Origin of the sequence: Pseudarthrobacter enclensis (genome assembly GCF_030811655.1) — a bacterium.
Lineage (GTDB): Bacteria > Actinomycetota > Actinomycetes > Actinomycetales > Micrococcaceae > Arthrobacter > Arthrobacter enclensis_A.
The window spans coordinates 228,643-283,767 of sequence record NZ_JAUSRE010000001.1 but is presented as its reverse complement, the minus strand read 5'-3'; the positions used below and the strand labels follow the sequence as shown (position 1 = coordinate 283,767).

At 66.8% G+C, this 55,125-nt stretch carries 57 protein-coding genes and 3 tRNA genes (2 of these 60 cut by a window edge); 21 read left to right on the top strand and 39 right to left on the bottom strand.

The annotated features are described in order from the left end of the window. From J2X98_RS01265 to J2X98_RS01255, 3 genes are all read left to right on the top strand, one after another. Positions 1-211: the end of a DUF4439 domain-containing protein gene (locus J2X98_RS01265; protein ID WP_307303587.1), read on the top strand. It extends 974 nt beyond the left edge of the window; only the last 211 of its 1,185 coding nucleotides appear in the window; its start codon lies off the left edge, out of view; it ends in the stop codon at positions 209-211. 128 nt (positions 212-339) lie between these two features. Beyond that, on the top strand, positions 340-1,107 hold the full coding sequence (locus tag J2X98_RS01260; RefSeq protein WP_141940753.1) for a VIT1/CCC1 transporter family protein: 768 nt from the start codon (positions 340-342) through the stop codon (positions 1,105-1,107). Further along, positions 1,100-2,152 carry an aminoglycoside phosphotransferase family protein gene (locus J2X98_RS01255; RefSeq protein ID WP_307303586.1) on the top strand — a complete coding sequence of 351 codons (1,053 nt, stop codon included), beginning with the start codon at positions 1,100-1,102 and terminating at the stop codon, positions 2,150-2,152. Before J2X98_RS01260 ends, J2X98_RS01255 begins: the two co-directional genes overlap by 8 nt. A gap of 242 nt (positions 2,153-2,394) precedes the next feature. Here J2X98_RS01255 and J2X98_RS01250 read toward each other — a convergent pair whose 3' ends face one another. Then, a complete protein-coding gene (locus J2X98_RS01250; RefSeq protein WP_307303585.1) occupies positions 2,395-3,189 on the bottom strand; it encodes a sulfite exporter TauE/SafE family protein in 795 nt (264 codons plus the stop codon). Then, complete coding sequence (locus tag J2X98_RS01245) at positions 3,186-4,997, bottom strand: proline--tRNA ligase (RefSeq protein WP_307303584.1); 1,812 nt, start codon at positions 4,995-4,997, stop codon at positions 3,186-3,188. The genes J2X98_RS01250 and J2X98_RS01245 overlap by 4 nt, the downstream gene beginning before the upstream one ends. Positions 4,998-5,457: 460 nt before the next feature. Here J2X98_RS01245 and J2X98_RS01240 point away from each other — a divergent pair, with 460 nt between their 5' ends. Genes J2X98_RS01240 through J2X98_RS01230 form a run of 3 tightly spaced genes read left to right on the top strand, consistent with a single transcriptional unit; the run spans position 5,458 to position 7,669 of the window. Then, complete coding sequence (locus J2X98_RS01240) at positions 5,458-6,267, top strand: ABC transporter ATP-binding protein (protein ID WP_307303582.1); 810 nt, start codon at positions 5,458-5,460, stop codon at positions 6,265-6,267. After that, a complete protein-coding gene (locus tag J2X98_RS01235; RefSeq protein WP_373460813.1) occupies positions 6,267-7,022 on the top strand; it encodes an ABC transporter permease in 756 nt (251 codons plus the stop codon). Before J2X98_RS01240 ends, J2X98_RS01235 begins: the two co-directional genes overlap by 1 nt. Next, on the top strand, positions 7,019-7,669 hold the full coding sequence (locus tag J2X98_RS01230; protein ID WP_307303580.1) for a TetR/AcrR family transcriptional regulator: 651 nt from the start codon (positions 7,019-7,021) through the stop codon (positions 7,667-7,669). Before J2X98_RS01235 ends, J2X98_RS01230 begins: the two co-directional genes overlap by 4 nt. Here J2X98_RS01230 and J2X98_RS01225 read toward each other — a convergent pair. From J2X98_RS01225 to dxr, 8 genes are all read right to left on the bottom strand, one after another. After that, the gene (locus J2X98_RS01225) at positions 7,662-8,420 is read right to left on the bottom strand and encodes a hypothetical protein (protein WP_307303578.1); all 759 of its coding nucleotides are present in this window, start codon (positions 8,418-8,420) and stop codon (positions 7,662-7,664) included. The two genes, J2X98_RS01230 and J2X98_RS01225, sit on opposite strands and share 8 nt — an antisense overlap. 39 nt (positions 8,421-8,459) lie before the next feature. Further along, the gene (locus J2X98_RS01220; protein ID WP_307303707.1) at positions 8,460-9,350 is read right to left on the bottom strand and encodes a GNAT family N-acetyltransferase; all 891 of its coding nucleotides are present in this window, start codon (positions 9,348-9,350) and stop codon (positions 8,460-8,462) included. Next, entirely contained in the window at positions 9,313-10,479 is a 1,167-nt protein-coding gene (ispG, locus tag J2X98_RS01215) for a flavodoxin-dependent (E)-4-hydroxy-3-methylbut-2-enyl-diphosphate synthase (protein WP_043452822.1), read from the bottom strand. Before ispG ends, J2X98_RS01220 begins: the two co-directional genes overlap by 38 nt. A 33-nt stretch (positions 10,480-10,512) precedes the next feature. Beyond that, positions 10,513-10,806 (bottom strand): YciI family protein, encoded by a 294-nt coding sequence (locus J2X98_RS01210; protein WP_307303575.1) that lies wholly within the window; start codon positions 10,804-10,806, stop codon positions 10,513-10,515. Between the two features lie 132 nt (positions 10,807-10,938). Beyond that, on the bottom strand, positions 10,939-11,466 hold the full coding sequence (locus tag J2X98_RS01205) for a hypothetical protein (protein ID WP_141940749.1): 528 nt from the start codon (positions 11,464-11,466) through the stop codon (positions 10,939-10,941). Next, positions 11,463-12,269: a MarR family transcriptional regulator gene (locus tag J2X98_RS01200; protein WP_307303564.1), complete on the bottom strand. Its 807-nt coding sequence runs from the start codon at positions 12,267-12,269 to the stop codon at positions 11,463-11,465. The genes J2X98_RS01205 and J2X98_RS01200 overlap by 4 nt, the downstream gene beginning before the upstream one ends. 102 nt (positions 12,270-12,371) lie before the next feature. Next, the gene (locus J2X98_RS01195) at positions 12,372-13,700 is read right to left on the bottom strand and encodes a M50 family metallopeptidase (protein ID WP_141940748.1); all 1,329 of its coding nucleotides are present in this window, start codon (positions 13,698-13,700) and stop codon (positions 12,372-12,374) included. A 17-nt stretch (positions 13,701-13,717) separates the two neighbouring features. Further along, a complete protein-coding gene (gene dxr / locus J2X98_RS01190) occupies positions 13,718-14,902 on the bottom strand; it encodes a 1-deoxy-D-xylulose-5-phosphate reductoisomerase (protein WP_307303563.1) in 1,185 nt (394 codons plus the stop codon). Positions 14,903-15,030: 128 nt separating this feature from the next. Here dxr and J2X98_RS01185 point away from each other — a divergent pair, with 128 nt between their 5' ends. Beyond that, positions 15,031-16,500 (top strand): lipase maturation factor family protein, encoded by a 1,470-nt coding sequence (locus J2X98_RS01185; RefSeq protein WP_307303561.1) that lies wholly within the window; start codon positions 15,031-15,033, stop codon positions 16,498-16,500. Here the strand turns inward: J2X98_RS01185 and J2X98_RS01180 are convergent, their stop codons facing one another. From J2X98_RS01180 to J2X98_RS01150, 7 genes are read right to left on the bottom strand one after another with little or no spacing between them, the layout of a single operon-like run. After that, complete coding sequence (locus J2X98_RS01180) at positions 16,501-17,340, bottom strand: HpcH/HpaI aldolase/citrate lyase family protein (RefSeq protein ID WP_307303557.1); 840 nt, start codon at positions 17,338-17,340, stop codon at positions 16,501-16,503. Further along, positions 17,337-17,867 (bottom strand): MaoC family dehydratase, encoded by a 531-nt coding sequence (locus J2X98_RS01175; RefSeq protein ID WP_307303706.1) that lies wholly within the window; start codon positions 17,865-17,867, stop codon positions 17,337-17,339. The genes J2X98_RS01180 and J2X98_RS01175 overlap by 4 nt, the downstream gene beginning before the upstream one ends. Before the next feature lie 32 nt (positions 17,868-17,899). After that, positions 17,900-18,682: a CoA transferase subunit B gene (locus J2X98_RS01170; protein WP_373460812.1), complete on the bottom strand. Its 783-nt coding sequence runs from the start codon at positions 18,680-18,682 to the stop codon at positions 17,900-17,902. Then, positions 18,679-19,443, bottom strand: coding sequence for a CoA transferase subunit A (locus J2X98_RS01165; RefSeq protein WP_141946207.1), 765 nt, complete (start codon positions 19,441-19,443; stop codon positions 18,679-18,681). The genes J2X98_RS01170 and J2X98_RS01165 overlap by 4 nt, the downstream gene beginning before the upstream one ends. A 45-nt stretch (positions 19,444-19,488) precedes the next feature. Then, positions 19,489-20,652 (bottom strand): acyl-CoA dehydrogenase family protein, encoded by a 1,164-nt coding sequence (locus tag J2X98_RS01160; protein ID WP_141940743.1) that lies wholly within the window; start codon positions 20,650-20,652, stop codon positions 19,489-19,491. Positions 20,653-20,654: 2 nt separating this feature from the next. Beyond that, positions 20,655-22,835 carry an ATP-binding protein gene (locus J2X98_RS01155; protein ID WP_373460816.1) on the bottom strand — a complete coding sequence of 727 codons (2,181 nt, stop codon included), beginning with the start codon at positions 22,833-22,835 and terminating at the stop codon, positions 20,655-20,657. 13 nt (positions 22,836-22,848) lie between these two features. After that, on the bottom strand, positions 22,849-24,456 hold the full coding sequence (locus tag J2X98_RS01150; RefSeq protein ID WP_307303553.1) for a carboxyl transferase domain-containing protein: 1,608 nt from the start codon (positions 24,454-24,456) through the stop codon (positions 22,849-22,851). A gap of 177 nt (positions 24,457-24,633) precedes the next feature. Between J2X98_RS01150 and J2X98_RS01145 the strand changes: the two genes are divergently transcribed. Continuing rightward, a complete protein-coding gene (locus J2X98_RS01145; protein WP_141946205.1) occupies positions 24,634-25,275 on the top strand; it encodes an SACE_7040 family transcriptional regulator in 642 nt (213 codons plus the stop codon). 38 nt (positions 25,276-25,313) lie between these two features. Here the strand turns inward: J2X98_RS01145 and J2X98_RS01140 are convergent, their stop codons facing one another. Genes J2X98_RS01140 through pdhA form a run of 3 tightly spaced genes read right to left on the bottom strand, consistent with a single transcriptional unit; the run spans position 25,314 to position 28,899 of the window. Then, a complete protein-coding gene (locus tag J2X98_RS01140; protein WP_307303552.1) occupies positions 25,314-26,711 on the bottom strand; it encodes a dihydrolipoamide acetyltransferase family protein in 1,398 nt (465 codons plus the stop codon). Between the two features lie 8 nt (positions 26,712-26,719). Then, positions 26,720-27,730, bottom strand: coding sequence for an alpha-ketoacid dehydrogenase subunit beta (locus J2X98_RS01135; protein ID WP_307303550.1), 1,011 nt, complete (start codon positions 27,728-27,730; stop codon positions 26,720-26,722). Beyond that, positions 27,730-28,899 carry a pyruvate dehydrogenase (acetyl-transferring) E1 component subunit alpha gene (gene pdhA, locus J2X98_RS01130; protein ID WP_307303548.1) on the bottom strand — a complete coding sequence of 390 codons (1,170 nt, stop codon included), beginning with the start codon at positions 28,897-28,899 and terminating at the stop codon, positions 27,730-27,732. Before pdhA ends, J2X98_RS01135 begins: the two co-directional genes overlap by 1 nt. Positions 28,900-29,093: 194 nt before the next feature. On the opposite strand from pdhA, the gene J2X98_RS01125 reads away from it, so the two are divergent. The 4 genes from J2X98_RS01125 (at position 29,094) to J2X98_RS01110 (ending at position 31,455) form a co-directional block, all read left to right on the top strand. After that, positions 29,094-29,567, top strand: a complete 474-nt coding sequence (locus tag J2X98_RS01125; RefSeq protein ID WP_141940737.1) for an Lrp/AsnC family transcriptional regulator — start codon at positions 29,094-29,096, stop codon at positions 29,565-29,567. Between the two features lie 145 nt (positions 29,568-29,712). Further along, entirely contained in the window at positions 29,713-30,255 is a 543-nt protein-coding gene (locus J2X98_RS01120) for a hypothetical protein (RefSeq protein WP_141940736.1), read from the top strand. A 149-nt stretch (positions 30,256-30,404) separates the two neighbouring features. Beyond that, positions 30,405-30,809 carry a DUF4383 domain-containing protein gene (locus tag J2X98_RS01115; protein WP_141940735.1) on the top strand — a complete coding sequence of 135 codons (405 nt, stop codon included), beginning with the start codon at positions 30,405-30,407 and terminating at the stop codon, positions 30,807-30,809. A gap of 16 nt (positions 30,810-30,825) precedes the next feature. Continuing rightward, positions 30,826-31,455 carry a hypothetical protein gene (locus J2X98_RS01110; RefSeq protein ID WP_307303546.1) on the top strand — a complete coding sequence of 210 codons (630 nt, stop codon included), beginning with the start codon at positions 30,826-30,828 and terminating at the stop codon, positions 31,453-31,455. Positions 31,456-31,563: 108 nt separating this feature from the next. Here J2X98_RS01110 and J2X98_RS01105 read toward each other — a convergent pair whose 3' ends face one another. After that, positions 31,564-33,180, bottom strand: a complete 1,617-nt coding sequence (locus tag J2X98_RS01105; RefSeq protein WP_141940734.1) for a solute symporter family protein — start codon at positions 33,178-33,180, stop codon at positions 31,564-31,566. After that, on the bottom strand, positions 33,177-33,557 hold the full coding sequence (locus tag J2X98_RS01100; protein WP_141940733.1) for a DUF485 domain-containing protein: 381 nt from the start codon (positions 33,555-33,557) through the stop codon (positions 33,177-33,179). The genes J2X98_RS01105 and J2X98_RS01100 overlap by 4 nt, the downstream gene beginning before the upstream one ends. Before the next feature lie 184 nt (positions 33,558-33,741). Between J2X98_RS01100 and J2X98_RS01095 the strand changes: the two genes are divergently transcribed. From J2X98_RS01095 to J2X98_RS01075, 5 genes are read left to right on the top strand one after another with little or no spacing between them, the layout of a single operon-like run. Beyond that, a complete protein-coding gene (locus J2X98_RS01095) occupies positions 33,742-34,923 on the top strand; it encodes a sensor histidine kinase (protein WP_141940732.1) in 1,182 nt (393 codons plus the stop codon). Between the two features lie 33 nt (positions 34,924-34,956). After that, positions 34,957-35,673 carry a LytR/AlgR family response regulator transcription factor gene (locus tag J2X98_RS01090; RefSeq protein ID WP_141940731.1) on the top strand — a complete coding sequence of 239 codons (717 nt, stop codon included), beginning with the start codon at positions 34,957-34,959 and terminating at the stop codon, positions 35,671-35,673. Continuing rightward, positions 35,670-36,041, top strand: a complete 372-nt coding sequence (locus J2X98_RS01085; RefSeq protein WP_307303541.1) for a hypothetical protein — start codon at positions 35,670-35,672, stop codon at positions 36,039-36,041. Before J2X98_RS01090 ends, J2X98_RS01085 begins: the two co-directional genes overlap by 4 nt. 7 nt (positions 36,042-36,048) lie before the next feature. After that, positions 36,049-37,515 (top strand): sodium/solute symporter, encoded by a 1,467-nt coding sequence (locus J2X98_RS01080; RefSeq protein WP_141940729.1) that lies wholly within the window; start codon positions 36,049-36,051, stop codon positions 37,513-37,515. Positions 37,516-37,534: 19 nt separating this feature from the next. After that, positions 37,535-38,254 (top strand): hypothetical protein, encoded by a 720-nt coding sequence (locus J2X98_RS01075; protein ID WP_307303539.1) that lies wholly within the window; start codon positions 37,535-37,537, stop codon positions 38,252-38,254. 19 nt (positions 38,255-38,273) lie between these two features. On the opposite strand, the gene J2X98_RS01070 is transcribed toward J2X98_RS01075, so the two are convergent. The 6 genes from J2X98_RS01070 to rpsB all read right to left on the bottom strand — a co-directional run bounded on the left by J2X98_RS01070 (position 38,274) and on the right by rpsB (position 43,279). Next, entirely contained in the window at positions 38,274-38,858 is a 585-nt protein-coding gene (locus J2X98_RS01070; protein WP_307303538.1) for a DivIVA domain-containing protein, read from the bottom strand. Positions 38,859-38,975: 117 nt separating this feature from the next. Next, positions 38,976-39,896, bottom strand: a complete 921-nt coding sequence (locus J2X98_RS01065) for a phosphatidate cytidylyltransferase (protein WP_141940726.1) — start codon at positions 39,894-39,896, stop codon at positions 38,976-38,978. Beyond that, positions 39,896-40,453: a ribosome recycling factor gene (gene frr, locus J2X98_RS01060; protein WP_141940725.1), complete on the bottom strand. Its 558-nt coding sequence runs from the start codon at positions 40,451-40,453 to the stop codon at positions 39,896-39,898. Before frr ends, J2X98_RS01065 begins: the two co-directional genes overlap by 1 nt. A 128-nt stretch (positions 40,454-40,581) precedes the next feature. Beyond that, positions 40,582-41,319, bottom strand: a complete 738-nt coding sequence (gene pyrH, locus J2X98_RS01055) for a UMP kinase (protein ID WP_141940724.1) — start codon at positions 41,317-41,319, stop codon at positions 40,582-40,584. Positions 41,320-41,469: 150 nt separating this feature from the next. Continuing rightward, entirely contained in the window at positions 41,470-42,306 is an 837-nt protein-coding gene (tsf, locus tag J2X98_RS01050) for a translation elongation factor Ts (RefSeq protein ID WP_141940723.1), read from the bottom strand. A gap of 127 nt (positions 42,307-42,433) precedes the next feature. Beyond that, positions 42,434-43,279, bottom strand: a complete 846-nt coding sequence (gene rpsB / locus J2X98_RS01045; protein WP_307303531.1) for a 30S ribosomal protein S2 — start codon at positions 43,277-43,279, stop codon at positions 42,434-42,436. Between the two features lie 446 nt (positions 43,280-43,725). Between rpsB and J2X98_RS01040 the strand changes: the two genes are divergently transcribed. Beyond that, positions 43,726-44,313, top strand: coding sequence for a M23 family metallopeptidase (locus tag J2X98_RS01040; protein WP_307303530.1), 588 nt, complete (start codon positions 43,726-43,728; stop codon positions 44,311-44,313). 50 nt (positions 44,314-44,363) lie between these two features. Here the strand turns inward: J2X98_RS01040 and J2X98_RS01035 are convergent, their stop codons facing one another. From J2X98_RS01035 to J2X98_RS01010, 6 genes are all read right to left on the bottom strand, one after another. After that, positions 44,364-45,551, bottom strand: coding sequence for an acyl-CoA dehydrogenase family protein (locus J2X98_RS01035; protein WP_307303529.1), 1,188 nt, complete (start codon positions 45,549-45,551; stop codon positions 44,364-44,366). A gap of 142 nt (positions 45,552-45,693) precedes the next feature. Continuing rightward, positions 45,694-45,767, bottom strand: a tRNA-Ile gene (locus tag J2X98_RS01030). Positions 45,768-45,843: 76 nt separating this feature from the next. Further along, complete coding sequence (locus tag J2X98_RS01025; protein ID WP_141940719.1) at positions 45,844-47,040, bottom strand: glycosyltransferase; 1,197 nt, start codon at positions 47,038-47,040, stop codon at positions 45,844-45,846. Between the two features lie 111 nt (positions 47,041-47,151). Further along, positions 47,152-48,060 (bottom strand): DMT family transporter, encoded by a 909-nt coding sequence (locus J2X98_RS01020; RefSeq protein WP_307303528.1) that lies wholly within the window; start codon positions 48,058-48,060, stop codon positions 47,152-47,154. Then, positions 48,060-48,683, bottom strand: coding sequence for a CDP-alcohol phosphatidyltransferase family protein (locus J2X98_RS01015; RefSeq protein WP_141940717.1), 624 nt, complete (start codon positions 48,681-48,683; stop codon positions 48,060-48,062). Before J2X98_RS01015 ends, J2X98_RS01020 begins: the two co-directional genes overlap by 1 nt. A 157-nt stretch (positions 48,684-48,840) precedes the next feature. Further along, positions 48,841-49,692 (bottom strand): phage holin family protein, encoded by an 852-nt coding sequence (locus J2X98_RS01010; protein WP_307303526.1) that lies wholly within the window; start codon positions 49,690-49,692, stop codon positions 48,841-48,843. A 176-nt stretch (positions 49,693-49,868) separates the two neighbouring features. Between J2X98_RS01010 and J2X98_RS01005 the strand changes: the two genes are divergently transcribed. From J2X98_RS01005 to J2X98_RS00995, 3 genes are all read left to right on the top strand, one after another. After that, the gene (locus tag J2X98_RS01005) at positions 49,869-51,092 is read left to right on the top strand and encodes a multidrug effflux MFS transporter (protein ID WP_307303524.1); all 1,224 of its coding nucleotides are present in this window, start codon (positions 49,869-49,871) and stop codon (positions 51,090-51,092) included. Positions 51,093-51,144: 52 nt separating this feature from the next. Further along, positions 51,145-51,339, top strand: a complete 195-nt coding sequence (locus J2X98_RS01000; protein ID WP_307303521.1) for a glycine zipper 2TM domain-containing protein — start codon at positions 51,145-51,147, stop codon at positions 51,337-51,339. Between the two features lie 77 nt (positions 51,340-51,416). Beyond that, complete coding sequence (locus J2X98_RS00995; protein ID WP_141940713.1) at positions 51,417-51,824, top strand: hypothetical protein; 408 nt, start codon at positions 51,417-51,419, stop codon at positions 51,822-51,824. 86 nt (positions 51,825-51,910) lie between these two features. Here the strand turns inward: J2X98_RS00995 and J2X98_RS00990 are convergent. The 5 genes from J2X98_RS00990 to J2X98_RS00970 all read right to left on the bottom strand — a co-directional run. Further along, positions 51,911-51,983, bottom strand: a tRNA-Asn gene (locus J2X98_RS00990). Between the two features lie 122 nt (positions 51,984-52,105). Beyond that, a tRNA-Asn gene (locus J2X98_RS00985) sits at positions 52,106-52,178 on the bottom strand. Positions 52,179-52,270: 92 nt separating this feature from the next. Beyond that, positions 52,271-54,214: a DNA primase gene (gene dnaG, locus J2X98_RS00980; protein ID WP_307303518.1), complete on the bottom strand. Its 1,944-nt coding sequence runs from the start codon at positions 54,212-54,214 to the stop codon at positions 52,271-52,273. Positions 54,215-54,229: 15 nt separating this feature from the next. Then, entirely contained in the window at positions 54,230-54,517 is a 288-nt protein-coding gene (locus J2X98_RS00975; RefSeq protein ID WP_141940711.1) for a ferredoxin, read from the bottom strand. After that, positions 54,514-55,125 carry the 3' portion of an NADH-ubiquinone oxidoreductase-F iron-sulfur binding region domain-containing protein gene (locus J2X98_RS00970; RefSeq protein WP_307303515.1) on the bottom strand. Its footprint extends 720 nt past the window's final position, so 612 of the gene's 1,332 nt are visible here — the last part of the coding sequence; the start codon falls outside the window, past its right edge; its stop codon occupies positions 54,514-54,516. Before J2X98_RS00970 ends, J2X98_RS00975 begins: the two co-directional genes overlap by 4 nt.

Genomic DNA, 55,125 nt, shown 5'->3' with positions numbered 1-55,125 from the left:
GCTCCGGGCTGCCGCGGACCGCGCAGTCCGCTGGGGTGCGGACCCGGGGCCGGTTCCGGGCCTTGCCCTGGACGTGAGCCAACTGCCTGCCCTTCCCGAGGACGCGGGAAGTCCCGGCGGTCCTGGTCAAGCCCCTACCACTGGTCCTGCCCCTTCCACTGGCGCTGGGCTTCCTGCCGGGAGTGGCCAGACGCCGCCCACGGCATCCTGAGCCCCTCCGAACGCCGGGCAGCGCCCCCGCTGACTGGGCCCACGCATGCAAAGGCGCATGCAAAGGCGCGTGCAAAGAAGGGCCTGCAGAGGGTGGCACCGGGCCGGCAGGGGTGGTTTGCTGAAGGGATGAACGCGGATGAACCGGCTGACGCCCCGAAGACCACTTCTGCCGGGCCCGGGCTGAACGGCCACCTTGAGACGGAACCGCACGGAAATGACATTGCGCACCGGTTGAATTGGTTGCGTGCAGGCGTCCTTGGCGCCAACGACGGGATCGTCTCGGTCGCCGCCATCGTGGTGGGCGTCGCCGGCGCCACCGCCGAGGTGGGTCCCATCCTCACGGCCGGCGTAGCGGGTGTGGTAGGCGGGGCGGTGTCCATGGCCCTGGGCGAATACGTCTCGGTCAGCAGCCAAAGTGACAGCCAACGGGCCCTGATCGAGAAGGAACGCCGCGAACTGGCCGAAGAACCGGAAGCCGAACTGGCCGAGCTGACGGCCATCTACCAGGCCAAGGGCCTCACTCCAGAAACGGCTGCCAGGGTCGCCCGCGAACTGACCGCCCATGACGTCCTGGCCGCACACCTGTCCGCCGAACTCAACATCGATGAGGAGGACATCGTCAGCCCCTGGCACGCGGCTTTCGCTTCGGCCATCGCCTTCACCATCGGTGCCATCCTGCCGATGCTGGCCATCCTGCTTCCCCCGCCAGCGATCCGTGTCCCCCTGACCTTCGTTTCCGTCCTGGTGGCGTTGGCGCTCACGGGCGCCCTGGGAGCATGGATCGGCGGCGGCTCGAGAATGCGGGCGGCTGTGCGGGTGGTGATCGGCGGGGCCCTGGCGCTGGCCGCGACGTTCGTGATCGGCAACCTGCTCGGTGCCTCCGGCGTTGTCTGACCCTGTCGTGCCGGCACGTGCCACGCAATCAGTGCCCATTCCGCCGGCCCTCACGGCACGCTACACGCGCAGCACGGCGGGACGGGCCTGGCTGGACGGCCTCCCGTTCCTGCTGGGTGACCGCCTGGAAGAGTGGCGGCTAACGGTCGACCTGGTACCGGGTTGCCTCCCATGGAGTGGCCACGGCGGCCTCGTCGTGCCGGTGCGGCAGGGAGACGGCTCCCCCGCGGCCCTCAAAATCGCATTCCCCCACCATGAAGCAAGGGTGGAGCAGCACGCGCTGGCGCTCTGGGGCGGCCATGGCGCTGTTGGGCTGCTGGCGTCTGACGAAGCATCGTGCGCGATGCTCCTGGAACGGCTCGACGGGGACTGGTCGCTGCTGGACGTGCCGATGGATGACGCGGTCCGGGTGTGGGGCGGACTGGTACGACAACTGGGGCTGGCGCCGGACAGCCGTCCCGAATGGCAGGAGTTTGGCCACATAGCCGGCCGCGCCGAGCAATGGAGCGACGACCTGCCGGCGGACTGGGAGCAGCTGGGCCGCCCGTTTCCCCGCTGGCTGCTCGAGGCCGCCCTTGAGGTGTGCCAGACGCGCGGCGCGGTGGGACGGCGCTCGGCACGCGATCTGCTGGTGCACACAGACCTGCATTACCTGAACATCCTGGCACGCCCTGGAACGGCGTCTGCGGGCGGAGCAGCCAAGCCTGCCGGATACGCCGCCATCGATCCCCAACCCTTGATCGGAGAGCCGGAGTTCGCCGTAGCCCCGCTGCTCTGGAACCGCCTGGCAGACCTGCCGGCCGTGGGTGCCGGTTCTGCCCTGCTCGAAAGGTGCCACGACTTCAGTACCGCGGCCGGACTTGATCCTGAGGTGGCCAGGCAGTGGGGCGTCGCCAGGGAAGTGGAAAACGCCCTGGCCTACGCCGCGCAGGGCCACCAGGGCGACTTGGCACGGTCACTGTGGGTTGCCAGCACCCTTGCCGGCAGAACACTGGACGGGCTGACGGATCCCCATTCATTGCCCGGGCCAGGACAGGGCGGCTAACGCCGGCGGCAGGCGTCCGTGGGAAGTATCAGGAGCCCCCCGCACAGCGGCCAGGGCGAACCGGACGGCCTCCACGGCCGTGCCACGTCCTCCCCTTCGGTATGCCAATTTGCTCACCGAAACCCGCAGGACGTCCCGGTCGTGCCACCGTGAGCCGGGCATCCACACCTTGCCTTCCCCAATGATGCGGGCCGTAACGGCCCGGGGCGGTGCGTGCTGCCAGGACCGGTTTCCGGCATGGCTTAGGAAAAGTCTTCCTGCCAGACGTCGTAGCCGAGTTTGACGATCAGGGCCGCCACCACCACCAGGAAGACTATCCGGACGAATTTGCTGCCCTGCTTCACCGCAGTGCGGGCGCCGAGATATCCACCGGCCATGTTGGCTCCGCCGAGCAGCAGGCCGATGCCCCAGAGGATGGACCCGTGCGGCAGGAAGAACAGCAGTGCGCCCGCATTGGTGGCCATGTTCACGATCTTCGCCTTGGCGCTTGCTTCCAGGAAGGCGTACCCCATGGCGGACACCAGCGCGATGACCAGGAAGGACCCTGTTCCCGGGCCGATGAGGCCGTCATAGAAACCGATCACCGCACCAATGAGGCAGGCCACGACGTAGTGCCTGTGCCCTTCATGGCGCAGTGCCGTCAGCTCCCCGACGCTGGGCCTCAGCGCCGTGAAGAGCGCGACGGCGACCAGCGCCACCACGATGATGGGTTTGAAGACCCCGGCCGGCAGGGTGGCGGCCAGGCTGGCGCCGCCGAAACTGCCAGCCAGTGCAATCAATGCCATGGGAACGGCCGTGCGCAGGTCCGGCCCGACGCGCCGGTAGTAGGTGGCAGCGCTGGTGGAGGTCCCGAAAATGGAGCCCATCTTGTTGGTGGCCAACGCCTGGACGGGCGCGATCCCGGGAACCAGGAGCAACGCGGGAAGCTGGATGAGGCCTCCGCCGCCCACCACCGCATCAACCCAGCCGGCTGCGAATCCAGCCACCACGATCATAATGACGGTGGTGAGATGGATTGACTCCAAGCCGGAGATCACTGGTTGCGGACGGCGTTGACCACGTAGTCGACGGCTTTGTCCACGGCAACGTTCTCGGCTTCACCGCTGCGGCGGTCCTTGATCTCCACCACGCCGTCCGCCAGGCCCCGGCCGACGGCCAGGATGGTGGGGACACCCAACAGTTCGGCGTCACCGAACTTCACGCCGGGAGAGACCTTGGGCCGGTCGTCGTAGATGACGGAGAGGCCGGCATCCTCGAGTTCTGCCGAGAGCTTTCCGGCTGCCTGGAAGATTTCATCCCCGCGGCCAACGGCCACCACGTGGACATCGGCGGGGGCCACGCTGCGCGGCCAGACCAGGCCCCTGTCATCGTGGTTGGCCTCGGCCAGCGCCGCTACGGCACGGGTGACTCCGACGCCGTAGGAACCCATGGTGACCACCACCTGCTTGCCGTTTTGGTCCAGCACCTTGAGGTCCAGCGCTTCGGCGTACTTCCGGCCCAGCTGGAAGATGTGGCCCATCTCGATTCCGCGGGCGGTCTCCAGCGGCCCGGAGCCATCCGGCGACGGATCTCCGGCACGGACTTCGGTGCATTCGATGACACCGTCCCAGCCGAAGTCGCGGCCAGCGACCAGGCCGAACACGTGCTTGCCGGCCTCGTTGGCGCCGGTGATCCACGCCGTTCCCCGGACAACGCGCGGGTCCACCAGGTAGAGCAGCTTGGTCGCGCTCCCGGCGCCAAGCAGTGGTTCGTCAAGGGACAGCCCGGGCCCGAGGTAGCCCTTGACGATCAGGGGCTGCTTCTTGAGGTCTTCCTCGCCCGCCTGTTCCAGTCCGATCTCGCCGGCGACCGGCAGGAAGGAACCGATGTTCGCTTCGACGCGCTTGAGGTCCACGCCGCGGTCTCCGGGAACGCCGATGACCACAAGTTGACGCTCACCGGTGGGCAGCGTCACGGCGAGGACCACGTTCTTGAGCGTGTCCGCCGCAGTCCAGGCGCCGCCGTCGGCCTCTGCCCGCGGGGCAATCTGGTTCGCGGCGGCCACCAGGGTCTCAATGGTGGGAGTGTTGGGGGTGTCCAGGACTTCAGCGGCCGGAGCGTTGCTGAAGTCGATCTCGTCCGGCACCACAGTGGTGACGGCCTCCACGTTGGCTGCATAGCCGCCGGCGGAGCGCACAAAGGTGTCCTCGCCGATCTCGGTGGGGAACAGGAATTCCTCGCTCTTGGACCCGCCCATGGCACCGGCCGTGGCTGCGACCGGCACAATTTCGAGCCCGAGGCGTTCGAAGATCTTCAGGTAGGCGGCCCGGTGCGCAGCGTAGCTGGCGTCCAGGCCGGCGTCGTCCACGTCGAAGGAGTAGGAATCCTTCATGATGAACTCGCGTCCGCGGAGGAGGCCTGCGCGGGGACGGGCTTCGTCGCGGTACTTGTTCTGGATCTGGTACAGGCTCAACGGCAGGTCTTTGTACGAGGAGTACAGGTCCTTGACCAGGAGCGTGAACATTTCCTCATGGGTGGGGGCGAGCAGGTAGTCGGCACCCTTGCGGTCCTGGAGCCGGAACAGGCCTTCACCGTATTCGGTCCAGCGGTTGGTGGCTTCGTACGGCTCCCGGGGCAGCAGTGCCGGGAAGTGGACCTCCTGGGCGCCGATGGCAGCCATTTCCTCACGGACGATTTCCTCGACCTTGCGCAGGACGCTCAGCCCGAGCGGCAGCCAGGTGTAGATTCCGGGGGCCGCGCGGCGGATGTAGCCGGCACGGACCAGGAGTTTGTGGCTGGCAACCTCGGCATCGACGGGGTCTTCGCGCAGCGTGCGCAGGAAAAGCTGGGACAGTCGTTGGACCACGGGTGATATCCGTTTCTGGGGAAGTGCTGGGTCAGCAGGGCCGGAATTCGTCTGGTACTAATCTACCGGCACAGCACCTGCCGCATTGACTGCCCGGCGGCCATTGGCGAGGAGTACTGGCAGGCCCGGGACACAGTAGAGCCACGCCCGGGAATACAAAGCCCCTGGCCCCCCAATAGGGCTGGTCATCGCATCCGGGCGTGGCTCAACGCCGTTATCGCCTGAGTACTGGTGAGGACTGGTGAGACCGCCCACCCCACTTCCAGCGCAGCTAGATCGAACTTATGTGATCGTGCACACGTTTGACAAGGGTTTTTGTGTCGGGAATCTGTTGACCCGCCAAGGCCAGCGGCCCTACCTTGTAATTCATCAGGTGATGAATTAGCTGGACATCCGGTCCGGCCGCACACCTGGGGCAGCACCGGAGGCAGCCATGTCGCATTCCGCAGCATCCTTGACCATGACCCGGAGCGGTGGCGATGCGGCCATTGCGGCCGCCGCCCTCACCGTAAAGCTCGGGCGGCAGCCCGTCCTCCATGCGCTGGACTTCACGCTCCCCCCGGGGCGGATCACGGGGCTCCTGGGGCCATCGGGAAGCGGGAAGACCACACTGATGCGGGCCATCGTGGGAGCGCAGCGCATCTCCGCCGGGACCCTCACCGTCCTGGGGCTTCCCGCCGGAACGCCTTCCCTGCGGCGGCAGGTGGGTTACGTCACCCAGTCCCCCAGTGTCTACCCGGACCTCACCGTGCAAGCGAACGTGCGCTATTTCGGGGCGATGCACCGCAAAGGCAAGGCCGACGTGGCCGAGGCCATTGCGGCCGTCGGCCTTGGACCGCTGGGCCGCCGCAAGGCCGCCGATCTGTCCGGCGGCCAGCTCAACCGGGTTTCCCTGGCCTGCGCACTGGTGGCCCACCCCCGGCTGCTGGTGCTCGACGAGCCCACCGTTGGCCTGGATCCCGTCCTGCGCGCCGACCTCTGGGACCGGTTCCGGGCCATGGCGGAAGCCGGAACGACGCTCCTCGTTTCCAGCCACGTCATGGAGGAGGCGAGCCGCTGCGAAACGCTGCTGCTGCTGCGCGAAGGCCGGCTCCTGTCCCAGCTCACCCCCGCCGAACTCAGCCAACGCGGGCACAGCAGCAACCTGGAGCAGGCTTTCCTGGCCATCATCAGGGAACAGGAAGCATACGACGGCGTGAGCCCGCCGGCGCAGGCATCCACCCGGAGCCGGGATACCGGCGTGACCAAGCAGCACGGGAGCGTGCGGTGATGGACGTCCGGATGATGCTCGCCACGGCGCGCCGGGTGCTCAGCCAGCTGCGCCACGACCACCGCAGCATCGCCATGATCCTGGTGGTTCCTGCGCTGCTGCTGACGGCCGTGTACTTCCTCTACGAAAACGAGACGCTGCCGCCCGGCATGCCACGCACGTTCGACAGGGTGGGCCTCATGATGCTGGCCATCTTTCCTTTCGTGGTGATGTTCCTGGTCACTTCCATCACGATGCTGAGGGAGCGGACCTCCGGAACGCTGGAGCGGCTGCTCACCACGCCCGTACATAAGGCGGACCTGCTGTTCGGGTACGGCATAGCCTTTTCGCTGATGGCTGCGCTGCAGTCGCTGGTGGCCACGGCGATGGCTTACTGGGTCTTCGGCCTGGACATCGCGGGAGCACCTGGCTACGTGGTGCTGATAGCCGTGATCAACGCCGTCCTAGGTGTCGCGCTGGGGCTGTTCTGTTCGGCCTTCGCCAGGACAGAGTTCCAGGCCGTGCAGTTCATGCCGGTAGTGGTGGTGCCGCAGATCCTGCTCTGCGGCCTCTTCGTGGCGCGCGACCGGATGAACGACGTTCTGGAAGCCATATCGAACGTCCTCCCCCTGACCTTTTCGGTCGATGCCCTCCAGGAGATCGCTGCCCATGCGGAGGCGACCGAACGGCTGTGGCAGGACGCGGGCATCATGGCCGCCATCTCGCTGGGTGTCCTGATCCTGGCCGCACTCACCCTGCGGCGGCGGACCGCGTGAAGGCGCAGGACCCGGCCGGCGGCCCGCCCCGCCCGGGAACCTCCACGCCCCGTCGGGGACGCCGGGGCGGCACGACGGGGTCCCGTGAGGACATCCTCGAGGCCGCCCGGATGCTCTTCGCCGAGCATGGCTTTGAGGGCACCAGCCTGCGCCAGGTCGCACGGGCGGCAGGAGTGGATCCCGGGATGATCCACCACTTCTTCACCGGCAAGGACGAACTCTTTGCCCTCAGCGTGGAATTGCCCGCCGACCCGGAGCAGGTCCTCGCCGGCGTCGCAGACACAGACCCCGCCACGCGTGCGGAACTGATCGTCCGCACGGTGCTCCGGCTGTGGGAGAGTCCCGCCCAGGCGGGTCTGCTGGCCTTCCTCCGCGGCACGATCGGGTCCAAAGCCAAAACCGCACTCCTGCGCGAGATCGTGGCGCGGAGGGTCATCAGCAGGATCATGGCTTCCGTTCCCGGGACGCCGGAAGAGGTGGCGCTGCGCGGAAGCCTCGTGGCAACCCAGGTGGTGGGCCTGATGATGGTCCGCTACGTGGTCCGGCTGGAGCCGCTCGCGTCCGCGGCTCCGGAGGACGTGGTGCGGCTCACAGCACCGAATGTGCAGCGGTACCTCACCGGGCCCCTGGGCCAGGAGCCTATTTGATCAATGCCGCGGCTTCGTCCATCAGTGCCCCCGCCCGCCGCACGGCGTCGGCCTCGCTTTCGCCGCCCATGGCGACTGCTGTCATCAGCACGCCATGATGGACAGCCTGGGCCTTGATCGTGGATTGTGTCTTGCCGTCGGATGACTTGGTGTCCGTCCGGTAGGTAACCGTGTCCGGAACGCTGCCGGCGCCTTCAACGGGCTTCAGCGTGACCGTGTAGTCGACGCCGGAGACGGTCATGGCCATGGTGGCGCATGTGTTCAACTGGTGTGTCTGGCCAACGATTCTGGCCAACTTTGATTCATCGAGGCCGGCGGCCAGCGTCATCATCGACATGGAACCGGTCGCGTTGTCGATGCTCTGCCCTGCCGCCAGGGGAACACCGTCAAACGCTGCCATGTTTCCGGAGTCCGCCATGGCCTGGCACTCCGCCGGGGAGACGTACATGGATCCGATCGCCGCTTTGGCCAGCTCCAGTGAACGGGAGAGTTCGGCGCTTCCCAGCACTGAGAGCCTCCGGTCCGCCGAGTCCCTCAACTGGCCCACGATGGCAGCCAGTTCGTCACCCGTGTAGGCCTTGGCCGTTGGTATGGGCGTTGCCGTGGGGGGCGGGAAAGCCGTGGTCCGGGAGGGCGTCGGCGCTGCCGTGGAGGAGTCTGCTGCCTGCGGCGCTGCCGATCCCCCGCAGCCGGATACCGCCAAGGCTACGAGGGCAGAAGCCCCGAAAGTTCCCAGCACGGACTTCTTCATTTTTCCCCCAATTTTCAGTTCGCCGCCGGCAGCCGCCGGTTAGAAAAGCACGGTGGCGAACGTCCCCACCTGGCGGAAGCCGACACGTTCGTAAGTGGCCCTTGCCCTGGTGTTGAAGCCGTTGACATAGAGGCTGGTCACCGGGGCAATCTGCTGGGCTTTCTCGACCACTGCCGACATGTAGCCCGCGCTCAGGCCCTGGCCGCGGAAGGCAGGGTTCATCCATACGCCCTGGATTTGGGTGACGTCATCGGTAACGGCCCCCAGTTCGGCCTTGAAAACCACCTCGCCGGCGTCGTTGAGGTGGACCAGGGAATGCCCCTGCCTGATGAGGCCCTCAACCCGCCTGCTGTAGAACTCCCGGCCGCCAAGGTAGGGCGAGTACCCCACCTCTTCCTCGAACATGGCGGCGCAGGCGGGAAGGATGCGGTCAAAGTCCGCGAGGTTCCCGGGTCCCAGGCCGGGATGGGCCTGAACCCGGGGCGGTCCCTCGATGACCATCAGCGGCTGGTCCGCCCTGACCTCGTGGGCATGGTGCCCCAGCTCCGTGAGTTCTGCATTGAGGGCCAGCACCGCCTCCGCGGGACCGAACGCAGACGCATACCTGCGCCCGGAGCTGTTTGCGGCCTCGGCCACCAAGGGTGCGAGTGCGGGGTCGAGCTGGACCGGAACCAGGTTGGCCCCGGCCCAGCACGCGCCCGTCAGGATGCCGTCCTCGAAGATGCCGATGATGCCGGCGCCACCGCTGGTGGGCGCCGCCGTACCGGTGGCGCGCAGGTGCGCGAGGATGAAGACGTTAGCCACCGGATCCTGGCGTGCCAGCAATGTCAGCGCAGCAGTGTCCGGGCCGTCGAGCGTCCGGACGGAGTGCCCGGCAGGGTCAGCAGCGTCCTTACGAGACGCTAACCACGGGGCTACCCTTGACAGCATCTTCGCCATCGGCCTCCCCCATCTCTTCCGCGATACGCATAGCCTCTTCGATCAGTGTCTCAACAATTGCGCTTTCGGGGACAGTCTTGATGACTTCGCCCTTCACAAAGATCTGGCCTTTGCCGTTTCCGGAGGCAACCCCGAGGTCGGCTTCGCGGGCCTCTCCCGGACCGTTCACCACGCAGCCCATGACTGCCACGCGCAGCGGGATCTCCATACCTTCCAGGCCGGCGGTGACCTGCTCCGCGAGGGTGTACACGTCCACCTGGGCACGGCCGCAGGACGGGCAGGAGACGATTTCAAGCTTGCGTGGGCGCAGGTTCAGGGACTGGAGGATTTGGTTCCCCACCTTGATCTCCTCCACCGGCGGTGCGGAAAGTGACACGCGGATGGTGTCCCCGATGCCGCGCGAGAGGAGGGCGCCGAACGCGGTGGCTGACTTAATAGTTCCCTGGAACGCGGGGCCGGCTTCGGTAACGCCCAGGTGGAGCGGCCAGTCGCCCTTTTCCGCGAGCATTTCGTAGGCGGCCACCATGATCACGGGATCGTTGTGCTTCACCGAGATCTTGAAGTCGTGGAAGCCGTGCTCCTCGAAGAGCGAGGCTTCCCAGACGGCTGATTCCACCAGGGCCTCGGGGGTGGCCTTGCCGTATTTTTTGAGGATGCCGGGTTCCAGGGAACCGGCGTTCACGCCGATGCGGATGGAGGTTCCGTGGTCCTTGGCGGCCGCGGCGATCTCCTTGACCTGGTCGTCGAACTTCCGGATGTTTCCAGGGTTCACGCGCACAGCAGCGCAACCGGCCTCGATGGCTGCGAAGACGTACTTGGGCTGGAAGTGGATATCCGCGATGACCGGGATCTGGGATTTCCGGGCGATGATGGGCAGCGCCTCCGCGTCGTCAGCCGACGGGCAGGCCACGCGAACGATGTCGCAGCCGGATGCCGTCAGTTCAGCAATTTGCTGGAGGGTGGCGTTGATGTCCGTGGTGGGCGTGGTGGTCATGGACTGCACGCTGATGGGGTAGTCGGATCCTACGCCTACCGAGCCCACTTTGATCTGGCGCGTCTTGCGGCGCGGAGCAAGGACGGGCGGCGGTGCTGACGGCATTCCCAGGCTGACCGAGGTCACGTGGACTCCTTGAGTTGAAAGGGTAAAAGGCGGCTAGGCGGCGATCCCGGCCAGCATGCCGGTGACGGGAGACCATTCGGCGATGCGGGTTCCGGCAATGACTCCGGCCGCGGCGAAGGGATCCTGCTTGAGGATCGAGTTGAGGGCGGATTCGTCGGCTGCCTTGAAGATCAGCAGGGCGCCGGCGCCGTCACCGTAAGGGCCGCTGGCCACGATGACCCCGTCCTGCGCCAGTCCTCCGGTCCATTCCCGGTGCGCGGGCCGGGCCTCGTTACGGGTTTCGGTGGAGCTGGCGGCATAAACGTACTCAACGGCAAAAACTGTCATACCGCTACCCTATCGCCATGCCCGGCCAGGTACCGTACCCATCCTTTCAACGCGGTGGGCAATCCCGGGTGGGAACGACCCTTTAAGCGGGGAAGGCCGGCACTGCGGTAAGAGCGCGCCGGGGCGATGACGTCAGTCCAGGAAGAGGACTTTGACGGCGGCAGCGGTTCCGGCGGCCCAGAGCATTGAAGTGAGCGTGCCGATGATGAAGCGCTCAGCAGCCACGGGGGTTTCCTTGAGCTCGGCAAACCTGCCGAGCCCCTTGATGGCCACGATGTAGGCGATGGCGACGGGCTGCCCGGTAATGATGGCAAGGCAGACACCCAGCCGTTCCAGTACGCCAATAATGGCGCCTCCCCGCAGGATCCGCTGGGTAGTGGGCGCCGGTCCCGTGGCTGGCACGTCCGACGCCGGCGGCCCGGGAGGGGCGGTCAGTTCATGGTCCACAGTCTGGCGGGCTGCGCCGGCGGCAGCTTGGGGCGTCTGGTCCACGGTGACATCCGCCGACGGATCCTGCTCCGCCCTCCGGGCGTCTTCCAGCGCTTTGGCAGCGTCCGCCTTGTCGTCGATGGTCCGGGCAAGCCTGAACACGAGGGCGGTAACGGGCCAGCCGGCGAAACCGGCGGTCACCAGGGCCACTGCCACCCATACTGCGGTCACGCGTCTCCTTCGTTCCGATAGTCCGGCTCCTGCAGGGAGCGGACCTGGCCGGCAGCCCTGGCATCGCCGGGGGCCTGGTCGTCTGCGGCGGCTGCAGTATCCCGCCGCCGGGGATCGTCCGCGGCGCCCCCAAGCTGCGAGTCGGCAAGTCCAAGAAGCATGGCGGCAGCGGGCCTGGCTGCCCATTCTTCCTGCCATCCGGCCCGAAGCACGGTACGGCTCACCGACTGTTCCGAGATTCCAAGTTCACGTGCCACCTGCTTCTGGCTTCCATGCCGCCCCGGCCCCCGGCCACCCGGGTCCAGGCGGCGCAGGGCATCCGCCACACGCCACTGGGCCTCGGTGCGGTCCTGGACCATCCGGCCCAACAGCCGGAGCACCGCCTCCGCATTGGCACACGCCTGGACCCCCTCCCCGGCAGGGTCTCCGCCGCCTGCCACTGCCATGATGCCGGGCACCACCGACACTGGGACCTGGGCTCCTGCCGCCTTGGCCAGCTCAACCGCCTTCCGCGCGGCAACAAAAGCCGTTCCGGTCCCTTCCCGCGGGCTTGCTCCGGGAGGCACTGAGACTGTCCCGACGCCGATCCCCACGTACCAGCGCCCACTGCGAAGCGCATGGAGGGCTATCTCCACCACGGTTGACGGGTCCCGGACTATGCCCTGGACTTCATCCCCCACGGAACGTTCGAAGACCGGGTGCCCGGCAGACGGAGGATCCAGCCGCGCCAGCTCACCGAGGAAGGAGGGGACCAAGTCAGGGCCCCCGGTGCTTCCCCGCTGGTCAATGGTGAGGACGAACATGCATCAACCATAGACGGCTGATACTTCGAAATCAATCAGATATGGCTGATATTGGGATATCTGCCGAAGTTGGCTTTTCGGCCTGCAGCCACCAGGGCTACGTCAGAAGATATTGACCGGTTTGACGATGTCCGCGTAGATCAGGAGCGCGCTCATGCCCATGAGCAGGGCTGCAACAACATAGGTGACGGGAAGCATCTTGGCGATGTCGAAAGCTCCCGGGTCCGGCCGTCCGCGCAGCTTTGCCACCCAACGCCGGACGCCCTCGTACAGGGCACCGGCAACGTGGCCCCCGTCAAGCGGGAGGAGCGGGATCAGGTTGAATACGGCAAGCGCGAAGTTCAGGCCGGCCAGCAGGCCTACGAGCGTTGCCACCCGCGACTGCAGGGGCACGGCCTCCATCGCCGCCACTTCGCCGGCAACCCGGCCGACGCCCACTACGCTGATGGGTCCATTGGGATCCCGCGGCTCCTCGCTGAACGCAGCCTTGGCCACCCCCACCACGCGGGCGGGCAGGTTGAAGACAACGCCTGCCACCTGGCGGATGTTCTCCCCCGCCATGGGCAGGACGGACGACGCCGGCTGCGGCACCAGAGCGGTCTGGGCACCGATGCCGAGGAAGCCAACGTCCTGGTACTGGAGCTTGCCGGCCGCGTCAGTGGCCTGCCGCCCGTCAGGTCCCATCACGGGCCGGGCGGACAGGACGGGAGTAACCGTGGTGGACACCGGGTTGCCGTCCCGCTGGACGGTGATGGCCACTTCCTTGCCCGCCGAAGCCCGGATCCACTCAGTCAACTGATCCCAGCTGGTGACAGTTTTGCCGTCGAAGGAGGTGATGGTGTCGTTGGGCTTCAGCCCGGCCGCCGCCGCCGGAGTCAACTGGCAATCAGGAGAGTTGGGGTCAACGGTTTGCCCCGCGGCAACCTGGCATTTGGAGACGTCGGAAATGGTGGTGGTGGCTGTGGGAACACCAAAGCCCATCAGCAGCACCGCGATGAACAGCAGCCCGAGGATCATGTTCATGGCCGGGCCGCCCAGCATCACTACAATTTTCTTCCAAACGGGCAGGCGGTAAAAGAGCCGGTTCCCGTCGCCGGGCCCTACTTCCTCATGGGCCATGGAGCGGGCCTCGGTGGCCAGCGTCTGGAACATGCCGGTGCTCGAGGGCCGGACCGTGCCGTCCTCCTTGTTGGGCGGGTACATCCCGATCATGGAAACGTAGCCGCCCAGCGGCACGGCCTTCACTCCGTATTCGGTTTCGCCCTTACGGCGGGACCACAGCGTAGGCCCGAAGCCGATCATGTACTTGGTAACGCGGACCTTGAAGAGCTTGGCAGGGACCAGGTGCCCCACCTCGTGGAGCGCAATGGACACGGCAATGCCAAGCGCCACGAAGACGACGCCGAGGATAAAAAGTAGGACAGGGGTCATGGAGGTGCTGCTGCTTCCTAGAGACTGCTGACTGCTAAACGTTCGTGGGCCCGGGCGCGTGCCCAGCTCTCAGCATCCAGCACCGATTCCACCGTCAGCCCGGAGGAACCTGAGTGTTCGCTGAGCACACTGTCCACCGTATCCACGATGTCCGTGAAGCGGATGCGGCCGGCGTGGAACGCCATGACAGCTTCCTCGTTGGCCGCATTGAAGACAGCCGGGAAGGTGCTTCCCCGCCCGGCAGCGTCCTTTGCCAGGCCGACGGCCGGGAAAGCTTTCGTGTCCAGCGGTTCGAAGGTCCAGGCGGCCGCCTGCGTCCAGTCGCACGGGCTTGCGGCTTTGGGCACGCGGGCAGGCCAGCCGAGGCCCAGGGCGATGGGCAGCCGCATGTCCGGCGGGGACGCCTGCGCGATGGTGGAGCCGTCGACGAACTGGACCATCGAATGCACGATGGACTGCGGATGCACCACGACGTCGATCCGGTCCAGCGGGATGTCGAACAGCAGGTGGGCCTCGATGACTTCCAGGCCCTTGTTCACCAGCGTGGCCGAGTTGGTGGTGACCATCACGCCCATGTCCCACGTGGGGTGGGCCAGGGCTTCCCGGGGCGTGACACCGTGCAGTTCGTCCTTGGTCCTCCCCCGGAAGGGACCGCCCGAAGCGGTGAGGATGAGCTTGTCCACCTCGGCGGCCGTACCGGAGCGGAGGCACTGTGCGATGGCGGAGTGCTCCGAGTCCACCGGCACTATCTGGCCTTCCCTGGCAGCAGCCTTCACCAGGGTGCCGCCCACGATCAGGGACTCCTTGTTGGCCAGCGCCAGCGTGGCACCGGATTTGAGGGCCGCGAGCGTTGGTGCCAGGCCGATGGAGCCCGTGATGCCGTTGAGCACCACGTCCGCGTCAATCGCGGCGACGCGGGCAGAGGCGTCCGGTCCTGCCATGATTTCCGGACGGTAGCCGGGGCGGCCCGCTGCGGCAGCTGCGTCGTCGATCAACACCGCCAGCCGGCCGGGGTCGCCCGCGGCGATCCCCACGGCTGCGGCACGGGTGTGGACAGCCTGCCGGGCCAGGAGTTCGAGGTTGCCGCCGCCGGCGCTCAGTGCCACCACCTCGAACAGGTGCGGGGCGCCGTCGACGACGTCAATCGCCTGGGTGCCGATGGAACCGGTGGATCCGAGGATGACGATTCTGCGTGGCTGCATTGGTTAAGTATCCCGCACCCTTCAGGGCCGCCGTGCCCGCGGCGGGCTGCGGCCGTCGTCGCGCTTACCGGGCCCTGACCTGCTGTTGGACCCTTGACCGGCGTGTGGCCGGGCGTAACGTGGAACGCGTGGACTGGCTCACGTGGTTCGATGCGCCGGAGTACCAATTCGCCCGGCAGGTGCTGCAGCGGGGCGTGGCGGCACTGTATTTTGTCGCGTTCCTGTCCACGCTGAACCAGTTTCCCGCCCTGCTTGGCGAGCGTGGCCTGCTCCCCGTGCCGGAATTCCTTGGTGCGTTCACCCGCTGGCGCCGGCCCACGCTGTTCCGCTGGCGGTATTCGGATGGCCTGCTGCGTGCAGTCTGCGCGTTTGGCCTGATGGTATCGGCGCTGCTCGTGGCCGGTGTTCCGCAGCTGGGTCCACCCTGGGTGCCGCTGATCGCGTTCCTGGCCTTGTGGCTGCTGTACATGTCCATCGTGAACGTGGGCCAGACCTTCTACGGGTTCGGCTGGGAAATGCTGCTCCTGGAGGCGGGCTTCACCGTGGGCTTCCTGGGCTCCAACCAGACGGAGCCGCCCCGGACCGTCCTGGTCCTGATCGTGTGGCTGGTGTTTCGGCTGGAATTCGGCGCGGGAATGATCAAGATCCGCGGCGGCAGGGAATGGCGCGACCTGACTGCCTTGTACTACCATCACGAAACCCAGCCCATGCCCGGGCCGCTGAGCCGGCAGGCACACCTCCTGCCCAAGCCGCTGCACCGGATTGAGGTGGTGGGAAACCACATTGCCCAGCTGGTGGTGCCGTTCCTGCTGTTTGCTCCGCAGCCCGTGGCTGGTGTCGCGGCGGGAATCGTGGTGGTCACCCAGCTGTGGCTCGTGGCCAGCGGCAACTTCGCCTGGCTGAACTGGATGGCGATCGTGCTGGCGTTCGCGGCGGTCAGCGACCCCGTGGCGCACGCCGTGATCCCCGCAATCCCGGCGGACTGGAATGGCGCCGCGGGCACCCGGCCGGAAACCCCGCTGTGGTGGCTGGCCGTGACCCTGGCGGCGTCGATCCTGCTGCTAGTGCTGAGCTACTGGCCGCTGCGGAACCTCTTCTCCCGCCGGCAGCTGATGAACGCCAGCTTCAACCGGTGGCAGCTGGTCAACGCCTACGGCGCGTTCGGTACGGTGACCAGGCAGCGCATCGAGATCGTGGTGGAGGGCACGCTGGACGAGGACCCCGATGACAGTTCGGACTGGCGCGAGTACGGCTTCAAGGGCAAGCCGGGGGACGTGCGCCGGATTCCGCGGCAGTGGGCCCCGTACCATCTGCGGCTGGACTGGCTGATGTGGTTCCTGCCGCTGCGGACCGTGCACGAGGAATGGTTCTACGCCTTCCTGGGCAAGCTGCTGGCGGCCGACCGGCAGATGCTGCGGCTGCTGCGGAAGGACCCGTTCGACGGCGCCGCGCCACGCTGGGTGCGCGTGCGCAGTTTCCATTACCGCTTCACCAGCCGCAAGGAGTTCCGGGAAACAGGGAACCGCTGGGTGCGGACGCTGCTGTATGAGCCGATCCCGGCCACGTCCCTCCGGCGGCCGGAGGGACGGCAACGGTAGTTATGCCTCCACGGCGGCGCGCCGGACGATCTCCTGGGCGTGCTTGAGGATGGGGCCGTCGATCATTCTGCCCTGGTACTTGAAGACCCCGGAGCCCGCCGACGCGGCAGCGTCCAGCAGGGCGGTGGCTGCGGCCACTTCCTCTTCGCTGGGGGCATAGGCCTGGCGTACCACCCCGGCCTGGCTGGGGTGGATGCAGGCCTTGGAGCTGAAGCCTGTGGCCACGGCGTCGGCCGCTTCAGCAGCCAGCCCGTCGAGGTCCGGGATGTTGGTGTACACGGCGTCCACTGCTTCCTTGCCGTGCGCCCGCGCTGCCAGGAGCACCGCTGACCGCGCGTGCAGCGCTACTGCCCGGTAGCCGCCGTCGTCCTTCCGGCTGGAGGTCCCGCCCAGCGATGCCAGCAGGTCCTCAGCCCCCCACATCAGGCCCACCACGTTCGGTGCGGCGGCGATGGCCGGGGCGTTCAGGACGCCGAGGGCGGTTTCGCACAAGGCAATCACCTGGTAGCCCTCCAGTGCCTTGAGTTGTTCGGCGCTTTCCGCCTTGGCGAGCATCACGGTGCGGTAGGGGGTGTGGGACAGGCAGTGCAGGTCCTTTTCGAATTCCTCGGTGCCTGCCGGGTTGACCCTGACAATGGTGCAGCTGGGTTCGAGCTCCGGTTCCACACCGGTGGTCCCCAGCTGGGCCAGGATGGCGCCGCGGGCGCGCTGTTTGTCCGCGGGCGCCACCGCGTCCTCGAGGTCCAGGATGACGGCGTCCGCCCGGGCAGCGGCTTTCTGGTACCGCTCCGGCCGGTCGGCGGGGCAGAAAAGCAGGGCAGGGCCCATCACAAAAGTCATACTGGCATTGTCTCCTGTCCGGCGGTCTGCCCCTTCACATGCGCCTCGCGGGTCCACATCAGGCAGCTGCGGGTGGCACGGGCCACTACCGTCCCGTCCTGGTTGCGTCCGGTGTGCGTCATGGTCACGATGCCCTGTCCGGGGCGTGAGGCGGACAGCCGCTTGCCGGTGATCACGGTCTGCGTGTAGAGCGTGTCCCCGTGGTAGAGCGGATGCGGGAAGGAGACATCCGTCAGGCCCAGCTGGGCAATGATGGTCCCCTGGGTCAGCTGGGTGACGGACTGGCCCACCATGGTGGCAAGGGTGAACATGGAGTTCATCAGCCGCTGGCCGAAGGGCTGGCCCGCGCTCCATGCCGCGTCCAGGTGCAGCGCCTGGGTGTTCATGGTGAGCGTGGAGAACAGCACGTTGTCGGTTTCGGTCACTGTACGGCCGGGGCGGTGGGCGTACACCACGCCTTCCTCAAGCTCATCGAAGTAGAGCCCGCGCTGCTCGATGACCGGCATGCCGCCGTCGTAATGGCCCATGCCGGCGCCGGCGCCTTGGGAATCCGTACCCGTCATACCGTCAGTTCCTGGTCTTCCTCGAAAAGCTCGGCGCCGGTGGCGGCCACCACGTCCTCGACGGAGACGTTGGGGGCCAGTTCGCGCAGGACCAGCCTGGACGGGCCCCCGTCCTTGACGACGTCGATCACGGCGAGGTCCGTGATGATCCGGTCCACGCAGCCTTTGCCTGTCAGCGGAAGCGAGCACTGCTGGACGATTTTGGGGTTGCCGTTGCGGTCGACGTGCTCCATCATCACGATCACCCGCTTGGCTCCGAACACCAAATCCATGGCACCGCCCATGCCCTTGACCATCTTTCCCGGGACCATCCAGTTAGCGAGGTCTCCGTTTGCGGCTACCTCCATGGCCCCCAGGACGGCGACATCCACGTGGCCGCCGCGGATCATGCCGAAGGAGGTCGCCGAGTCGAAGAACGCCGCACCCCTGTTGACAGTCACGGTTTCCTTGCCGGCGTTGATGAGGTCCGGGTCCAGGGCATCTTCTGCCGGGTACGGCCCGACGCCGAGGATTCCATTCTCGGAGTGCAGCACCACTTCCACCCCGTCCGGGATGTAGTTGGGAATCAGGGTGGGCATGCCGATTCCCAGGTTCACGTACTGGCCGTTGTGGAGCTCCCTTGCCACCCGGGCCGCCAGTTCGTTGCGGGTCCAGCCTTTCGTTTCGGCTGCGGACGTGGAGTCACCCGTTCCGGCGTGCTGCTGGAAGCCTGCCCGGCGGTATTCCGGGCGGACGGCTTCCGGGCGGGGAGCTTCGGGGCTGTTGGGGTCCATGGTCATGCTCCTGCCTGGTTAAGTGCGACCGTCCGCTTCTCGATCCGCTTCTCGCCGTTCTGCGCCAGCACCACGCGCTGGACGAAGATTCCCGGGGTATGGATATGCTCCGGGTCCAGTTCGCCCGGCTCCACCAGTTCCTCCACCTCGGCGATGGTGATCCTGCCCGCCATGGCGCACAAGGGATTGAAGTTCATGGCCGTGGCGTGGAAGACCAGGTTGCCGTGCCGGTCGCCCTTCCAGGCGTGCACCAGCCCGAAGTCCGGGGTAAGGGACTCTTCCAGGACGTAGTCCACTCCGCCGAACGGGCGCACTTCCTTGGGTGCCGAGGCAACCGCGATGCCACCGTTGGCGTCGTACTTCTGCGGCAGGCCGCCGTCGGACACCTGCGTGCCCACCCCGGCCTTGGTGTAGAACGCGGGGATGCCGGCGCCCCCGGCCCGCAGCTTCTCGGCCAGTGTGCCCTGCGGGGTGAGCACCACCTCGAGCTCACCGGCGAGGTACTGGCGCGCGAACTCCTTGTTTTCGCCGACGTAGGAGCTGATGGTCCGACGGATGCGTCCGTCGCGGAGCAGGATGCCGAGTCCCCAGTCGTCCACGCCGCAGTTGTTGCTGACCGTTTCCAGGTTCGTGGTGCCCGCCCGGTGGAGGGCGTCGATCAGGGCCACGGGGATGCCGCAGAGGCCAAATCCGCCCACGGCCAGTGAAGCGCCATCGGGAATGTCGGCCACGGCTTCGTCAGCGCTGGCAACAACCTTGTCAATCATCATTGATCCTTTCAGGCCGGCTACGGTCCTGCGGCAGGCGCAGGACTACAATCCCAGTTCGCGGGCGATCAGCATCAGCTGGACCTCCGTGGTGCCCTCCCCCACTTCAAGGATCTTGGAGTCGCGGTAGTGGCGTGCCACGGTGAACTCGTTGATGAAGCCATAGCCGCCGAATACCTGGGTGGCATCCCGCGCGTTGTCCATGGCCGCCTCGCCTGCGACCATCTTAGCGATGGCCGCCTGGGTCTTGAACGGCTTCCCGGCGAGCATCCGGGCGGCCGCGTCGTAGTAGGCCAGCCGAGCCGTGTGGGCCCTCGCTTCCATGCGCGCGATCTTGAAGGACACGGCCTGGTACTTGCCGATTTCGTGGCCGAACGCCTTGCGTTCCTGGGCGTATTTGACGGACAGGTCCACGCAGCCCTGGGCCGCGCCGGTGGCCAGGGCCGCAATGGCAATCCTGCCCTCGTCCAGGATCGACAGGAAGTTGGCATACCCGCGCCCCTCCGCGCCCAGCAGGTTTTCCTCCGGAACCCGGACGTCCTTCAGTGTCAGGGGGTGGGTGTCGGAGGCGTTCCAGCCCACCTTGTTGTAGGGCTTTTCCGCCTTGAAGCCGGGGGTATCGGTGGGCACCAGGATGGTGGAGATGTCCTTTTTGATGGTGCCGTCCGGGCGTTCCCGCTGCCCGGTGACGGCTGTGACGGTGACCAGGCGGGTGATGTCGGTGCCGGAGTTGGTGATGAATTCCTTGTTGCCGTTGATGACCCAGTTGCCGTCCTCGCGCCTGGCGTGGGTCTTAGTGCCGCCTGCGTCGGAGCCGGCCTCGGGTTCGGTGAGTCCGAAGCCCGCGAGCGCCTGGCCGGACGCCAGCATGGGCAGCCACTCCTGCTTTTGGGCGTCCGTGCCGAACCGGTACACGGGCATGGCTCCCAGGGAGACCCCGGCTTCCAGGGTGATGGCAACGGACTGGTCCACCCGGCCAAGCTGCTCAAGCGCGAGCGCCAGGGCGAAGTAGTCCCCGCCCATGCCGCCGTATTCCTCCGGGAACGGCAGTCCGAACAGCCCCATTTCGGCCATCTGCTTCACCACTTCGTAGGGGAAGCTGTGCTCTTCGTCGTGCTTGGCGGACACCGGGGCCACCACGTTGTCGGCGAAGTCGCGGACGGTGTCGCTGAGGTCCTGGTATTCCTCGGTGAGTTCAAAACCGGTCATGGTCAGGCTCCTTCGCCTTGGCCTGCAGCGGTGTCTGCAGCTGTGTCTGGGTTGGTATCTGTGGAAGTGGCTTCCGCAGGGGGTTGGGGGTGGATGGTGGCCAGCACCTGGTCGGCCTTCACCAGGTCGCCGGTGCGGGCGGTGAGGTGGACTGTTCCGGCCAGCGGGGCCACCAGGTGGTGTTCCATCTTCATGGCCTCCACGGACAGCAGGACCTCCCCTGCCTGCACCGTGTCGCCGTCGCTGACCGGAACGGCCACCACGGTTCCGGGCATTGGCGAGCGCACTTGGGGATCGGCAGCACCTTCCTGCCGCTGGACTGCCGCCAGCACCCGTTCCAGCCGTGCCTCCCGCGTCAGGACTTCCAGGTGGCAGGACCAGCCGTCGTTGCCGAAGAAGAGCTGGAGCGGTGGTCCGGGGCTGGCCGCCGCCCGGTACTCCCACGTCGCGTCGTCAAGGGTGAGAACGGCGCCTCGACCATCCGCGGACACGTGCAGTGCGGCCGTCTGCTGCGCTCCGCCGTTGACTGCGACCACAGCCGCGTTTCCACCATTGGGACTGGGGGTGACGGCCACCGTTGCCACGCCGCCGTCGGGCGTTGCAAGGCTGACCCGGCGCGGCGCCGGCGCTCCCAGGCGCCAGCCGCTGCGCTCCTGCCATGGGCCACCCGCCGGAGCGGGGTTGTCCTGCGGCTCCAGGGAGAAGGCGTAGAGAGCAGCCGCCACTAGTTCGGGATCGCCGGCGTGCCGGAAGTCCAGGGCCGGCAGCTTCCGTTCGATCAGGCCCGTGTCCAGATGTCCGGCGCGGACGTCAGGGTCGTTGAGCAGGAGACGAAGGTACTCCACGTTGGTGTCGATGCCCAGGGCCGTGTAGCCGGACAAGGCCCCATCCAGGGCATTCAGCGCGGCCGTGCGGTCTTCACCCCAGGCGATCACCTTGGAAATCATGGGGTCGTAGTTCGCGGAAAGTTCCAGGCCTTCCATTAGGGAGGAATCCACCCTGACCCGGGTGTCCGTGCCTGCGGGCTGCTCATCCAGCCTGAGCACCGTCCCGGTGGACGGCAGGAAGTTCTTTTCCGGCACCTCTGCGTAAACCCTCGCCTCCACAGCGTGGCCGGAAAGTCCGACGTCGGGCTGCCGGAGCGTCAGTTCCGCACCGGCGGCAATCCGCACCTGCCATTCCACCAGGTCGACCCCGGTGACCATTTCGGTGACGGGGTGCTCCACCTGCAGGCGGGTGTTCATCTCCATGAAGAAGAACTCGTCGGGCGCGTCGTCGGAGACCAGGAACTCCACGGTTCCGGCACCCGTGTAGTTCACGCTGCGGGCGGCGTTGCATGCGGCTTCGCCGATCCGTGCACGGACGTCAGCCCCGTGGGGCAAACCCTCCAGCAGGGGTGAAGGGGCTTCCTCGATGACTTTCTGGTGCCGGCGCTGCAGGGAGCACTCACGCTCCCCCAGGTGGATGACGTTGCCGTGGCTGTCCGCCAGCACCTGCACCTCGATGTGCCGCGGGGTGGTCACCAGGCGTTCGAGGAACAGGGTGTCGTCGCCGAACGCGGCGGCGGCCACGCGGCGTGCCGTGGCCAGCGCCGCAGCGAGGTCCGCCTGCTTTTCCACCACGTGCATTCCTTTACCGCCGCCACCGGCCGAGGGCTTGATGAGGAGCGGAAAGCCGACGGCGGCAGCAGCTTGGGCGAGTTCACTGTCCGTCATGCCGGGCTTGGCGATGCCGGGGACCACGGGCACGCCGTACCCCGCCACGTGGTTCTTGGCCCGGATCTTGTCGCCCATGACATTCAGTGCTTCGACGCCCGGACCGATGAACGTGATCCCGGACTTCTCCAGGGCCCGGGCGAAGTCCGCGTTCTCGCTCAGGAAGCCGTAGCCGGGGTGGACTGCGTCGGCGCCGGACTGCCGGCAGGCGTCGAGGATGGCGTCAATGCTCAGGTAGCTGTCCGCCGCAGCGGCCGGCCCAATGCGGACGGCCGTGTCAGCTTCCCGCACGTGGCGCGCGCCGGCGTCGGCATCGCTGTACACGGCGACCGACCGGATTCCCAGCTGCCGCAGTGTCCGGATAACGCGGGAGGCGATTTCGCCGCGGTTGGCCACAAGGACGGTGTTGAACGGGGGCCGGGCACCTGCGGGGTTGGCGACGGCACGGGTGGCGGTGTTGGTCTGCATGGTCATTGCTGGCTCACATCCGGAAGAGGCCGAAGGAGGTCTCCGGCAAGGGGGTGCGGGAAACGACGTCGAGCGCCAGGCCAAGGACGGTGCGGGTATCGGCGGGGTCGATGACGGCGTCATCCCACAGCCGGGCTGTGGAGTAGTAGGGGCTGCCCTGGTCCTCGTACTGCCGGCGGATGGGCGCTTTGAAGGCTTCCTCATCCTCGGTCGGCCAGTCCTCCCCCGCCGCTTCGAACTGGTCCCTCTTCACGGTGGCCAGCACGCTGGCAGCCTGGTTGCCGCCCATCACCGAGATCCGGGCTGCGGGCCACATCCACAGGAAGCGTGGCGAGTACGCGCGGCCGCACATGGAATAGTTGCCCGCGCCGAAGGAGCCGCCGATGACCACGGTCAGTTTGGGGACGCGCGCGGTGGCGACGGCGGTGACCATCTTGGCGCCGTTCTTGGCGATGCCGCCCTGTTCGGCGTCCTTGCCCACCATGAAGCCGGAGATGTTCTGCAGGAACAGCAGCGGGATGCCGCGCTGGTCGCAGAGTTCGATGAAGTGGGCGCCCTTGAGCGATGACTCGCTGAACAGCACGCCGTTGTTGGCGACGATCCCCACGGGGTGTCCGCAGATCCGGGCGAATCCCGTGACCAGGGTGGTGCCGTACTCCCTTTTGAACTCGTGGAACCTGCTCCCGTCCACGAGCCGGGCGATCACCTCGTGGACGTCGTAGGGGGCATTGACGTCCGTGGGAACGGCGCCGTAAAGCCCTTCCGGGTCCACAACGGGTTCGACGGCGGCTTCCACCTGCCAGGCGGGGGCTGCGGGGGGCAGCAGCGTGGCTACGATGTCCCGGATGATCTGCAGGGCGTGTTCGTCGTTTTCGGCCAGGTGGTCAGTTACCCCTGACACCCGGGAGTGCACGTCGCCGCCGCCGAGTTCCTCGGCGGTGACGATTTCGCCGATGGCGGCCTTCACCAGCGGCGGACCGCCCAGGAAGATGGTGCCTTGGTTCCGGACGATGACGGTTTCGTCGCTCATGGCGGGGACGTAGGCGCCTCCGGCGGTGCAGGATCCCATGACGGCGGCAATCTGCGGAATCTTGGCTGCCGACAGGCGCGCCTGGTTGTAGAAGATCCTGCCGAAGTGGTCCCTGTCCGGAAACACCTCGTCCTGCTTGGGCAGGAATGCCCCGCCCGAATCCACCAGGTAAACGCACGGCAGCCGGTTCTCCAGGGCGATCTCCTGGGCGCGGAGGTGCTTCTTAACCGTCATGGGGTAGTAGGTGCCGCCCTTGACGGTGGCGTCGTTGGAGATGACCAGGACCTGCCGCCCGTGTACCAGGCCGATGCCGGCGATGACTCCGGCGCCCGGGGCCTCGTCGTCGTACATGCCGTTTGCAGCGAGCGGGGCAATCTCCAGGAACGGGCTGCCGTCATCGAGCAACTGGTCGATCCGGTCCCGCGGCAGCAGCTTGCCGCGGGCCACATGGCGGTCCCGCGACTTTTGCGGGCCACCCAGCGCGGCATCTGAAAGGCGCTTCCGCAGGTCCCCGGCGAGCGCCAGCTGCGCTTCCCGGTTGGCGCGGAACGACCCGCTGGCTGGGTCAAGCCGGGTGGCCAGGGTCTCCATCGACAATCCATCCTTGTGTCTCCGGGCCAGCTCCGCGCCAACTCGGTTAGTGACTAATAACTGAAATTTAGGTTAGTCTCGATTAACTGTGATGTCCAACACATCACCGCGTTGCTAGAATCTGCGTCGGTCCTAGGAGGAAAAGTGCCCAGCACGGGAACCCAACCCAGCGATGCAATGCAACCGGCCACCACGCCGCAGCCGGCTCCCACCACCCAACGCGGAAAGGCCAAGGAGTACCGCAGGCAGGCGCTGCTGTCTGCCGCGGCGTCGCTGTTCGCGCTCAACGGCTTCAACCGGGTATCCCTCGAGGACCTGGGCGCGGCGGCAGGTGTCAGCGGCCCCGCCGTCTACCGCCACTTTCCCGGCAAGCAGGCAGTGCTCGCCGACCTGCTGGTCACCGTGAGCCAGGAACTGCTGGAGGGCGGACGCCAGGTGGTGGCAGGATCGGCCGATCCGCTGGCCGCACTCAAGCAGCTGGTGGAGTTCCAGGTGGATTTTGCGCTCGGCAAGCCGGACGTGATCCGGGTGCAGGACCGGGACCTGAGCAACCTGTCGGAGCAGGACCAGTCCGCGGTGCGCACCCTCCAGCGCAGCTACGTGGAGGTGTGGGTGGACGTCCTGGCAAAGGTCCACCCCGGGACCGACACCAGCGAACTCCGGATGCGCGCCCACGCCACGTTTGGCCTCATCAATTCCACGCCGCATTCGGTCCGCAGCCATGGCAGGCGGATGGCGCCCGGCGTCGCCCGCCCCCTGCTGGAGCGGATGGCACTCGCCGCCCTGATGGTGGACGGCCCGCCCACCGGCTGGACATAAAGCCCCGGAAATTACCGGGCCCGGTGAAGGTACCGCGCCTAGACCATGCTGAGCACCATGCCCGGCTCGGCCAGGATGGCTCCGACGTCCGCCAGGAAACGGGAGCCCTGTTCGCCGTCCACAAGCCGGTGGTCGAAGGACAGGCTCAGGGTGAGCACCTTGCGGAGCGCCACCTCACCCCGGTACTCCCAAGGCATGGTCCGCACCGCACCGAGGCCAAGGATGGCCGCCTCTCCCGGGTTCAGGATGGGAGTACCCGCGTCAATGCCAAACACGCCGATGTTGGTGATGGAGATCGTGCCGCCGGACAGGTCCCCGGGCGCCGTCTTGCCTGCCCGCGCAGTTTCGGCGAGCGCCGTCAGCGCCTGGGCGAGCTGCGGCAGAGGCAACGCGTCCGCATCCTTGATGTTGGGAACCGTGAGCCCCCGGGGCGTGGCGGCAGCGATGCCGAGGTTCACGTAATTGAACGTGACAATTTCCTGGCGCTCTTCGTCCCAATGCGAATTCAGCGACGGGTTCCGGCGCAGGGCAATAAGGACGGCTTTGGCGGCAAGCGTCAACGGGGTGAGCTTGATGCCGGCAAAGGCCTTGCTGTCCTTCAGCTTGGCCAGCAGCTCCAGGCTGGGAGTGACATCCACGGTTAGGAATTCCGTCGCATGGGGCGCGGTGAAAGCGCTCTGCACCATGGCCGCCGCAGTGTATTTGCGGACGCCTTTGATCGGGATGCGCGTCTCCCGCTCCCCCGGATGCGTCCCGCCGGAGAAAGCCACAGGCTCCGCCGCGGGCGCGGCAGTCTCTTCCCCGTGCCCCGCGTACTCCTGGACGTCTTCCCGCGTGATCAGCCCGCCCGGACCGGTGCCGGAAACCCGGGCAAGGTCCACTCCCAGGTCCCTGGCCAGCTTCCGGACAGGAGGCGTGGACCGGGGGCGTTCGGCGCCCCTGGTTTCGACAGGCTTGGTTTCGACAGGCTTGGTTTCGACGGGCTCAACAACTGGGCGCCTGGTGTCGACAGGCTTGGTATCGACGGGCTCAACCACCGGCGCAAAGTTGCGCGGGCGCCGTGTGGGCCGTCCGGATCCCTCGACGACGGCGCCGTAACCCACCAGGTTCGGTTCCCGTTTGGGCGTTTCCACCACCGCCTCCCCCGGTCCCGCGGACAAGGCGCCGGACGGGGGTGAAGGCGACCCGCCGTCGTCGTCCGCTACTTCGAAGGAGACGATCGGCTTGCCCACCTCCACCACGGAACCGGGCTGCTCGTGAAGCTCCTTGATGACCCCGGCGAAGGGTGACGGGAGCTCCACCACGGCCTTGGCGGTTTCCACCTCGGCAATGACCTGGTTCAGGCTGACGGTATCGCCAACGTCCACTTTCCAGCTGAGGATTTCGGACTCCGTGAGTCCCTCCCCCAGGTCAGGAAGCCGGAATTCCTTAATCATGGTGGCGCTCATCCTTCCAGGCCGCTCAGGGAATTGGGGCGGCCAAGGGCCCGGTCCACGCCGTCCAGGATCCGGTCCAGGCCCGGCAGGTGGTGCATTTCCAGCTTGGAGTATGGGTAGGGGATGTCGAACCCCGTCACCCGGACCGGGGCCGCCTCGAGGTGGTAGAAGCACCGTTCCGTGATGCTGGCCGCCACCTCCGCGCCGAGCCCGCCGGACTGCGCCGCCTCATGCGTGATCACCAAACGCCCGGTCTTCCGTACCGAGGCCACCACGGGTTCGTAATCCACGGGTGCGAGCGAGCGCAGGTCGATGACCTCGATGGAGATGCCTTCGTCCGCAGCGGCGGAAGCGGCGTCCAGTGCGGTCTTGACCAGGGGCCCGTAGGCCACCAGGGTGACGTCGCTACCGTCGGTCAGCACGCGTGCCTTGTCCATGGGCAGGGCCATGGCAGGATCCACGGACTCGTCCACCTCGCCTTTGTCGTGGTAGCGCCGCTTGGGCTCGAAGTACAGCACCGGATCATCGCAGGAGATGGCCTGCTGAATCACCGTGTACGCGTCCTGCGGGTTGGCCACCGTGACCACCCGCAGCCCGGACGTGTGGGTGAAGTAGGCTTCCGGGGATTCAGAGTGATGCTCGGGCGAGCCGATGCCGCCGCCGAACGGAACCCTGATGGTGATGGGCATCTTCACGGCACCCCGCGTGCGGTAGTGCAGCTTCGCCACCTGGCTGACGATCTGGTCGAATGCCGGGTAGATGAAACCGTCGAACTGGATCTCCACCACCGGCCGGTAACCCCGGTACGCCAGGCCTACCGCAGTGCCCACTATGGCTGATTCGGCCAGCGGCGTGTCCACCACGCGGTGCTTGCCGAAGTCCTTTTGCAGGCCGTCGGTCACCCGGAACACGCCGCCCAGGGCGCCGATGTCCTCTCCGAGGAGAACCACCTTGGAGTCGTTTTCCAGCGACTTGCGCAGCCCGGCATTGATGGCACGGGCAAAGGTCAACTGGGTCATCAGCGTGCACCTTCCTCTGAAACGGCACCTGCGGGATCGCCGAAGGAGGCCAGATACCTTGCGTAATGGTCCTGCTGGCGTTCCAGCCAGGAGTTGGGGGTGCTGTAGACGTGCTTGAAGATGTCCATGGGCTGCGGGTCCGGCATGGTGGTGCAGCCGCGGCGCATATCGGATGCGACGGCGTCGGCCTTGGTCTTGACCTGCTGCTGCAGCTCGGCGGTCAGGAGGCCCTTCCGCTCCAGGAGGCCAGCCAGCCGGGTGATGGGGTCCTTGGCTGCCCAGTCCTCGAGCTCGTTGGCATCGCGGTAGCGCGTGGGGTCATCGGCCGTGGTGTGGGGCCCCATGCGGTAGCTGACGGCCTCGATGAACGTGGGTCCACCGCCGCGCCGCGCCCGGTCAAGGGCCAGCCGGGTGGCGGCCATGACCGCCAGGACATCGTTGCCGTCCACCCGAAGGCTGGGGATGCCGAAACCGGTGGCCCGGTCCGCAAGCTGGATATGGGACTGGAGCCGCACTGGCTCCGAGATGGCCCAGTGGTTGTTCGTGCAGAAGAACACCACCGGCGCCTGGAAGCTGGCCGCGAAGACCATCGCCTCGTTGACGTCGCCCTCACTGGTGGCGCCGTCGCCGAAGTACGTAATTGCCGCAGCATCGGCACCGTCATTCTGGATCCCCATGGCGTAACCGGTGGCATGCAGGGTCTGGGCGCCGATGATGATCTGGGGCGTTGCCATGTTGATGCTGTAGGGGTCCCAGCCACCGGCGGCGTTGCCGCGCCATACGCGGAGGAGGTCGGTCAGGTCCACGCCCCGGCAGTACGCAACGCCGTTCTCGCGGTAGCTGGAGAACACGAAGTCGTCCGCCCGCAGGGACCTCCCGGACCCGATCTGGGCTGCCTCCTGGCCCAGGAGCGGCGGCCAGAGCGCCAGTTCACCCTGCCGCTGCAGGGCCGTGGCCTCAACATCGATGCGGCGGATAACCGTCATGTCCTCGAACAGGGAACACAACTGCTCGTCACTTACGTCCCGGACCCAGAAATCGAACTCCGGATGGCTGATCCGCTCTCCCGCGGGGGTGATCAGCTGGAGAAATTCCGGCCCGGTTCCGCCAGGGTTTCCTGCGCTTTGGGGGGTCTTTGCGCCGCCATGGCCCGTTTCGTCTGTAGACACGATTGCCGCAACCTTCGTACGTTGTTGACCAGTGGTTTCCCGGGCTTTTGGCCCCTGCCGCCACCGGCCTTCCGGGCGTCATTGCCCCAGATACTGTGACCCTACTCACAATAGCCAGGGGGTACAACCACCAAGGAATTTTCTGAGCAAAGTGCCCTGCCGGCCGCCCGCCCACCGTGCTAGCGTTGCGCATTATGCGAGCTTTGGATGGCACTGACACCCGACTGTTGTCGGCTCTGGCACAGGATCCCCGCCGGACCGTCGTTGCCTTGGCGCAAAAGCTTGGCCTGTCCCGCAATACGGTCCAGGCGCGGATGGGCCAGCTGGAGAAAAAGCACGTCTTCCTGTCCTTTGAACGGAGGATCAACCCGGCGGCACTGGGGTACCCGCTTATGGCGTTCATCTCGGTGCATGTCCAGCAGCAGAAGCTGGGGCGCCTGGCGGAGGAGATCGCCGCCATCCCGGAGGTCCTGGAGGGGTACGGGCTGACGGGCTCCGCGGATTTGTTGCTGCGGGTGGTGGCCCGGGATGCCGAGGACCTGTTCCGGATCAACGGCAAGATCCTGGCCTGTGACGGGGTGGAGCGGGCGGACACTGCCCTGGCGATGGGCGAGCTGATCCCCTTCCGGGTGCAGCCCCTGCTGGAGCGGGGCTCCGGGGAAACCTAGCGGCAGCAACCGGACGCCGGGCGTCCTGTGGCAAATACGACGGCGGCGCACGGGGTTATAGGCTGGTTCCAGTCATGTGCCGGCCGGGAAGGTCCGGACCGCCCCGCGGGGCCGGCGCGCCCGTTCACGAAGGAAGGCCCAGTCCTTGAGCATTCCCCAGGATCCACACCGGCAGGGCCCGGCGGGCTATCCGCAGCAGCTTCCCCCAATGCCGGAGCATCCGGCGCCGTTCGGTCTGCCCGGCGAGCCGCCCCGGGAGCGGAGCCGGCGGAAACTGTGGATCGTCCTTGGCAGCATCGGTGCCGTGCTGCTGCTGGTGGTCATCGGCGTCGTCATCCTGGTGAACGTGGTGGGCAGTGCCACCAACCAGGCCAGGGGCCTTGCGGACGACTTCACCAGGAAGGTGATCGCGGGCGACTCAGCCTCAGCATACGACCAGTACCTGGACCCTGCCCTGCAGCAACAGCTCTCCAAGGAGGCCTTCATCTCGGGGGTGCAAAGCCTGGAAATGGACAGCTCCTGCACGCCCGCCTACAACGACCTGAAGGTGACCACCGACAACGGGGTGAAGTCTGCCGAAGTGGTGGGCCAGATCAGCTGCACCGGCAAGAAAGTGGATCTTGCCTATAAGTTCGAAGGCCGGGACCAGCTCCGGATGGTCAACATCAAGCTGCGCCCTGCGGCCTAGCCAAAACCACGCAGCCGGGGAAATGGAAAGCGTACTGATCTTTCCACCCATCCACGGCCATGCATGATCCGAATCGCTTCCGAGGGTCCCGCCCAGGGATCCCAAGCCGGCGGGAACAAGCCACCCGCCCCAACGGAAGGATTCGGGCCATGCGCAATTCACCCAACCGCCTCATCGCCACCGTCTTCGGAGCCGTCTACCTGCTGGTGGGCCTCCTGGGCTTCGCTGTCACCTCGGGCATCGGTTTCGCAGCCACCGAGGGCGCGAACCTCATCATCTTTGAAGTCAACCCGCTGCACAACGTCATCCACCTTGCCATCGGCGCCGCGCTGCTCCTCGCCGGACTCCGCGGAACGGCCGGCGCCCGCACAGTGAACGCCACCGTGGGCGCCGTCTACCTCCTGGTGGGCATCGTGGGCCTGTTCCTGCTGAACTCGCCGCTGAACATCATCGCCCTGAACGGTGCGGACAACGTCCTCCACCTTGCCAGCGCGGTACTCCTGCTCGGCGTCGGGCTGTCCCTGGACAAGGCTCCCGCCGCCGCCCGGGCCTAACATGCCAACGCCCGGCATGGGAGCGCTCAGGACTGCAGCGCCATTCCACCACCCGGCGCCCCCACCGGTGTCCCAGTCGCACCCCACGGTTCGCCTGGTCACCGGGATCGCGGGCTTTGGTGCAGCGTCGGTCAACCTGGCCATCTCCTCAAGCCTCTTCGCGGCCGGTGCCCCCGGTCCCGGAATCCCCGCAGCGGCTGCCGTGGCAGGACTCTGGGGCGCCGCATTGCTGGCCGGGGCCGTGATGTTCCTGGCCAAGGACCTGCTGATGGGCAGCCGATGGGTGCGCGCGGCGCTGGCAGCCGCCGCGGCCGTGCACCTGGCGGCCCTGGCCTTCCCCACCGCCGCCACCTCCGGGCTCGGCCTGACACAGCTTTCGGCTCTCCTGCTGACGCTGATGATCCTCGCCGCGCTCGGATGGCTCAGGAGGCAAAACGCCGGCCAGGAAGGTCGTCAACAGGATGGTGGACTGCTGCAGGAACCGGCAGGTGTGCGGCCCGGCCGGCTCTTGCTGGCGGCGTTCGCCGGCGCCGTGCTGGTGGCAGGAATAACGACGCCGGGGCTCGCCGCCTCCACGGCCGGCCAGTATGCGGTCCCGCACGGCGAACACGGGAGCCTGGCGCCCGGCGGACACCACCAGCACTGAACCCGCCAGGGTCCGGAGCCGACACGACCGGAAGGCGCCCCGGCCGAACGAAAGAGCCTCCATGCCGCGGCAGCGGCAGGAGGCTCTTCACGTTAAGCCGGGTTCCTTCTAGTGGTCCACGGCCTTTTCGGCGCCGATGCCGGTCAGCGAACGGACCTCCATCTCGGCCTGCTTTGCGGGATCCTCCCGCCTCTTGTCCAGAGTGGTGCCCAGCCAGCCCAGGAAGAACGCCAGGGGGATGGACACGATGCCCGGGTTGCTGAGCGGGAAGAGCGCGAAGTTGGCCCCCGGGATCATCGAGGTCTTCGCTCCGGAGACCACCGGGGAGAACACGATGAGCAGGATCGCGGAGGCCAGGCCGCCGTACATGCTCCACACCGCGCCCTGGGTGGTGAACTTCCGCCAGAACAGCGAGTAGATGATGGTGGGCAGGTTCGCTGAGGCGGCCACGGCGAAGGCGAGCGCCACCAGGAAGGCCACATTCTGCCCGTTGGCGAAGATGCCGCCCAGGATGGCCAGGATGCCGATCACCACCACGGTGCGCCGGGCCACCCGGACTTCCGTGGCGGCGTCGGCCTTGCCCTTGGCGATGACGTTGGCGTAGATGTCATGCGCGAAGGAAGCGGCGGCCGTGATGGTCAACCCGGCCACCACGGCCAGGATGGTGGCAAACGCGACTGCGGAGATGAAGCCGAGCAGCAGCGGGCCACCCAGGTGGAACGCCAGCAGCGGAGCAGCCGAGTTGACGCCGCCGGGGGCGCCCTTGATCGTGTCCGCGCCGACCAGCGCCGCAGCGCCGTAGCCCAGCACCAGGGTGAACAGGTAGAAGATACCGATCAGCCAGATGGACCAGACGACCGATTTGCGGGCTTCCTTGGCGGTCGGGACCGTATAGAAGCGCATCAGCACGTGTGGCAGGGCGGCGGTGCCCAGCACCAGCGCCAGGCCCAGGGACATGAAGTCCAGCTTGGAGGTGTCCGACTTGCCGTACTGCAGGCCCGGGTTGAGGACGGCCGGGTTCTTGGCGGTCTCCACGGCGCCGCCCAGGAGTGCGGAGAGGTTGAAGCCGTAAATGGCCAGGACCCACAGCGTCATGACGGCCGCGCCGGCGATCAGCAGCATTGCTTTGATGATCTGCACCCAGGTGGTGCCCTTCATGCCGCCGATCAGCACGTACATGATCATGAGGGCGCCGACGACGATGATCACCAGGGCCTGTCCGCCCCAGTCGCTGATACCCAGCAGGAGGGAGATCAGGCTTCCCGCGCCGGCCATCTGCGCCAGCAGGTAGAAGAAGCAGACGGCGAGGGTGGAGATGGCCGCGGCGATCCGGACCGGGCGCTGCTTCAGCCGGAAGGACAGCACATCCGCCATGGTGAACTTACCGGTGTTGCGCAGCAGTTCGGCAACCAGGAGCAGCGCCACCAGCCACGCCACGAGGAAGCCGATGGAGTACATGAAACCGTCGTAGCCGTTGATGGCGATGGCACCGGTGATGCCCAGGAAGGATGCTGCCGACAGGTAGTCCCCGGCAATGGCGGTGCCGTTCTGCGAGCCGGTGAACGAACGTCCCGCCGCGTAGTAGTCGGCGGCGGTCTTGTTGTTCCGGCTGGCGCGGAACACGATCACCATGGTCACGGCCACGAACAGGGCGAAGATGCCCATATTCAAAAGAGTGGTGTCCTTGAGGGCGGAGACGTCCACCGCGGCGGGAATTGCGATCATTTGTTGGCTCCGCCCACTCGGTTTCCGTGCTTATCGAATTCGTGCCCCTCGATGCCATGCCTGATTTCCGTGGCGATGGGGTCCAGCCGCTTGTTGGAGTAGTGCACGTACCAGCCGGTGATGGCGAACGTGGAGACGAACTGGAGCAGGCCCAGGATCAGGCCGATGTTGATGTTGCCCCAGACCTTCGTGGACATGAAATCCACCGCGTAGTCGGCCAGCAGGACGTAGGCGAAATACCACAGCAGGAAGGCCACTGCCATGGGGAAGACAAAGCTGCGGTGACGCTTGCGCAATTCCTGGAACTGCCCGGTCGATTGGACTTGCTCGAAGTCCACGGACGCCGCTGCGTCCGGAGTATGGGCATCATTACCCATCGTTCCTCCTCATTGAGTTGCCGGAACACACCGGGCGGCAGGCCCTGATCCACACAGGGGCACCGCAGATGTGACACCCATCACTCTGCGGCCCGGCCACCGCTGTGTTCCAGCACTTCGGTGCCCACTGTCGCTCAACGGTTGCGATGCTGCGGCAAGCGGCTGCCGCCGCTACGCTGGGCGCATGCCGGATTCCCCCCTCCTCACCGCCGCAGCCGTGGCAGTGATCGCCATGGCGATTGCCGTCGTCGTCGGCGTGGGCCTGAAGGTGCTTCGCTCCTTCCGGGAGCTGGGCACCGACGCCGAGCGCGCCACGTACCACACGCTGCACGCGGCATCGCAGGCCGGGCAGCACCTGCGGCGCGGCCTGAACCCTACCGGCGCAGCGAAGGCCAGCCGCCAGCTGCGCGCCCTGCTGGCCTGCGACGCCCTGGCGATTACGGACACCTCAGGGGTCCTGGCCTGGGACGGAGGCGCCGAAGACATCAGGCCGCGCCTCTTCGAGCTCGCCGCGGATGTCCTGGCATCCGGGCGCACAGCCGTGCTCTCCGCGGGAGCCGGCGGCACCGGTGGCCGCCTCGCCGGGGTCATCGCGCCGGTGCGGGCCGGCACCCGCGTGGTGGGGGCTGTGGCCGCCTTCGCGCCTGCCGCGGGGGCAGGCCTGGTCAGGGCAACGGGGGAAGTGGCTGACTGGGTGGCCGTCCAGGTGGAACTCGCCGAGCTGGACGCCTCCCGCACGCTGTTGATGGAAGCGGAAGTCCGGGCACTTCGGGCCCAGATCAGCCCGCACTTCATCTACAACTCCCTCAACGCCATCGCGTCCTTCATCAACACCGATCCGGAGCGCGCCAGGGAACTGGTGGTCGAGTTCGCCGACTTCACCCGCTACTCGTTCCGGCGCCACGGCGACTTCACCACGCTTGCGGAGGAACTGCGCTGCATCGACCGCTACCTGCTCCTGGAGCGTGCCCGGTTCGGGGACCGCGTGCAGGTGAGCCTCCGCGTGGCACCTGAAGTCCTCAGCACCGTCATCCCCTTCCTCAGCCTCCAGCCGCTGGTGGAAAACGCCGTCCGGCACGGACTCGAGGCCAAGGCCGGCCCCGGGCATATCAGCATCACGGCGGAGGACGCCGGCGCCTTCGCCGAGGTCACCATCGAGGACGACGGCGTGGGCATGGATCCGGAGCAGCTCCGTTCGGTGCTGGCCGGCCACACCGATGGCGACCACGTGGGGCTGCGGAACGTTGATGCACGCCTCCGGCAGGTGTACGGCAACGACCACGGCCTGGTGGTGGAAACGGCACCCGGCGAGGGAACGCTGATCACCATGCGCGTGCCGAAGTCCCAGCCCGGCCATGATGCGTGAAGCAGCCCCTGCCGCTGGAAGTACCCTAGGAGCATGATTAACGTCCTCGTCGTTGATGATGAGCTGCCCGCCGTGGAGGAACTGGCCTTCCTGCTGGGCAGGGACGAGCGCATCGGAAAGGTGGCGCGGGCCACGTCCGGGGCCGAAGCGCTCACGGCCCTGTCCGCCGGCGGCATCGACGCCGTATTCCTGGACATCCACATGCCCGCGGTGTCCGGACTGGACATTGCCGGTGCCATCGCCCGGAGCAGCAATCCGCCGGCCGTTGTGTTCGTCACCGCTGACGAGGACCACGCGCTGGCTGCTTTCGAACTCGCCGCCGTGGACTACCTGCTCAAACCCGTCCGCGCCGAGCGGCTTGCCCGGTCCGTGGGACGCATCAGTGAACTGCGCGACGGCGGGACAGCGCCTGAGATGATCACGGTTGACCAGGGCGGGACCACCAGGATGATCCGCCGCGACGACGTCACGTACGTCCAGGCCCAGGGCGACTACGCCCGGCTGCACACCGCGGATGCCAGCTACCTCATCCGGGTGCCGCTGGCGGACCTGGAACAGCAATGGGCCGATGCCGGCTTCATCCGTACCCACCGTTCCTATTTGGTGGCCCTCAAGCACGTGTCCTCGATGAAGCTGGCGGCCGGCGGACCCCGCGTCACGGTGGCCGGCGCGGGCCTGCCCATCAGCCGGCGCCACCTGCCGATCGTGCGGGAGAAGCTGGAGGCCACCAGGATCAGGCCGCACGCATGACCCGGGTCCGGGTCACGGCCCCTCTTGCCTCCCCCGGCACGCCTGCCCGTGGTGTGCCCCGTCCCCTGGAGTCCCGCGAGGCCGCCCAGGACTCCGACGTGGGACAGGTATTTGTCCGGTCACTGATACGGTCCCAGCTGCGGCTGGCCCTGGTGGTGGCCGGTGGCTTCCTGCTGATCCTCGCCGCGTTCCCGGTGGTCCTGGTGCTGGTTCCCGGGCTGGCCGACGCGCGGATCGCCGGGATCCCCTTTGGCTGGCTGCTGCTGGGCGCCGGCATCTACCCCGTGATCGGGCTGAGCGCATGGCTGTACGTCAGGACCGCGGCGCGCAACGAGGCCCGGTACCGGGACCTGGCCGGGGAACAGTGATGACCGGGTGAACGCCGGTTTGGCCATCACGGCCGTCACTGTGGTGTCCCTGGCCACCGCCATCATTGGGTTCTACGGGCTGAGGGTCTCGCGCACCACGGGTGACTTCTACGTCGCTTCGCGGACGGTGCGGCCCTGGTGGAACGCATCGGCCATCGGCGGGGAGTACCTGTCTGCCGCCAGTTTCCTGGGCGTGGCCGGCCTCATCCTGTTATCCGGGACCGATGCGCTCTGGTTCCCCGTGGGCTACACCGCCGGCTACCTGATGCTGCTGCTCTTCGTCGCCGCCCCGCTGCGTCGGTCCGGAGCCTATACGATTCCCGACTTCACGGAATCCCGCCTCTCGTCCCGGACGGTACGGCGGGTGACCAGCCTGGTGGTGGTGATGGTGGGATGGCTGTACATCGTGCCGCAGCTCCACGGCGCCGCGCTGACCATCCACATCGCCACTGGCCTGCCGTCCTGGGTGGGGTCGGTGGCGGTCGTGGTGGTGGTGTGCCTCACGGTGGTGGCCGGGGGGATGCGTTCCATTACCTTTGTCCAGGCATTCCAGTACTGGCTCAAGCTGACGGCACTGGCCGTGCCCATCCTGTTCATCATTTTCGTGTTGGCCGGGCAAGGCACCGAGCCGCAGTCCCTGCCCGCGGCCAACCCCACGGGCGTGCCGCCGGCCGGCCTGTACCAGAACGTCTCCCTGCTGGTGGCGCTGCTGTTCGGCACCCTGGGGCTGCCGCACGTCCTGGTGCGTTTCTACACCAACCCGGACGGCCAGTCCGCCCGGCGGACCACCCTGATCGTCCTGGGGCTGTTGTCCGTGTTCTACCTCTTCCCCACCGCCTACGGCCTGGTGGCACGTATGTTCGCCCCCGGGCTTGCCCGTTCGGGACAACCGGACGCCATGGTCCTGCGGCTGCCCGGCGAACTCGTCGGCGGGGTTCCGGGGGACCTCCTCTCCGCCCTGGTGGTAGCCGGGGCGTTCGCAGCGTTCCTGTCCACCACCTCGGGCCTGGTGGTGTCCTTGGCCGGCGTCATCAGCCAGGACGTCCTGGGCGGCGGGGTCCGGGGATTCCGGCTCGCGGCCGTGGTGTCCGCCGTCGTCCCCCTTGGTTTTGCCTTTATGACCGGGTCCCTGGCGCTGGCCGGAAGCGTTGGCCTCGTCTTCGCCTTCACCGCCTCCACCGTGTGCCCGGTCTTATTGCTGGGGATCTGGTGGCGCGGCCTGACGGATGCCGGAGCCATCGCCGGCATGGTGACCGGTGGCCTGCTGTGCGGCGGGGCGATGATCGCCGCGGCCGTGTCCGGTTCGGACCTTGCGCCGGCGTGGCTTGCGCAGCCTGCGGCGTGGAGCGTGCCCACCGCCTTCGCCGTGATGGTCACCGTCTCCAAGGCCACCCCGCACCGGATTCCAGCCACGATGCCGCGGATCATGACCCGCCTCCACACTCCGGAACGGCCGCTGGCAACCGAGAGGTGATCAGGAGGACAATAGCGCCATGTCCATGGAGGACGGCGCCGTGTCCAGCCAGCACGGCTCCCGCCAAAACGCCTCGCAGCACGAAGCAGGGGTTCCCGCCGCGGTGCGGGCCCAGCTGCTCGCCACGGAACATTGGGGGCTGCTGGCATCGCGCAGCACGGCCCAGGCCGAGGTGCTGACCCGCATCAGCATGTTCCTCACCTTCACCTCGGCCAGCGTGGTCAGTGTGGCGCTGGTGGGGCAGGCGACCGGATTTTCCGACGCCTTCGTCCTGCTGGCCGTGGTTGTCCTGTTCATCGACGCCGCAATCGGGGTCCTGACGCAGCTCAGGGTGATGAATGTCGCCCACGAGGACCTGATGTACGTCACGGCGGTGAACAGGCTGCGGGCCGCTTACGTGGACCTGGACCCAGGCGTGGCCCCATACCTGATGTCGGCACACCACGACGACCAGGCCGGTTCCGTCCAGACCTACTACTTTTTCGGCAACCGTGGCAGCTTCAGCCACGTGGCGGGCAGCAGCATGATCTTCATGACGACGGCGAACGCCGCCTTGATTGCCATCCTTGCGGGCCTGCTGGTCACGCTGGCGGGCGCCGGCACGGCACCGGCCGCGGTGACGGCCGCCCTGTGCGGAGGCGGGTTCTTGGCGGTGACCGCCGTTCAGGGGTACCGGAGCTACCGCACCATCTGGCGCCGTTTCTCGCCGCTGTCCCCCACCCCTCCGCCCGGGGTGTAGGGCCTGTTTTCACAGCCGGTCAGTCGATGGCCGCCATCAGTTCCACAACCCGGTCCAGGAAGGCATCGACCTGCGATTCCTCGTAGCCCTCACGCCCAACTGCGGGGCGGAAGACGGCGCGCCGCACGCTGTCCACGCTCAACGGCTTGTCCTGCTCGAGGTAGGCAACAAGTTCGCGGCACAGCCGGTCGACGTCGTCCGTGTTGTAGCTGCGGGCCTTGTTCCTTGTGGGCCGGCGGAAACGCTCTCCGTCCGGCCGGTGCAGCCGGCCGCGAAGGATGCCGGAAAGGTTGCCGATCTCGCGCAGCCAGGCGTCTTCGCCGCGGGCTGCAATCAGCTCATCGCGTTCCCTCCGGGCGAAGGCGTCCTCCAGCCGGTCCAGCGCGGCGTCCACCACGGCGGCCGAGTAGCCGCCCTTGACGGGGTCGAAGGACACGGCCCTCACATCAGTGCTGTTGACGGGATCGGTGGCGGCTTCAGGCGTTTCCAGGGAGACCCGGGCCCGCTGCAGGAACTGATCCACCTGCCGGGCGTTGTACCCGTACTCATTGCGCTGCACGCGCTCAAAGGACGCAGGGATCTGCCGATGAATGTCCAATGCCACTTCGATTCCTTCAATGCTCTTCAGCCGTAGTGCTTCCGCACCAGTTTAGGGTGCCGGGCGTGGTGCGCCCGCGCCGGACCCTGTTTGTGTCAGGTGCCCGGGTACGCCGGGCAGAGGTTATGCGCCGGCCACCAGGCCGTACAGGATAAAGGCCACCGGTGAGGCGAAGACGATGGAGTCCAGCCGGTCCATCACTCCCCCGTGCCCGGGCAGGATACTGCTCATGTCCTTGACGCCGAGTTCGCGTTTGACCATGGACTCGGCGAGGTCGCCGGCGGTGGCCGCTGCCACCGTTCCCACGGCCAGGACCAGGCCAACCCACCAGGGCTTGTCCAGCACGAAGATGGCTGCCAGGATGCCGATGACCACGGCACCTCCCACCGATCCCGCGAACCCCTCCCAGGACTTCTTGGGACTGATCTTCGGCGCCATCGGGTGCTTGCCGAGGGACGCCCCCACCAAATAGCCGAAGGTGTCGTTGGAGACCACCAGCAGCAGCATGACGGCGATCTCCCACGCCCCGATGGGTGCCAGGCCGCCGGGCCAAAGCCCCAGCGGCGTCGTGCCGGCCGCGTGCAGGGGCAGGGCCGCGAAGCTGATGAAGAACGGCACCCAGCCCAGGGTGAAGACGCCCGCGAAAATACTATTGGCCGATCCGGCGGCGCTTTCGATCGAACGCCACAACAGGACCGCCACCGCGCTGAGCAGGAGGGCAAACAGCTGGCTCTCGATCCCGCCGAAATAGGCGGCGAACGGCAGGGCCACCGTCCCGGTCATTACCGGCACGATCGGCATCCTGGTGCCGTTGGCTTCCAGGGCCCGGTAGACCTCCCAGACGCCGAAGACGGCGAAGGCCGTGACGATGGCTACGAATGCCAGCGGGAGGAACAGCAGGCCACCCAGGACTGCCACGAGCATGGCCAGGCCCACCGCGACTGCGGCGGGGAGGTTCCGCCCGGCCTTTGGTGTCGGGTTGCTCCTGGGCTGCTTCCCCCGTGTGCGCGCCCTGGCTGCCGGGGCCTGATCTGCCTGGCCCATCAGACTTCGAGCAGCTCTGCTTCCTTGCGCTTGAGCAGCTCGTCGATGCCGTCCACGTGGGCCTTGGTGAGGCTGTCCAGTTCCTTCTCCGCGCGGGTGCCTTCGTCTTCTCCGGCTTCGCCGTCCTTCACCAGGCGGTCCAGGGTCTCCTTGGCCTTGCGGCGGATGTTGCGGATGGAGACCTTGGCGTCCTCGCCCTTGGTCTTGACGATCTTGACGTACTCCTTGCGGCGTTCCTTGGTCAGTTCAGGAATGGTGATCCTGATGACGTTGCCGTCGTTGGACGGGTTGGCGCCGACCTCGGAATCGCTCAGGGCGCGCTCGATGTCACGCATGGCGGACTTGTCGAACGGGGTGATCAGGATGGTGCGGGCGTCCGGGATGGCAAACGAGGCCAGCTGCTGCAGCGGCGTGGGCGAACCGTAGTAGTCCACCAGGACCTTGTTGTACAGGCCGGGGTTGGCACGGCCGGTGCGGACGGAAGCGAAGTCTTCCTTGGCTACCTCAACCGCCTTGTCCATCTTTTCTTCGGCTTCGAGCAAGGTTTCTTCGATCACGGTCTCTCCTGACGGTTCTGGTGCGGTCCGGGACGCCGGTTTATGCACTCACGCGGTTCTTTGTTGCTGGTTCCATCCGCGCCGGGAGGGGCGGGGATGGAACTGTCCTGAAATCATCCTAGCCGCAGCTAGGCGGTGACCAGGGTACCCAGCTTCTCGCCAAGGATGGCGCGGGTGACGTTGCCTTCACCCTCCATGCCGAAGACCACCATGGAGAGGTTGTTGTCCTTGCACATGGTCATGGCTGTCTGGTCCATGACGCGGATGTCGCGGCGCAGGGCGTCGTCATAGCTGAGGGTTTCCAGCCGCTCGGCGGTGGGGTCCTTCTTGGGGTCTGCGGTATAGACGGCGTCCACCCCGCTCTTGGCCATGAGGACCACGTCAGCGTGGACTTCCAGGGCGCGCTGGGCCGCCACCGTGTCGGTGGAGAAATACGGCAGGCCGGCGCCGGCGCCGAAGATCACGACGCGGCCCTTTTCCATGTGGCGGATGGCCCGGCGCGGGATGTAGGCCTCGGCCACCTGGCCCATTGTGATGGCACTCTGGACCCGGGTCTCCACGCCTGCCTGCTCCAGGAAGTCCTGGAGGGCAAGGCAGTTCATGACCGTTCCGAGCATGCCCATGTAGTCGGCACGTGAGCGGTCCATTCCGCTCTGGGACAGTTCAGCGCCGCGGAAGAAGTTACCGCCGCCCACCACGATGGCCACTTCCACCTGGGGGACGGCAGCGGCGATCTGCTTGGCAACGTTGCGGACGGTTTCGGGGTCGACACCCAGTTTCCCGCCGCCGAAGACCTCGCCCGAGAGCTTCAGGAGGACCCGCCGCCGGCTCTTCTCTGAATTCGTGACAGTGTTGACGGCTTCCATGATGCCTTCCCGTTGGTGACGTTCGAAAAAAGGGTATCCTGCCGGATCCAGTGGTCGGAACCGGCCGCGCTCCATATGGACTGGCTTCCAGCGGATTGGGCGCATGCAAAAGGGGCGGCCACCGAAGTGGCCACCCCCTTGCAGTTTCGACTAGGAGCCGACGCGGAAACGCGTGAACGCGGTTCCCTTGACACCGGCCTCTTCGAGGACCTGTGCCACGGACTTCTTGGCGTCCTTCGCGAATGCCTGGTCAACCAGGACCTCACCCTTGTAGAAGCCCGTCACGCGGCCTTCCACAATCTTGGTGAGGGCGGCCTCGGGCTTGCCCTCGGCCTTGGCGGTCTCCTCGGCGATGCGGCGCTCGGACTCGACGAGCTCGGCCGGAACGTCCTCACGGGTGAGGTAGTTCGGAGCCATGGCGGCGATGTGGACGGCGACGTCGTGGGCGGCGGCGGCAGCGGCTTCACCTTCACCGTCGACTGCGAACAGCACGCCGACCTGGGCCGGGAGGTCCTTGGAGGTCTTGTGCAGGTAAGCGTCAACCGTTGCACCCTCGATGCGGGAGATGCGGCGGACAACAACCTTTTCGCCCAGTATGGCGCCCTCTTCGACGACGACCTCGGACAGCGGCTTGCCGTCGACGTCGGTGGCGAGCAGGGTCTCGAGGTCGGCAGCGCCGGACTCGACGGCCACGGCCAGGACCTTGTCGGCCAACTGGATGAACTTGTCAGCCTTGGCAACGAAGTCGGTCTCGCAGTTGACCTCGATCATGACGCCGACGCCGTTGCTGACCTTGGCGGCCACGAGGCCTTCGGCGGTGGAGCGGCCTTCACGCTTGGTAGCGCCCTTGAGGCCCTTGATGCGGATGATCTCGATGGCCTTCTCGGCGTCACCGTTGGCTTCGTCAAGAGCCTTCTTGACGTCCATCATGCCGGCGCCGGTGCGCTCGCGCAGGGCCTTGATGTCCGCGGCAGTGTAGTTCGCCATGTGAACCCCTCTGTCTAGAAATGTTTGGTGGTGTACGGACCGACAGGACGGCAGCCCACGGGTGCGGGCCGCCATCCTGTCAGCAGCTCCGGCTGCGGACAGCGCGGAGAAATCCGGATTTTGTGTCTTACTTCGCGTCTTCGGCGGGAGCCTCGGCAGGAGCCGGAGCTTCAGCGTCCTCTGCCGGGGCGGCAGCGGCTTCGGCCTTGTTGCCTTCGAGGAGCTCGCGCTCCCACTCGGCCAGCGGCTCTTCCGGAGCTTCGGTGGCGCCAGTGCCGCGGTTGTTGCGGGCGATCAGGCCCTCGGCAACGGCGTCGGCAACAACGCGGGTCAGGAGGTTCACGGAGCGGATGGCGTCGTCGTTGCCCGGGATCGGGAAGTCGACTTCGTCCGGATCGCAGTTGGTGTCCAGGATGGCCACAACCGGGATGTTCAGCTTCTTGGCCTCGTCAACGGCGAGGTGTTCCTTCTTGGTGTCGACAACCCAGAGCACGGACGGAGCCTTGGTCAGGTTGCGGATACCGCCCAGGTTGGACTCCAGCTTGGTGAGCTCGCGCTTGAGGAGCAGCAGTTCCTTCTTGGTGTAAGCGGAACCGGCGACGTCGTCGAAGTCGATCTCTTCGAGTTCCTTCATCCGCTGGATACGCTTGGCAACCGTCTGGAAGTTGGTCAGCATGCCGCCGAGCCAACGCTGGTTGACGTAGGGCTGGCCAACGCGGGTTGCCTGCTCGGCAATTGCTTCCTGGGCCTGCTTCTTGGTTCCGACGAAGAGCACGGTGCCGCCGTGGGCAACAGTGGCCTTGACGAACTCGTAGGCACGGTCGATGTAGGACAGCGACTGCTGCAGGTCGATGATGTAGATGCCGTTGCGCTCGGTGAAGATGAAGCGCTTCATCTTCGGGTTCCAACGGCGGGTCTGGTGTCCAAAGTGGACGCCGCTGTCAAGCAGCTGGCGCATGGTTACGACGGGCATTCCGACGCTCCTTTATTTTCCGGCAGGTCATTCATGAGAGAACCCGGGGGCTTCTTACCCTGCCAATAGTTGACGGTTGATCAGCGTGGCCCGGACGGGCCGTGCTCCTGGCATCCACCGTTCTTCCCATCAGGACAAAAGCCTGACCGCAGGAAGTGCGGTCCTCCCCGGACGACGCCGGAGCGTTGGCCGCAGGAGGGCTGGATGCGCGTAGTCAGCCGCCGCTCCCCCACACTCCTGAATGAGATGTGCCGACGCAATCCGGACAGGGCCATACACCGCGGGGGTGAACCACTGGACGGGATGCGTTGAGGGCGCAGCAAACTGCTCCATCAAGTGTACTACAGGCGCCCCCGCCCATCAGACAGCCGGACCCTGCCGCACCGTTGTCCACATAGCCGGCACCGGGCCTCCCGGCGCTCCCCTCACACGGACAGGCTGGGGGCATGAAAGCACCAATCCTCCTGGCCGCGCTCCTGCTGCTCCCCGCGTCCGTGGCATCAATTCCCGGGCCGGCCCTCCACTACAGCGGGGCGGGAAACGGGCAGTCTTCCGCGGCACGGCCTGCCGGCAACCAACAGGCAAGTACGACGACGGGCGGCGCAGCGGGTGCCAGGCTTTCCTGGCTGTGGCCGCTGGCACCGCGGCCGCCCGTGCTGCGCGGTTTCGATCCGCCGCCCAGGCCCTGGCTCAGCGGACACCGCGGGGTGGACCTCGACTTTGCGGCAGGAACGCAGGTCAGGTCGCCCGCAGCGGGAACGGTGAGTTTCGTGGGAGCGGTGGTGGACCGTCCCGTGATCACCATCGATCACGGGAATGGGCTGCGCAGCAGTTTCGAACCGGTGGACAGCAGGCTGGCTGAAGGCTCCACTGTTGCTGCGGGCCAGGTCATAGGCACCGTCCTGCCGGGGCACTGCGTCGCTGCACAGTGTCTGCACTGGGGCGTCCGGGACGGTGAGGACTACGTCAATCCTCTTCAGTTCGTCCTGGACCTCCGCCCCTCTATCCTGCTGCCGCTGCGTGGCCCGCCGTAGACCGTCCGGCCGCGCACGCCCTGGCGCGGCAGCCACGCACCCACCCGCGGCTAGACGATGGCGGAAATGCCGGTGATGGCGCGGCCCGTGACCAGGGTGTTGATTTCGGCCGTGCCCTCGTAGGAGTAGATGGCCTCGGCGTCGGCGAAGATCTTGGCCATCTCATAGTCGGTTACGATGCCGTTGCCACCCAGGATGCTGCGGCCCAGGGCCACGCTGTCCCGCATGCGCGCGGTAGCGAAGGCCTTGGCCAGCGCGGACTGTTCATCCTTGGCAATACCCTCATCCTCCAGTTGGGAGAGCCGGACCATCATGCCCATGGAGCTGACGGTATTGCCGAGGATCCGGACCAGCTGGTCCTGGATCAGCTGGAAGGAGGCCAGGGGCCGGCCGAACTGGTGCCGCTCCACCGCGTAGCGGCGGGCAACGTCGAAGGCGGCCAACTGGAGGCCCACGGCCTGCCAGGCGACCGACAGCCTGGTGGCCTTGAGGACCTTGTTGACGTCGCGGAAGCTGTTGGCGTTGGCCAGTTTGAAGTGGTCCGGGACCGCCACGTCTTCCAGGACGATATCTGCGTTCTGGACTGTCCGCAGGGAGATCTTGTTCTCGATCTTTGTGGCACTGAAGCCGGCCAGCGAGGTATCCACCATGAAGCCCTTGACCTGGTTGTCCGCAACATCGCGGGCGTACACCACGACCCAGTCGGAGAACGTGGCGTTTCCGATCCATCGCTTTGCGCCGTTGAGGATCCAGCTGTCACCGTCCCTGCGCGCGGTGGTCCGCGTTCCACCTGCCACGTCGCTGCCGCCCAGGGGCTCGGTCAGGCCGAAGGCGCCGATCTTTTTCAGGGCGTAGATATCAGGCAGCCACTCGTCCTTTTGCTCCTGGGACGCCAACAACTCGATCGAGCCGGTGAACAGGCCGTCGTGCACGCCGAGGAAGGTGGCAATGGAAGCATCAGCGCGGGTGACCTCCGCATGCAGCATGCCCGCGAACAGATTGGAGTAGCCCTGCCGCCGGACCGGGCTCACCAGGTCCAGCCCGGCGAACTTCGGCACCAGGTCCATCGGGAATTCGCCGCGGTTCCAGCAGTCCGCCGCCACAGGTTTGACCTCGCGCGCCAGGAAGTCACGGACCTCGGCGAGCCGGTCCTGCTCCTTGCCGGACAGAAGCTGCTCGAAGGCGAAGAAATCGCCATCCGCGTAGGGAAGCTCGTGGGATTCGGCTGAGGGGGCCATGAATACCTTCTTTGATGATCAGCGGTGACCATGCACGGGACGGAGCACGGTATGTTACTGGTCAGTAACATACCGCAGGGAATGGGGTTAACCAAGAAAACCGCGGCCGACGAAGATCGTCGGCCGCGGTTTGCAGCAGGGGTAGGGCTACTCGGACTTGAACCGAGGACCTTAGGATTATGAGTCCCGCGCTCTAACCAGCTGAGCTATAGCCCCCCAAAACCCCGGGAGCAGGTGTTTGAGCGCCGCGCTCCGGCAGGGCAAAAACACTCTAGCAAACCCGGGAAAGGCTTCAGACCACTTTGTCCTCATACGTGGCGCCGCGGTACAGGTCCTCGAAGGTCTGCAGGGTTCCCTGGAGGCTGTGTGGTTCCACCATCTGCCGGCTGGCGCGGCCCATGGCACGCTGTTCGTCTTGGGGCAGTTCCAGGACCTGGGTGATCTTCTTGGCGAGGTCGTCGCTGTCGTTGGGCGTGAAGAGGTAGCCGTTCTCACCGTCACGCACCAGATGCGGCAGGGCCATGGCATCGGCCAGGACCACCGGGGTGGAGGCGGACATCGCTTCCAGCGTCACGAGAGACTGCAGTTCCGCCGTTCCGGGCATGCAGAACAGGTCGGCGCGGATGTAGGCAGTGCGCAGTTCGTCGTCGCTGGCAAGGCCCAGGAACTTGACCCTGTCAGTGAGTCCGAGCCGGCGCACGAGGTCTTCCAGGGCGGGACGCACTTCCCCGCCACCCACGATTTCCAGGTGTACCTGCAGCTGTGGCGGGGTCTTGCTGATGGCCTCGATCAGCACGTCCACGTGCTTTTCCTCTGCGAGGCGTCCCGCGAAGAGCACGGTGGGGTGGGCGTGCGGCTCGATGTGCTCACCGGGCTGCAGTTCGTAGGCCGCGGAGTCGATGCCATTGGAGAGCGGCAGGACCTTGCGGAGGAAGGCGTGGTCGTGCATCGCCTTGGCAGCCAAGGGCGTGGGCGTGGTGACAACGTCAGCCTGGCCCATGACCTTGCCCATGTCCTTCCAGGAGACGCGCCCGATTATGTCCTTGAACCACTGCGGGAACGGCAGGAAGGGGTTCAGGTTCTCGGGCATGAAGTGGTTGGTGGCGACAATGCGGACGCCGCGCTTCACGGCCTCGTAGAGAACGTGCTCGCCAATCATGTAGTGGCTCTGGATGTGTACGACGTCCGGTTTGACCCGGTCGAAGAGAAGGCTGATTTCCTTCTTGATTTCCCAGGGGAAACAGAGACGGAAGCTTTCGTGCGTGAACGCCCGGTGCGAGCGGAGCCGGTGCACGGTCGCTTCCTCGCGGAACTCGGTGAAACTCTTTCCCTTGCTGTCCCGCGACGCCAGGACATGGACGTTGTGGCCCCGGGCAGTCATGCCCTTGGCCAGCCGGTACCCAAACTGGGCAGCGCCGTTGACATCCGGCGGGTACGTATCGGCGGCGATCAGGATGGTCAGGGGGCGCTGGTCGGCGGGCGTGGTCATGGGAGTACTCCTGATGGTCACGGTGCGGGCAGCGTGGAACTGACAGCACGGTTGGCCTGCGGCGCGGGGGCACGGGGCCTCGTGGGATTGCTGGGTCGTGAAGGGAATGGGCTAGTGGGACGGCCTGCCGGCGGCCTTGCGCGCGTCCTTCCTGCGCTTGGTGACCTCCGGGTGGTGCCGGGAAAGGGCGATAACCCCAACGATAGCAAGGCAGGCGGCGGTTCCCATCGCAATCGCCATCACGGCATGGACGTCGGGACGCAGTTCGCCCAGGATGATGACGCCGATGGCAATGCCCACCATGGGGTCGATCACCGTGAGCCCGGCGATGACCAGGTCCGGCGGTCCGGTGGAATAGGCGCTCTGGACGAACCACGAACCCAGGCCGCCGGCGGCGATGATAGCCACCACCGAGTACCACTGCACGTTCAGCAGGAAGAGGCCGTTGGGATCCAGGAGGTGCTTGCCGATGATCCTGGTGAGGACCGCCACGAAGCCAAACAGGATGCCTGCGCCAAGGATGTAGATGAACGCGTTCATGCGGTGCCTGAAGGTCACGGCCAGCGTGCCGAAGAGCCCGACCGCCAGGGCCAGGAGCAGCACTATGGTGAGCTCGTCCGCGGGACTGACATGGTGGCTTTCCTGGGTGACGTTGACCGCCAGGAGGACGAAGAGCGCCGATCCCGTGACGCAGGCGGCGATGGAGACGGCGGTGGCGCGGTTAATGGTCAGGTCCTGGTCGCGGGCGTTGACGACGGTGGTGATGACCAGCGCGATGGCGCCGATGGGCTGGATCACCGTGAGCGGCGCGGACACCAGGGCTACGGCATTCATGGCCATGCCCGTGCACAGCAGCAGGAGCCCGAACATCCACCGGGGATTGCGGAGCAGGCGGAGGAAGCCGTTGGAACTCAGGGCAAGGCCGCCGGTGTCGGCCTTGACGGCGCTCCCCTGGCGCTGGGCACCCAGGGCGAGGCAAAAGGCGCCGAGCACCGCCAGGCCGACGGCCAACCACACCATCAGCCGTTCCCGCCGTCGTGCTGTTTCAATTCCCTGCCCTTTCGCAGGATGGCCCAGAAGTAGTTATACGCGGCAACCCAGTGGCCGATCAGCCCGAGGCCAAGGACCACCCAGGCGGCAATGAAGAGCTGGTCCGAAACCCCGGTATCCAGGCGGGAGAGGACCAGAAGCGGGGTGCCCAGGAGCAGCAGCCCCGTCCGCACCTTGCCCACCACGCTGACGGGGAGGTCAGGGTGGCCACGGAAGAAGGAGAGCGTCAGGGCCAGCAACACAGCATCAGGCACCACCAGCGCGGCCAGGTAGAGCCAATGTACGACGCCGGCAATCACCAGGGTGCATGCCACGGCCAGCAGGGCCAGCCGGTCGGCGATGGGGTCAAGGACCCTGCCGAGCCTGGAGGCCTGGTCGAAGCGGCGCGCAATGTAGCCGTCAATCCAGTCCGTCCCGGCCATGACGGCGAGGACGATCACCCCGGCTCCGTATTCCTTTTGGGCCAGGACGAGCCACATGAACAGCGGAACACCCATGAACCGCACCACGGTGAGCAGGTTGGGGATGGTGAACACGAGGTCGTGATCCACCTGGGGGCGGCCGGGGCGGGCGCCTGCGCCAATGAACTTCACCCGTCCCCTCTCCTTCCTGCGGCGCGGCAGCGCGGTGTGTCGGTGATGGATTGTTCGCGGAGACCCTGTTTGCCTGCGCCCTGCATCCCTGTTTCTTTTAGCGTGCCTTCTTTACCGTAGCCCGGTTCGGCAGGACGCTGCGCGTGGAAAACAGGGCCTAGGCGGAGCGGAACAGCTTGCGGAGGAGGACCAGCATAACCGTCCCCGCTGCCACGAAGGCCGCGAGCGGCTTCCAGCGCTTCGACAGCTCCGCCGAGCCGGAGACCCCGGCGAGCCTTTGGCCTGCCGCATCAACGCTGCGCCGGGCCAGGACCTGGCTCTCCCGCAGTTTGACCTGGGCGGCCGCCAGCAGGTACCGGGCCTGCGTCTTGAGGTCCAGTTCGGTGCCGAGCTCGTCCCGGACTTCGGTGAGATGGTGCCGCCGCTGGCTCAGGCGCCGCACCAGCTCGGGTTCGGACGCGTGCGGGAACTCCTGGCTCTGCTGGGCAGCCTTGGCTTCCTTCTCGGCCTTGGCCTTGGCAGCCGCTTCGGCCTTTGCGGCCTTCGCCGCCTTGGCCTCCGGGCTGTCCGGATCCAGGACAGCCGGGTTGAAGGCGGAACCTTCGCGGGCCACCCCGATGTCGTGCCTGATGCCGCGGATGGTTTCCTCGGGCATCAGCGGCATGGCTTTCTTGAATCTTGCCAGGCCGACCAGTCCGCCGATGAGGGCGATGATGAGGAACGCGGCGGAGACCAGGAGCGCTGCCAGCCAGGCAGGCATGATGGTGGCCAGGCCCATGATGGCTGCGACGATCAGTCCAACCACCAGGAGCGCCAGGAAGAGCAGCGCCACGGCGAAGAAGGCCGCGGCCACTCCCACCTGGATGCCCTTGCGTTTGAGTTCGATCTTGGCGAAGGCGATCTCGTCGTTGAGCTGGCGGGGGGCCAACCGGAAAAGGAGTCTTGCCGTCCCGGGCAGCGCAGTGATGCGCAATCCCGGGCTGGTGCGCCCGCTGTGACGTCCGCTCATCGGTTCCGCCTTACTGGTTCATGGGTCCATACTGCTTCCGTTGCTGCGGAAATGTGCAGCCGCACAGTCCACGCCCCCAAACTACCATTCAGTTCAGGACGAACTTGGGGGCTTGCCGGGCGGCGCGGCCTACAACGATGCAAAAACGCTTCCGGCCGGGCCTAGGATTGTTCTTCGTGACCAATCCCCCCAATCCGGGCGACTTGCTGAGCCGCCGCCGGAAGCTTTTGTATATCCTCCTCCTGGGCGCCCTGACCGCCCTTGGTCCGTTCACGATCGACCTGTACCTGCCCGCCTTCCCGGCCCTGGAGGCCAGCCTGGGGGTGACCGAGGCCCAGGTCCAGCTGACGTTGGCAGGGACCACGGTGGGTTTTGCGTTCGGGCAACTGGTGGTGGGACCCTTCAGCGACAAGTTCGGCCGCCGGGTTCCCCTGATCCTGGCCACGGCACTGCACATCACTGCGTCCCTGGGAGCCGCCCTGTCCGCTGACATCACCACGCTGGGTATCTTCCGCGTCCTCATGGGCGTCGGTGCCGCCGGCGGCGGCGTGGTGGCAATGGCCATGGTGCGGGACCTGTTTTCCGGATACGCCATGGTGCGGATGTTCTCGCGGATGTCCCTGGTCAACGGACTGGCGCCCATCCTGGCCCCCGTCATCGGCTCCCAGCTGCTCCTGGTGATGCCGTGGCCAGGCATCTTCGTCTTCCTGGCAACCTACGGGACCCTGGTGATCACGGCGGCCCTCCTCCTGGTGCGCGAGACTCTTCCCCCGGAAAAGCGGGGGCAGAGCGGCATGACTGCCGGGCAGCGCTACAAAGCGCTCTTCAGCGACCGGATCTTCGTGGGTCTGCTCATGGTGGCCGGGTTCAACTTCGGCGGCCTCTTCACCTACCTCTCGGCGTCGCCCTTCCTTTTCCAGGACGTGTTCGGCTTTTCCGCGCAGCAGTACGGGCTGCTCTTTGGCATCAATTCCCTGGGCATCGTGGCAGGCGTGCAGACGAGTTCGCGGCTGATCAGGATCGTCCCGCCGCAGTGGATCCTTGCCGGGGCCACGGCCTGGATGTTCCTGATGGCCCTGCTGATAGTGGTGTTCGACCGGGCCGGCCTGGGCCTGTGGGGCGTCATGGTGCCGCTGTGGTTCTACATCATGGGCACCGGCTTCATGTTTCCCTGTGTCCAGGTACTGGCGCTGGCAGCCCACGCAGCGCAGGCAGGTACAGCGGCATCACTGCTTGGGGCGGCAACGTTCCTCATGGCCGGGCTGATCTCCCCCGTCGTGGGGTGGCTGGGCATCACCAGCGCGGCCCCGATGGGCGCCGTGCAGGCCGCCTGCATCCTGGCTGCTATTGGAGCACTGTGGCTGGTGGTCCGTCCCCGCACTGTACCCTCAATCCATTGAGTCGCCCCGCCGCTGCCGCCACAACCCCGGAGCTCCACAAGGAAGGCCGTCCATGAGCCGAAAACCGCACCGGAACAGCAGGGGACTTTTCCTCGGGGCGGTGCTGGGCGCCGTCGTGGGCTATTTCGCCGGCCGCGCCGTGGGCAACCCCGCCTGGGGCATCATCCTGGGGACGCTGGCCGGCGCCGCGCTCCTCTACCGGGTGAATCCGGGGCCGCGGAACCGGGGGCCGGGGAAACGCCGGTGAGAATGCGGGCCGCAGGGTTTTGTCCGCCCGGGGAGCCTTCCCTGCCTTACTGCCCCCTCCCGCGATAAAATAATCCCGTGCCCAGCTGGCAGAACCAACCGCCACTTCCGGCCACATGGCAACGGTGCGACGCCCGGATCCTGCCACTGTGGTGGGAACGCCTGTGTGCGCAGGCGGGACAGCAGTCAGCGGCCCTGTACGCCGCCGGGCTGTTCACGGAAGACCGGCGCCGGCCCATCGCCCAATGGTTCAATCCCGCCTTCAAAGCAGCCCTGCTGGTGGCGCCGGAGACCTCCCCCGAATGGCCCGTGCAGCGGTTCGGAATCTTCTACGCTCCCCCGGACTCCGGGTTTGTCAGGATCCACTCGGCGCCGCACGAATGGAACCCCCGGGAGCCCCGGAAGTCGCCCACCGAGACGGAGGCCTTCCAGGCAGCCATCGCCGAGGCCGAAAGGTTCCTCCAGGTGGAAATGGACTTCGTCTGACCCACCGCCCCACAGCCAGGCTTCCCACCCCGCGGAAAGAAAAAGCCCCGTTCCTCCAGCTGGAGGAACGGGGTTTTTTCGTAGCGCTCCTCCTGCTGGACTTGAACCAGCAACCCTTCGATTAACAGTCGAATGCTCTGCCAATTGAGCTAAGGAGGAATGAAGCAGGTATGACATTAGCAAAGGTTTCCGGCGGAAGGGAAATCGGCGGAATTCCGGGCCCAGACGGTCCATTGGGCAAACAAAAATCCCCGTTCCGGAGGCCGGAACGGGGATGGAAGCTCCTCCTGCTGGACTTGAACCAGCAACCCTTCGATTAACAGTCGAATGCTCTGCCAATTGAGCTAAGGAGGAATGAAGCGGGTATCAGCCTAGCAAACACCTGCGGCGGAAACGAAATCGGGGTGGCAGTGATCTCCCCCACCCGGCGGGGGCGGCAGGCGGGGCTACGCCTCGGCCCTCAGCGCCCGGCGTTCCATCTCCAGCATCAACAGCTCACGGTTAAGCCGCTGGTAGGTCTCGGGGTCAGCTGCCGCATCCAGCCTCTGCAGCTGGCCCATCTTGTCCGCCTTGACCCGGGTGATCTGCAGTTCGAAGAGCCGGGACAGGATATCCCGGCAGTACTTCAGCACCGCCTCCTCGGTGTGGGCGGGCAGCGGAACCACTGCCAACTCCGAGACCAGCGGCCGGAGCGGCTCCGGGACCTCATGCATCACCTGCTCCACCCACCGCACTGGATCGCCTGTCAGTCCTGCACCGCTGGCCCGCATCGCGTCGTGGACGGCCTGGAAGGCGGGAGTGGCAAACCGCGCGGCAGCAAACCTGTCCCACACCCCGCCGCCGAGCAGGGCCGGCTGCTGCAGCGCCACCTCCAGCGCCTGGCGCTCCATGGAGGCCACGGGGTCGCGCGGGTCGGGGCGGTTGAAGGAAGGGACAGCGCCCGACGACGGCCCGGCAGCTACGCCGGGACCGCCTGGCTGGGCGGGAGCAGGGCGGGAGGACCCTCCCGGCTGCTGCTGCCCTGGAGCCGGGGACCTGCCCGGCTCACCTCGTTTCGCGGCGTTCTTCACTTCCGCGTTGACCAGGCGCAGGACCTCGTTGGGGTCCGGCATACCCAGCCACCCCGTGAGCGCCTGGCAGTAGCCGGTCCGGGTGGACGCGTCGCGGATGGCGGCCACCACGGGGACGGACGCTTTCAGGCCCTGGACCCGGCCTTCCACGGTGTCCAGGTTGAACTGCTTCAGCGTGCTGCGGATGGCGAACTCGAACAGCGGCCTGCGGGACTGGATCAGGGCGTGCACTGCCTCGTCACCCCTGCTGAGCCGCAGGTCGCAGGGGTCGGCCCCAGTAGGTTCCACGGCCACATAGGTCTGTGCAGTGAAGCGCTGGTCCTCCTCGAAGGCCCGCAGAGCCGCCTTCTGGCCGGCCGCGTCGCCGTCGAAGGTGAACACCACTTCTCCCCCGGTGCCGTCGTCGGACAGAAGCCGGCGGGCAATCTTGATGTGCTCGGTGCCGAACGCGGTGCCGCAGGTGGCCACCGCCGTCGTAATTCCTGCCAGGTGGCACGCCATCACGTCGGTGTACCCCTCCACCACCACGAGTTGGCGGTCCTTGGCGATGCTGCGCTTTGCCAGGTCGATGCCATAGAGGACCTGGGACTTCTTGTAGAGCGTTGTTTCGGGGGTGTTGAGGTACTTGGGGCCCTGGTCATCCTCGTAGAGCCTGCGGGCGCCGAAGCCAATGGTGTCGCCGGCGATGTCCCTGATGGGCCAGATGAGGCGCCCCCGGAAGCGGTCATAGATGCCCCGGTTGCCTTCGCTGAACATGCCGGTGAGCTTGAGTTCGGCATCGGTGAAGCCGCGGCCGCGAAGGTGCTTCAGGAGCGCGTCCCACCCCTGTGGCGCGTAGCCGCAGCCGAAATGCTCCGCCGCCGCCCGGTCAAAGCCCCTGCCGAACAGGAAGTTGCGCGCCTCGGCGGCGCCGGGAGTAAGCAGTTGGGCGCGGAAGAATTCGCCGGCGATCTTGTGCGCGTCCAGGAGCCGCTGCCGACGGCCCACTTCCTCGCGGTTGGGACCCGTTCCGCCGTCCTCGTAGCGGAGCTCGTAGCCGATCCGGGCGGCCAGCTTTTCCACGGCTTCCTGGAAGGAGCTGTGGTCCTGCTTCTGGACGAAGGCGATGACGTCGCCGTCCTCGCCGCAGCCGAAGCAGTGGTAGCGGCCCACCTGGGGACGGACGGTGAAGGATGGCGAGCGCTCGTCGTGGAAGGGGCACAGACCCTTGAAGGTTCCCAGCCCGGCGCCCCTAAGCGTGACGTAGCCGTCCACCACTTCCTTGATGTCCGTGCGCTGGCGTACTTCGTCGATATCTTCACGTTTTATCAGCCCAGCCACACAGCAATCCTAGTGTCAGTGCCGGGTGCCGGTGTCCCGGGCTCCCCCGCCGGGTGTCCGCGGGGCCGGTTCCTGAGCCGCCCGCTGCTGCAGGCTGAGGGCCAGCTTGGGGCAAAGGAAGACGGCTTCTTCCGCCGCTTCACGGTCCGCGTCCCGCAGCGGAACGTCCGTCCGTTCGCGGCCGGCTTTCCCGCGGGCCACCGGGTAACCCCAGTCGTCCCGGTCCAGCACGCCGGGAAGCAGTTCGGTGCACAGGCCCCGGCCGTCACAGCTGGTCCAGTCGATGTGCAGGTACGTTTTCATGCCGCCGCACCTCCCGGGGCTGCGCAGTATCCGGAAAGGTGGGCGCGGAAGTCCGCGGCGAAAACCTCCAGCGCGCTGCCGACCAGCCCCGTGGTCCCCTCCGGATGCCGGCACGCGCCGCGGCCGGAAACCAGCCGGCCCAGGCGGTCCAGTTCGGCGGTGAGGCGGGGGTTGCGTTCCCCTCCGGCGATCCGGTTCAGGACGGATGCCATCGCCGGCAGGCCAAACATGCAGGGGCCGCACTGCCGGGCGGACTGGCCGGCGAGGTAGCTGACGATTCCCGCGGTTGCCTGGATGCCGCAGGCGTCCGTACCCAAGGCGTGGATCACCCCTGCGCCCGGCCGTACCGTGCGCGCCGGCGGCCCCACGGGCGAGAGAGCGTGCTCGGCGGGCCGCACCCAGCGGCCGTGGTATCCGCCCACCAGGACCGCAGAAACCGATCCGGACGGCATCCCCGCTTCCGCCAGGACGGCGGAAAGATCCGCCCCGCCGGGCACCTCCAGCACAACATCGCGCACCGGGGCAGGCCCGGAGACGGAGACCAGCCGGGTGCCCGGATCAGTTGGTGTCCCCGCCTCCCTGAACCAGGGGGCACCGTACCGGGCGAT

Bases quoted from the DNA above. Each gene is read 5' to 3' on its own strand.
- J2X98_RS01155 (WP_373460816.1), bottom strand. From the start codon at position 22,835: ATGCAGACCAACACCGCCACCCGTGCCGTCGCCAACCCCGCAGGTGCC.
- J2X98_RS01165 (WP_141946207.1), bottom strand. From the start codon at position 19,443: ATGATTGACAAGGTTGTTGCCAGCGCTGACGAAGCCGTGGCCGACATT.
- J2X98_RS01020 (WP_307303528.1), bottom strand. From the start codon at position 48,060: ATGGTGTGGTTGGCCGTCGGCCTGGCGGTGCTCGGCGCCTTTTGCCTC.
- tsf (WP_141940723.1), bottom strand. From the start codon at position 42,306: ATGGCGAACTACACTGCCGCGGACATCAAGGCCCTGCGCGAGCGCACC.
- J2X98_RS01135 (WP_307303550.1), bottom strand. From the start codon at position 27,730: ATGACCCAGTTGACCTTTGCCCGTGCCATCAATGCCGGGCTGCGCAAG.
- J2X98_RS01240 (WP_307303582.1), top strand. From the start codon at position 5,458: ATGACCCGGAGCGGTGGCGATGCGGCCATTGCGGCCGCCGCCCTCACC.
- J2X98_RS01160 (WP_141940743.1), bottom strand. From the start codon at position 20,652: ATGACCGGTTTTGAACTCACCGAGGAATACCAGGACCTCAGCGACACC.
- rpsB (WP_307303531.1), bottom strand. From the start codon at position 43,279: ATGCCCGTCGTAACCATGCGCCAGCTGCTTGACAGCGGCGTCCACTTT.
- J2X98_RS01195 (WP_141940748.1), bottom strand. From the start codon at position 13,700: ATGACCCCTGTCCTACTTTTTATCCTCGGCGTCGTCTTCGTGGCGCTT.
- J2X98_RS01010 (WP_307303526.1), bottom strand. From the start codon at position 49,692: ATGAGCGGACGTCACAGCGGGCGCACCAGCCCGGGATTGCGCATCACT.
- dxr (WP_307303563.1), bottom strand. From the start codon at position 14,902: ATGCAGCCACGCAGAATCGTCATCCTCGGATCCACCGGTTCCATCGGC.
- J2X98_RS01040 (WP_307303530.1), top strand. From the start codon at position 43,726: ATGAAAGCACCAATCCTCCTGGCCGCGCTCCTGCTGCTCCCCGCGTCC.
- J2X98_RS01170 (WP_373460812.1), bottom strand. From the start codon at position 18,682: ATGACCATGGACCCCAACAGCCCCGAAGCTCCCCGCCCGGAAGCCGTC.
- J2X98_RS01100 (WP_141940733.1), bottom strand. From the start codon at position 33,557: ATGGGTAATGATGCCCATACTCCGGACGCAGCGGCGTCCGTGGACTTC.
- J2X98_RS01090 (WP_141940731.1), top strand. From the start codon at position 34,957: ATGATTAACGTCCTCGTCGTTGATGATGAGCTGCCCGCCGTGGAGGAA.
- J2X98_RS01110 (WP_307303546.1), top strand. From the start codon at position 30,826: ATGGGAGCGCTCAGGACTGCAGCGCCATTCCACCACCCGGCGCCCCCA.
- J2X98_RS01140 (WP_307303552.1), bottom strand. From the start codon at position 26,711: ATGATTAAGGAATTCCGGCTTCCTGACCTGGGGGAGGGACTCACGGAG.
- J2X98_RS01115 (WP_141940735.1), top strand. From the start codon at position 30,405: ATGCGCAATTCACCCAACCGCCTCATCGCCACCGTCTTCGGAGCCGTC.
- J2X98_RS01180 (WP_307303557.1), bottom strand. From the start codon at position 17,340: ATGACTTTTGTGATGGGCCCTGCCCTGCTTTTCTGCCCCGCCGACCGG.
- J2X98_RS01025 (WP_141940719.1), bottom strand. From the start codon at position 47,040: ATGACCACGCCCGCCGACCAGCGCCCCCTGACCATCCTGATCGCCGCC.
- J2X98_RS01035 (WP_307303529.1), bottom strand. From the start codon at position 45,551: ATGGCCCCCTCAGCCGAATCCCACGAGCTTCCCTACGCGGATGGCGAT.
- J2X98_RS01220 (WP_307303707.1), bottom strand. From the start codon at position 9,350: ATGCTGTCAAGGGTAGCCCCGTGGTTAGCGTCTCGTAAGGACGCTGCT.
- J2X98_RS01225 (WP_307303578.1), bottom strand. From the start codon at position 8,420: ATGAAGAAGTCCGTGCTGGGAACTTTCGGGGCTTCTGCCCTCGTAGCC.
- J2X98_RS01125 (WP_141940737.1), top strand. From the start codon at position 29,094: ATGCGAGCTTTGGATGGCACTGACACCCGACTGTTGTCGGCTCTGGCA.
- J2X98_RS01085 (WP_307303541.1), top strand. From the start codon at position 35,670: ATGACCCGGGTCCGGGTCACGGCCCCTCTTGCCTCCCCCGGCACGCCT.
- J2X98_RS01175 (WP_307303706.1), bottom strand. From the start codon at position 17,867: ATGGGCCATTACGACGGCGGCATGCCGGTCATCGAGCAGCGCGGGCTC.
- pyrH (WP_141940724.1), bottom strand. From the start codon at position 41,319: ATGGAAGCCGTCAACACTGTCACGAATTCAGAGAAGAGCCGGCGGCGG.
- J2X98_RS00975 (WP_141940711.1), bottom strand. From the start codon at position 54,517: ATGAAAACGTACCTGCACATCGACTGGACCAGCTGTGACGGCCGGGGC.
- J2X98_RS01200 (WP_307303564.1), bottom strand. From the start codon at position 12,269: ATGTTCGTCCTCACCATTGACCAGCGGGGAAGCACCGGGGGCCCTGAC.
- J2X98_RS01235 (WP_373460813.1), top strand. From the start codon at position 6,267: ATGGACGTCCGGATGATGCTCGCCACGGCGCGCCGGGTGCTCAGCCAG.
- J2X98_RS01105 (WP_141940734.1), bottom strand. From the start codon at position 33,180: ATGATCGCAATTCCCGCCGCGGTGGACGTCTCCGCCCTCAAGGACACC.
- J2X98_RS01150 (WP_307303553.1), bottom strand. From the start codon at position 24,456: ATGGAGACCCTGGCCACCCGGCTTGACCCAGCCAGCGGGTCGTTCCGC.
- J2X98_RS01260 (WP_141940753.1), top strand. From the start codon at position 340: ATGAACGCGGATGAACCGGCTGACGCCCCGAAGACCACTTCTGCCGGG.
- J2X98_RS01095 (WP_141940732.1), top strand. From the start codon at position 33,742: ATGCCGGATTCCCCCCTCCTCACCGCCGCAGCCGTGGCAGTGATCGCC.
- J2X98_RS01065 (WP_141940726.1), bottom strand. From the start codon at position 39,896: ATGGGCCAGGCAGATCAGGCCCCGGCAGCCAGGGCGCGCACACGGGGG.
- J2X98_RS01145 (WP_141946205.1), top strand. From the start codon at position 24,634: ATGCAACCGGCCACCACGCCGCAGCCGGCTCCCACCACCCAACGCGGA.
- J2X98_RS01210 (WP_307303575.1), bottom strand. From the start codon at position 10,806: ATGACAGTTTTTGCCGTTGAGTACGTTTATGCCGCCAGCTCCACCGAA.
- J2X98_RS01075 (WP_307303539.1), top strand. From the start codon at position 37,535: ATGTCCATGGAGGACGGCGCCGTGTCCAGCCAGCACGGCTCCCGCCAA.
- J2X98_RS01000 (WP_307303521.1), top strand. From the start codon at position 51,145: ATGAGCCGAAAACCGCACCGGAACAGCAGGGGACTTTTCCTCGGGGCG.